We start from the raw sequence: 57,671 nt of genomic DNA on the forward strand, positions 1-57,671 counted from the left end.
CTGTATCGCGGAATCAGGAAACGCAGGATGCAAGGTTGTGCGTTTTTCCGTATGTCGTGCCGTAGAGTGGGAACTGCTGGATTCTCTAATCGTCAAAGAGAGGTAGGAACCAATGAAGGTCGACATTCTCACCCGCGAATACCCGCCGCACGTCTACGGTGGAGCCGGCGTGCATGCCGAGGAGCTGTCCAAGGTACTGGCCGAGCGCGTCGACGTGACCGTGCGCGCGTTCGACGGTCCCCGCACCGAGGCTGATGTTCCGGCCATCCCCAACGCCGCCGAGGCGAAGGGATCGCTCAAGGTCGTCGGATACGGCACCCCCAGCGAGCTGGACGGCGCGAACCCGGCCCTGAAGACCTTCGGCGTGGACCTGCAGATCGCCAACGACGTGGACGCGGACATCTCCCACGCCCACACGTGGTACGCCTGCCTGGCCGGCTACCTCGCCAAGATGCTGCACGGCACGCCGCTGGTCATCACCGCGCACAGCCTCGAACCGTTCCGCCCGTGGAAGCGCGAGCAGCTCGGCGGCGGCTACAACCTGAGCTCCTGGGCCGAGAAGGACGCCTACGAGCACGCCGACCGCGTCATCGCCGTCTCCGGCGGCATGCGCGAGGACATCCTCACCGCCTACCCGGACCTCGACCCGGACAAGGTCGTCGTCGTGCACAACGGCATCACGATGTCCGATTTCGAGACCCCCGCCGAGGATGATCCGGCGTGGGGCGTGTTCGATCGCTACCACATCGACCGCTCGAAGCCGACCCTGCTGTTCGTCGGCCGCATCACCCGCCAGAAGGGCCTGCCGTACCTGCTTCAGGCCCTGCACCTGATCGACAAGGGCATCCAGGTGGTGCTGTGCGCCGGCGCGCCCGACACCCCGGAGATCGCCGAGGAGGTCAAGACCGCGTTCGCCAAGCTCGACGAGGAGCGCGGCAACATCATCTGGATCGAGGAGATGCTGCCCCGTCCGGAGCTCAACGCCCTCGAGCACGGCTGCGACGCGTTCATTTGCCCGTCCATCTACGAGCCGCTCGGCATCGTCAACCTCGAGGCCATGGCCTGCGGTCTGCCGGTCGTCGCCTCCGCCACCGGCGGCATCCCCGAGGTCGTCGTCGACGGCGAGACCGGCTACCTCGTGCCGATCGAGCAGCTGCGCGACGGCACCGGCACGCCCACGAACCCGGACAAGTTCGTCCACGATATGGCCGCCGCCATCGACAAGGTCATGGCCGACCCGGAACTCGCGAAGAAGATGGGACAGGCCGGCTACGAGCGTGCCCGAGACCACTTCAGCTGGGAGTCCATCGCCGACAAGACCGTCAAGGTCTACGAGGACGTGCTCGCCGAACAGAAGTGACGCTCGTCCGATAACTGATTGACAAATGGGCCTTCCCTTGCACGAGGGGAGGCCCATCGTCGATAATCGGCGGAAAGCGCACAAGAGAACGTGCACACATACCAATGGCAACGGAGAGGACCCATCGCATGACCGAGAACGTCAGCAACACCGCAAACACCGCAGCAGACGCCTGCGACGACAACGTCGTGCTCAGGCTCGAGGACGTCGAATTCCGCCGCAAGCGCCGCGTGATCATCACCGACGTGAACCTGACCATCCGCGCGGGGGAGCGCTGGGTGCTGTTCGGCCCCAACGGCATCGGCAAGTCCACCGCCGTGGGCATGCTCGCCACGCGCACCTTCCCCTCGGAGGGACGCGTGTTCATCCTCGGCCACCAGCTCGGCAAATACGACGTGTTCAAACTGCGTACGCGCATCGGACTGGCCTCCGCCGATCTGGGCCGTCAGTTCCCCGAATTCGAGGATCCGCTCGACGCGGTCGTCACCGGTCTGTCCGCCGTGACCGGACGCTGGCGCGACACGTACACCGAGGAGGAGTACGCGCGCGCCCGCAACCTGTTGAGCGACTTCCGCGTGAGCTATCTCGAAGGCAAGGAGATGTGGCGTCTGTCCGAAGGCGAGCGCACCCGCGTGCTCATCGCCCGCGCGCTGATGGGCAACCCGGAGCTGCTCATCATGGACGAGCCGACCACCGGCCTCGATCTGGGTGGCCGCGAGCAGGTGATGCGCACGCTGAGCCGTATCGGACAGGAGGATTCCAACCGTGCGGTCGTGCTCGTCACCCACCGTTTGGAGGAAATCCCCGCCGGGTTCGACCATATCGCCATCATGGGCCGCAAGCCGATCCCAGCCGAGGATGCCACCGAGGAGGGGCTCGACTCCGCCGGCAACCCCGGCGCCGGCACCATCATCTACACCGGACCGCTCGAGGAGGGCCTGACGAACGAGCGCCTGTCCGCCCTGTTCGGCATGCCCATCGAGGTCGAGCATTCCCACAACCGCTGGTCCGCCTTCGCCGTGTGAGAAGATTCCGTGTGATGCGGTTCCGTGTGAGAAACCGCCTCACACGGAAGCTGCGGAGCGCACGGAATGCGTGGGGACAAGACGGGTCGGCTTCGGCGCATCGTGCCTTATCCGTTGCGCAGCATCGAGAGCATGTACATGGGAAGGTACGTGACGCCGTCCTTCTCACTCACGTTGGTTTCGGCGAGGACATAAGCTTTGTCGATGTCGTATCCGGGCGTTGACAAAGCGTTGTCGAGAGCGGCGTGAGATCGGAATCTGGCTCCCGATTTGATTTCCAGCGCCAGTATGTCGCCGTCGGCCGTTTCGACGAGGAAGTCGAGTTCCCCGATGCCCTTTTTGGTGAAGTAGTACAGGTGATCGAATCCGTGTGCGACGAGTTCCTGCGCGGCGACGTTCTCATAGACGCCGCCCATGTTCATTGAGGCGTTGCCGTCGAGGATCCCCAGCGCGGACTTCTTGCCGTAGGACCCGACCAATAGGCCGACGTCCGAGTAGAACAGCTTCATCAGCCGACGTTCCGAATTGGCCCGCAACGGGGCGATCGGAGCGGCGGCGTTGAAGACCGGCAGTGCCACGTTGGCCCCGGTGAGCCACAGGAATTCGTCTTCGATCTGGCTGAATCGCTTGACGTCGGTGATGGAGCTGATCTGGAACCGGCGGTTCTGGCTTTGCAGCTCGTTGGGGATGAGTCGGTAGATTTCCTGGATGGTGAGTCGGTTCTCCTTGGGCGCGTATTGCTTGATGTCGTGCTCATAGTATGTGCGGATGTTCGATTGGATGGCCCGCACGGGGTCGATGGTATTGTTCTCGATGAAGGAGGTCACGGCTGCCGGCATGCCGCCCACCAGCAGATAGCGGTGGAACAAGTCGGTGAGTCGACGATGGATGAAATCGGGGACCTCATTCGTGTTCGTAAAACACTCACGTACGACATCGAATGCGGTCTCCACAAGTCCGTTCGCCCAGCAGAATTCTTCGAAGTCGAGCGGATACATGGCGAATTCGTCCAGATAGCCGACGGGCAGTGATCGGACGTCCTCCAGTTCCACGCCCAGCAGCGAGCCGGAGAGAATGTAGTCGTAGTCGCCCTTGTCCACGAGTCCTTTGATGAAGGTCACGATCTGGGGACATTGCTGGATCTCGTCGAGGAACACCAAAGTCTCTCCTGGAACAAGTAATCCGCTGGCCGCGACGGAGATGCGAAACAGCAGGTCGTCGGGACTTGTCGCCTGAGCGAAGGACTGTCGGGCGTAGTCGTCAAGCGCGAGGTTGAATTCGACCATGTGTTTGTATTCGGCGCGGCCGAACTCCTCGATGATGAAGGTCTTGCCCACCTGCCTCGCACCGGTCACCAGCAACGCTTGCTTGGTCTTATGGGTTTTCCAGAATTTGATGCGCTCGTGAGCCTTGCGTTTCAACGTCTCCACCTCCGTATATGACATTCGTCTGATTTCAGTATAGACCGTTTCTTGCACTTATCTGATTCTGGAATAGCTTATTTTGAACACTTATCGCCATTTCAGTGACGCCTATATCGGCACTCGTCGTGATTCGTGTGGCCGCTATATCGACATTCGTCGCGTTTGATGATCCCGTGCGACGAGATACTCGCGGCCTACCGCAAGCTGCACCTGTACGACGCGTTCAACGCCCGCGAATCAGACGTGGTGTGGTGCAACGCCACGCCCGCTGATGGCGATGACGAGGCCGCCGGACATGAGGCCGACATCACCGATGCCGGCAATGATGTTGGTGCTATTGGAACAGGCCTACACGAGTCTCATGAACGTGGCCGAACCCGGCTACAAGGACTGGTGAGGATACGACTTGCCGTTTCACGCGAACAGTGTATATCCTTATGTATATACGTAAGGAGGTGATGGCGCATGCTCGCTACGGCTACTGTCACGAAATGGGGAAACAGCGAGGGGATTCGAATCCCCCGGGAGGTCAGGGAACTTGCCGGCATCCATGAGGGGAGCTCGGTGACCATGGAGGTGAAGGACGGTGCGATCGTCATACGCCCGGTCTCCACACCCACACGGAGGATGGGGCGATATGTCCTGCCGGATCTTGACGCCCTGTTCTCTGACTATCAGGGCCCGCAGCCTACGGAGGATGGGTTCGCCAATCCCGCAGGGCAGGAGGAGCTGTGACCGGCAACGGATACCGCAGAGGAGACATCGTCGTCGCGGATCTCGATCCGTCGGCCGGTCACGAACAGCGCAAACGGCGGTATCTGTTGGTTGTGGGAAACGAACAGTTCAACCGTACCTGCAACCTGACTTTGGCTTGCGCCATCACGTCGGCCGACAACGGATACCCGCTGCATATCCCGGTCCATCCGATTTCCATGGGCGAATCGATCGAGGGATTCGTTGAGGTGGAGCAGCTCAAGGCGCTGGATCTGGCAGCGAGGGGTGCCGAAGTCGTCGGATGGGTGCCGAGTGATGAAATGGATCGCATCACTGGGATGATTTTGGCCTGCTTCGCATGAGCTGAACGACCTCGTACGGTGATCACACCCGGGACCCGGCGGGCGGGTTGTCCGGTTACCTTGGTTGTCCGGTTGGATAAGGTGATGCGGGCAAGGGCGTAATTGGCATAATTATCGTCGGATACTGCGAATATTCGAGCCCTGTTCTCGGGCACGATAACGCTGGACGATTTCGAGCCGACGCCCAAGAACCCGACCATCGCCGACTTTTTCCACCAGATCGGGCGTGCCGATGAACTCGGCAGCGGCACCCGCAACCTGACGAAATACTCCACCATGTACTCCGGCAAAGCGCCCACGCTGACCGAGGGTGACGTGTTCGTCGCTCAGGTGCCGGTTCCGTGGAATACCCAGATCGACGGCGATCAAGTGCGGATACTCCGTCTGAAGTGCACGATACTGGTGAGAAAGTGCCGGATACTGCCGGAAAAGTGCCGGATAGTGTGTCTGATATGCCGTGTCCTCGATCCATGACCGCTCAATCGTCTCCGACACCGGATGGAAGGTCGTACTCGGCCGCGGTCTGGACATCTATCAGCCGTACAACGACAAGGACTGGCTCAACCCGTTGACCAGACTTCAACAACTGCGTCGAGTGCGCGCATGCGATATCACCTAATATCAGGAACGAATCGCATGCCTCCGAAAACGGATCGAGCATGAAGGCCGCATAATTCGGTCTAACGTCGCAAGGCACGCCATCCGTCGCACATATCGCGCCCGCATCAATCACCCCGCCCGCCATGCGTGACGGGCGGCGGATCTTGGTGCGGGCGCGTGTATTATCGTGCGGTATGAGTGAGACTGAACCGAAGTTCCGTTACAACGCCGCATTGGCGCAGGACATCGAAAACAAATGGCAGAAGAAGTGGGATGACGAGGGCACGTTCTGGGCCGCCAACGTCTCCGGCGACCTGAAGGACGGCAAGGGCCGCAACGCCGAGGGACGCCCCTCCTACTTCGCGATGGACATGTTCCCCTACCCGTCCGGCAAGGGCCTTCACGTCGGCCACCCGCTCGGCTACCTCGCCTCCGACGTGGTCTCCCGCTACCACCGCATGAAGGGCGAGAACGTCCTGCACGCCATGGGCTACGACGCCTTCGGCCTGCCGGCCGAGCAGTACGCCGTGCAGACCGGCCAGCACCCGCGCATCACCACCGAGCAGAACATCGCCAACATGTCCCGCCAGCTGCACCGCATGGGCCTGAGCTTCGACAACCGCCGCACCTTCGCCACCATCGACCCCGGCTACGTGCGCTGGACACAGTGGATCTTCTCGCGCATCTACGACGCCTGGTACGACGAGGACGCCACCAACCCGTCCGGCACGAAGGGCTCCGCCCGCCCGATCGCCGAGCTCGTCGCCAAGTTCGAGAACGGCGAGAAGGCCATTCCCGGCCACGAGTCCGACGGCAAGGCTTGGGGCCAGCTCACCGACGCCGAACAGCAGGACATCTTGAACGACTTCCGTCTGGCCTACATCTCCAAGTCCCCGGTCAACTGGTGCCCGGGCCTGGGCACGGTGCTCGCCAACGAGGAGGTCACCGCCGAAGGCAAGTCCGAGCGCGGCAACTTCCCGGTCTTCCAGCGTGAGCTGCGCCAGTGGTCGATGCGCATCACCAAGTACGGCCACCGCCTCATCGAGGACCTCGACGGCATCGACTGGCCCGAGAAGGTCAAGCTCATGCAGCGCAACTGGATCGGCGAAAGCCACGGCGCCTCCGTGCACTTCGAGGTCGACACCCCGAGCGGCGTCAAGGACATGGAGATCTACACCACCCGCCCCGACACCCTGTTCGGCACCACCTTCGCCGTCGTCTCCCCGGAGCACCACCTGCTCGAGGACGTGCCCGCCGAATGGCCGTCCGAAACCCCCGATGATTGGAAGGGCGGCTACGCCACTCCGGTCGAGGCCGTGAAGGCCTACCGTCTCGCGGCCGAATCGAAGACCGCGAAGGACCGCGTCGACGAGGCTGGCGAGAAGACCGGCCTGTTCACCGGCCTGTACGCCATCAACCCGATCACCGGCGCGAAGCTGCCGCTGTTCACCGCCGACTACGTGCTCATGGACTACGGCACCGGCGCGATCATGGCCGTGCCGGGCGGTGACCAGCGTGACTACGACTTCGCCACCAAGTTCGGTCTGCCGGTCATCTACACCGTCCAGCCGCTGCCCGAGTCGGGTGACGACCTCGCCAACTACGAGGGCAAGGCGCCGTTCGTCTCCCATGACGGCATCGTCATCAACTCCTGCGTCGAGGCCACCAAGGCCAAGGGAGACGAGCTCTCCCTCAACGGCCTGCGGGTCGACGACGCCATCGCCAAGGTCAACGAGTGGCTCGAGTCCGCCGGCGTCGGCAAGGGCACCGTCTCCTACCGTCTGCGCGACTGGCTGTTCTCCCGCCAGCGTTACTGGGGCGAGCCGTTCCCGATCGTCTACGGCGAGGACGGCACCCCGCACCTGCTGCCCGACTCGATGCTGCCGATCGGTCTGCCGGACGTGCCCGACTATCAGCCGCGCACCTTCGACCCGATGGACGCCGAATCCAACCCGGAGGCGCCGCTGAGCCGCAACGAGGACTGGGTCAAGGTCACGCTGGACCTCGGCGACGGTCCGAAGACCTACTACCGCGACACCAACACGATGCCGAACTGGGCCGGCTCCTGCTGGTACTACATGCGCTACATCGACCCGTCCGACACCGCGCACATGGTCGAGAAGGACGAGTTCGACTACTGGATGGGCCCGAATCACAACAAGTACTCCGGTGACGAAGGCGGCGTCGACCTGTACATCGGCGGCGTCGAGCACGCCGTGCTCCACCTGCTGTACTCGCGCTTCTGGCACAAGATCCTCTTCGATCTGGGCTACGTGGATTCGGCCGAGCCGTTCCACAAGCTGTTCAACCAGGGCATGATCCAGGCGTACGCCTACACCGACGACCGCGGTCAGTACGTGCCGGCCGACGAGGTCGTGGAGGGTCCGGCCGACGCCAACGGCGAGCCGACGTTCACCTGGCACGGCGAGCACGCCAACCGCGAGTTCGGCAAGATGGGCAAGAGCCTCAAGAACATCATCACCCCGGACTACATGTACGAGAACTACGGCGCGGATACGTTCCGCCTGTACGAGATGAGCATGGGCCCGCTCGACGAGTCCCGCCCGTGGAACACGCGCAACGTGGTCGGCGGCATGCGTTTCCTGCAGCGTCTGTGGCGCAACGTCATCGACGAGGAGACCGGCGAGGCCCATGTCAGCGAGGAGACTCCGGACGCCAAGACCTTGAAGCTGCTCAACAACACGATCGCCGACGTGACGGTCGAGATGGAGGGCATGCGTCCGAACACCGCCATCGCCAAGCTCATCGTGCTCAACAACCACCTGACCTCCCTTCCGGCCGTGCCGCGCGCCGCCGTCGAGCCGCTGATCCTCATGCTCGCCCCGATCGCACCGCACATCTGCGAGGAGATGTGGGCGCGCCTCGGTCATGACGAGTCCCTGTCGGCCGCCCCGTGGCCGGTGGCCGACGAGCGTTACGTCGGTCAGGACACCGTCACCGCGGTCGTGCAGATCAAGGGCAAGGTGCGCGCCAAGCTCGAGGTCTCCCCGGACATCGATCCGGCCGAGCTCCAGAAGCTCGCGCTCGAAGCCGTCGCCGACCGTCTCGGTGGCAAGGAGCCGCGCAAGGTCATCGTCAAGGCCCCGAAGATCGTGTCGATCGTCCCGGCCGAGTGACCACGAGTGATCCCGAGTGATCGGTTGATTCCGATCATCGCCCGTCTTCGACGGCGAATGTGAAGAAATCGAAGGGTTTCGTCCACATTCGCCGTTCGGCTGGACTCAACGCCCATACAACCCCACCGTGGGAGGTATGGGCGTTCGTTTTTCCTCCGGGCCGGATGCCGATCCCCGGCCGCATTCCCGTGATCTGCGTGATCCGTCGTCTCGGCGTGCCTCCTCGCGTCCGACCATGGATTCCGTACCTCTGCCGCCGCGTCCGACGATGTCTCAGTTGCATCCGCCGGCGGCGCGTCCTCCGGTGACGACGGATGCAACGCCGGCGTACCAGTCGCATCCCTCTCCCGACGACGATTCGACGATCGAGCGGTCGGAATCGCTCTCCCGTCTGACCGGCGTCAACGGCGCAGACACGAGCGTCGACGAATTCGAACGTCGCGCACGCCACGGCAAGCCACGATTGCGGTTCACCGCAACCCACGCGCTGGCGGCGATCCTCATCATGACGTTCGTCACCTGCATGAGCCTGACGCTGCTCATCCAACAATCGATCAACTACGCCGCCATCGATGGCGCTCGGCACACACAGGAGCAAACCGCCGATCCGGGTTCCTCGGACGCTGATGAGGACGGGAGCGATTCGAACGGACAGACCGGTTCGGACGATGCGGACAAGACGGCAGACGATGTCGAAACCAGTACCGAAGCAGGTGACGGAACCTCCGAACCGCAGTCCGCTCCGACCGTTCCCGATCCCGCCGATCCCCGACTTGACCTCAACACCGCCACGCTGGAGCAACTGGACGCCATCCCCGGCATAGGGCCCGTCACGGCGCAGAAGATCCTCGACCATCGTCAACGGATCGGACGGTTCACCAGCGTCGACCAGCTCCTCGACGTCTCCGGCATCGGAGCGAAGACCCTGGAGAAGATACGCCCGAAGGTCAGGGTCTGATGGGCAGGAAGACGGGCGCACGCAGGGCGCGCGAGTCCCGCGTCGAATGCGGCAGCCGCGATCGGCGTCTCCTTCCCGTCGCGATCACGCTGTGGGCGGCATGCCTGTTCGCCCGGTTCCTGTTCGACGCTCTGGTGGCATCGACCATGGGTGGCGTCACCCTTGACGGCGCGACGATCGTGATCAGCGTCGCCGCAGCGGCCGCCATCGGCATCGCGATCTGGCTCCTGTCCACCCGACTTGCGCGTATCGGCATCGGGCGGGAGATCGTCATGGTGTGCGTGATGACCGCGCTGCTCGGCATGATCGCGACCTGGTCCGTCAAGGCGATCGCATGGCATGATCCTGCTGCGGCGAAGGCGCGGGAGACATCCGGATACATGCACATCGAGGGAACGGTCATCGAACCGGTGCAGGTCTCCTCCAATCGCGAGGCCGATTGTCAGGCGGAAATGCGATTGCAGGCCATCGACGACGGCATCATACGCGTCGGATCCCATGCACGGGTGCGCGTGTTCGCATTGGACGACGACTGCACCCGTATCCATCGCGGCGCCGTGTATCGCGTGTCCGGCGCGTTCGGCGAGGCACGATTCGGCTCGACCCCGCTGTGGATGAGCGTGCAGGGCGAGGATGGATTGCGTCTGCTGCAGGAGCAGCCATGGCCCGAACGGTGCCGCGAACATGTGCAGGAGTCGTTCTTCCGAGCGACCTCGGGCCTGTCCGAACAGGGGCGCGTGCTCGTGCCGGGGCTCACGATGGGATTCCTCGGACAGGATCATCTGCCTTCCGCGTACGATGCGCGTCCGATCAACGACACCTACGCCACCCAGCTTGAGGAACGCTTCCGCGCCGCCGGCATCATGCATCTCATGGCCGTCTCCGGTGGACACTTCGTCATCATCGCGGGACTGGTGCGTCGCGCATGCGCCCGTCTGCTTGTGCCACGGCGGATCGTGGCCATTCTGTGGGTGGTCTCCACGGCGGTGCTCGCAGCGCTGATGGCACCGGGAGACAGCGTCTCCCGTGCACTCGTCATGGGGTGGATCGGCGCCGCAGCCCTGTACTTGGGGCGCAGAACGCAGGCGTTGAGCGCCCTGTGCGTGACCGTCATCGTCATGCTGCTGGGCGATCCGAGCCTGGCGTGGAGCTACGGGTTCGCGCTTTCGAGTGCGGCCGTGCTGGGCATCGTCATGATGTCCGAACCGATCGCCGAGGTGATGGCGCTGCTGCTGCCGGATAGGCTCGCCGATGCGCTTGCGATGACGCTCGCCGCGCAGACCGCCACGCTGCCGATACAGGTGATGATGGAGCCGCAGCTGCCGGTATGGTCGATTCCGGCGAACCTGCTCGTCGCACCGGTCGTCGACTTCGCCACGATCATGGGACTCGCAGGCCTCGCCGTCGCATGGATGAACGTCGAAATGGCGTCGATGCTCGCGTGGGTGGCTTCGTGGGGAACCCGCGTCATGGAACGGGTGGCGATGTGGCTTGGCGGCGGCGATCACGCGGTCGTGCCATGGGCAGGGGGAGTGGGCGGGGCGCTGCTACTCGCCGGGGTCGAAGCGGCGAGTAGCAGCGCCGTCATCGCAATAGCCCGCATGCTCGGCCCTTCACAGGCCGTCCACGCGCTTCCCGGCATACCGTTCACCGCGAACCCACGCAATCGGATCCGCATCTGGTGGGACGACACGATCCGCATGATCCGGCATCTCGACCAATACCTCGACTAGTCAGGATCGGACGGTCGGACGCGTCTGCCGCCTGATCGCATGTCACTCCGCCTGCTGACGGAACTGCTTCCAGATGTCGGCGAGGTTGCGGTTGTCCGAGGTCCTGCGCCACACGGAGAGTCCGCCGGCGCTCTTCCCACCGGCGGCGGCCTTCGCGGCCGCGGTTGGCGAGGCGTGGGTGGATCCGTCGTCGAGACGGAACCTGCCGTCCTCGGTGACGGTCGCGAACCAGCGTTCGCCCTTGCGTGGACGATCCCATACGAGCTTCTCGCCGGGGATGAGCAGCCCGGCCTCCACGACCTGCTTGATCGTCACGCGACGTGAGCTGTGCACGGGACGTGCGATCCTGCCATGGCCCGCGAGCTCGTCGATGTCCTGACTCGTCAGATCGGTATGGTTCTCGTCGTATCGGATCTCCCAGCGGTCCGCGATCAGACGGATCGTCTCCTCCTGACGGTGGCGCAGCATCTCCGGCGTGCACTCGTTGAAGTGCTTGAGCTGTTCGGTCAGGGGGAATCGGCGTGAATCGGCGCGCATGAGCATGCGGTCGCGGCGTCCTGCGTAGTCGGTCAGCTTATCGAGTTGGTCTTCGGATCCCTGGGCGAGCGCCATGTTGCCCAGACGGTACATCCAATAGTCGTGCGTCTCCTGCGTCCAGCCGGATGCGGCGAACGCCGACTTCGGATCGAACGCCACCGGCATGATCGGCAGGGCGCTGAGCTTGCGCGGACGTGACAGGTGGGTCTCGGCGGCCTGATCGTTGGCTCTGATCAGCAGCAGACGGATCAGATCGTCATCGCCCTGCATCTCGCCGTGCAGTCGCACCAATGCCCCGGCGCGGTCGTCGGACGAGATCGACAGGGCGCGGATCATGCGCACCGGATACCCTTTGTCGAGGTCCCGGATGGCCGCGGCCGCATGTCCGCGCCTGCGGAACGGCGCGGTTCTGTTCAGCGTGTCGACGCCGGTGATGCGCTCCAATGCCGCGAGTATCTCGTTGAGTCGCTGCGAATCATGCGCGCCGAGCGTTCTCACCGTCGTCGACGCGCGCGAGGCCCTCGTTCCGCGTGAGGCGAACGGGGAGATGTCCGGCGCGCCAAGATTGCGGAACGAGTGGACCAACGCCCACATGGCCACCGGCTTCCATTCATGGCTGGGGTAGTCGTTGAGTGATTCGAGCCGCGCCTTGACCTCGTCGGGCAATACGGTGTCGGAGGGGCGTGTGATGACCAGCCAGGCCATCGCGTACGGCGCGAGCACCTGATCGATGAACGTCGTCATCGTGCCGTTGTCCAGATACGGCTGCATCACGTCGGTGAGGAAGTCCTCGATGAGCTTGTCGCTGTCGGGAGTGTGGGTGGCGATCAGATGCAGGTAGGAGAAGAACCGTTCGCTGGCCGGCGAATCGTCGCCGAGCGGATCCATGATGTCGTCCCAACGCTGCGCGTACGCGTCGAGTTCGACCGGCTTGAGACCGGATGTGGCGCGCGCCTTGAACACGTCCGACGGGGTGAGCGGCAGACCGCGCATGTTCATCACGTCGAAGATGCGATGCGCGCTGTCCAGATCGTCGGTGGTGACGATCACCAGCGTCACCTCGTTGACCAGATACGAGGCGAACGTCCGCCGCTCGTCCTCGCTCATGTTCGACAGCTCGTCGTAGACGCGTTTCGTGTTGCGGGTGATGTTGCGCTGCGCGGTGGTCGTCCAGTCCTCCTCGCCCAGATCGAACAGCGCCTCCAGATTGCCCTCCTGCACGTATTCGCGGAAGAACGCCGCATCCCGCTCGCGAAGCGTCAGTCGCGGCTCGTTCCTGATGCCGCGCAGTTTGTCTCCCGGCTCCACGATGAGCGCGTCCAACAGCCGCATCCACTCGTGGTCCCGTTCCAGATCGCGTAGCGCGGCGATGATGATCGCCAATGACACCAGACGCTGCTGGCCGTCGATCACGTCGAAGCGGTTGTCCCTGCCGGAGCGGACCAGGATCAGCGATCCGAGGAAGTACGGCGTGCCGGGCGTCTTGGCGGCTCCGGCCAGATCGTCGACCAGCTGCTGGATGTTCTCCGGCTGCCAGATGTAGGGACGTTGGAACGAGGGGATGAAGAACCGATAGTCGGGCGTGAAGACCTTCTCCAGCGGCAGTTCCTTCGCATTGATGGACATATGATCCCTGATCCCTTTCCGGAGAATGATTGTGTTTTCAAGCCTAGCAGCGTCGGAACCGGACGTCACCTCGCGCACCCGAATCGTTCGTGCGCGTCGTCCCTGTCCGTCGACGGCATGTCCTGATGCGCCCCGATGCGCGTCTACGGCCGCGGCGGCAGATCCGCACGCTCCACCAGACGCGCCATCTGCACGCGGCCCATCGCGAGCTTGTCAGCCGCGGACGACAGATGCGCCTTCGCCGTACGTTCCGAAATGAACATGCGCTCGGCGATCTGCGCGTTCGTCAGCCCCTCCGCGGCGAGCAGTACGGTCTCCCGTTCACGCTCGGGCAGTGAATCGAGCAGGGCGCGCGCCTCGTCCCTGCGGGAGACCGGACGCTGTGCATGCAGATCGCCGATGAGCTGGCGTTGGCTCGCCGCATTGAACTGCGGCGTCTCCTCGCACACGCCGAGCACCCGTCGGATGATCTCTCCCGGCGCATCGGTCTTCGAGACGAATCCCTCGACACCTGCCTCCACGGCGCGCTCCACGGTGTTCGACGGACTGAGCGACGTGAGGATCATGACATGCGGCGGATGGGGGAGCGCGCGCAGCCGCCGCGTCGCCTCGATGCCGTCCATGTCGGGCATCGCGATGTCCATCAGCACCACGTCCGGGTGCTCCCGTTGCGCGCGAAGCACCGCGTCCGCGCCCGACGTCGACGTGGATATGACTTTGATCCTTCCTTCGGAGTAGTCGGTGAGGATCAGGCTCATTGCCTGACAGATCATCGGATCGTCATCGACGACGCTCACCAGCACGGGCATCGTCCCGTTATCACGACCGCCGCCACCATCCCGGCCATCCTGGCCATTCCGACTGTCCCGACTGTTCTGGCCGTCTGGTCCATGCCGGTCCTGCCGTTCGGCCCATTCATCCCGCCGCATTCGTTCCTCATGCCTCACCATGCCATCCTAGGCATGTGCGCGTCCGCGCCACGGCAAGCGCACATCCAGATGGAATACGTGACGGTCGTCGACACCGTAGCGGCAGGCTCCTCCAACCGACATCGCCCGTGCAGTCAGCCCGGCCAGTCCGTTGCCGTGCGCCGGCGATCTGGTCGGTTCCGGTGATGCGTCCGATGCGACGGAAGGCATCGGATTGCTTAGATGCACATGCACCCCGGCTTCCGGATTCACCGTCACCTCCAACGACACCGGCGCCTGAAGCGCGTGCCTGCGTGCGTTCGTCAATCCCTCCTGAACCGCCCGATAGGCGACCTTTGCGACCGCGTCGTCGAGTTCGCCCAACTGACGGATGTCGATCCACGTGTCGAGTCGTTGCCCCGCGTCGCGCGTCTGCGCGATCAATGCCCCCAACGACTCGCGGGTCAGCTCGGTCTCCTCCGCGTTCGTCAGCTGCTCCCATGCGTTCTGTGGATGACGCAGCATGTCGATGATCTGATGCGCCTCATCGAGCGCCCCGGCCGCCTGACGACGAATGTCCTCGGCCTTGCGCGCGATCGATTCGGCCTGTTCGGAGGGCTCCAGACGTGCCGTTTCGGCCTGCAGCGCGCTCGCGTTCAATGCCAGCAGCGACAGGGAATGGGCGAGCGTATCGTGCGCTTCGGCGGCGATCGCATCGGCAAGCTGCTGGTTCGTCAGATCATGCTGCAGCGTCGCCGCATGCGTGGCGGCGGCGTCCGCCTTCGCCTGGACGGTGTCGAGACTCGCCCGAGAGCGGATATGCAGTCCGATCAGGGCGGCGATCGCCGTGCCGATGAGCGCCGCTACCACGGATGTCGCGATGATCGGCCCCTCACCGGTGAGCATTTCGATCGGCACGCCGTTCGTTCCGGTGTCCGGTTTGGAGAAGAACAGATGCCAGATGGACGAGTCCGCCGGGCGCAGCGCGTCACGCAGCTGCGCCCACACGCTTACGGACGCGCCCACCGTGATGGCGCGTATCGTGCGCATGCGTGAGGATCGCCGTGCCAGCAACGAGGTCATCGCCATGAGCGCGAGCATCGAATCGTACGGAAAGACCATCACGATCACGCATGCGGCCCAGAACACCGGTTCGGGATGCCGGTCCCGCATGACGAGGACGAACGGGAGCACCAGCGTCAGCAGCGTGGACAGCATCATCCACGGATACATGGCTCCCTGGGGGTGATCCATGTACTCCGTGGTCGCATACGAGCATTGCGCGAGGCTGAACATCGCGGCCACGGGGATCATGACGAACGAGCACCATCGCCGCGTGCGCACCGGCACCTCGTCATCCGGCTCCGGACGGGGGCTGTCCTGCTTCTTCTCGATTCCCATGGATTCCACTGTATTGCCATCACGCCCCGCGGTGCCATTGGACATGCGGGCGCATCCCGCATGCCGCCGTCGCCCGAACGGGCAGGCGGAAATGTCCGTTCGTACACTGACATGACTCCGGTTCGGCGAATAACGTCGAAATCACGCCGCGCAAAGTCCCATGCGCAAGAAACGAATGGAGAAAGAGGAAACCATGACCGACAACATTCCGCTTCCGTCACAGGGCCAACCGAACCTCGGAAGGACGCCTGCTCCCCACGCCCACAGGAACCTGAGCGCATCCTCCGTTGTCGGTCTGGTGTTCGGCGTCATCGCCGTATTGCTCAGCTGGGTTCCCATCGTAAACAACTTCGCCGCCGTTCTCGGTGCGATCGGCATAGTCTTCGCCATCGTCGGCGTGGTCGCGACGCGGTCCAGAGGACGCAAGCGGGGCAGGGGACTGGCGATCGCGGCCGCGATCCTGTCCATCATCGCCATCGCCATCGTGCTGGTCACCCAGAGCAGCTACGGCAAGGCGATCGACAGCGTCTCCAACGAAGTGCAGCAGAGCCAGACGGAGCAGAAAAAGGCAGACGAGGAACGCTCGATCACGATGAAGGCCACCAGCAACGGTCCCGCAAGCGTGATGTACGGAGGAATCGGGGAAAGCCACACGGAGGACTTCAACGGCACATGGGAGAAGACCATGACCGGAAAGGAGGCAGGTGAGTATCCGACGCTCAGCGTCACGTCCACCGATTACGAGACCCCGGATCCAAGCGGCATCCGACTGTCCTGCGAGATCATCGTGAACGGCAAGAGCGTCTCCAGGCATGATGGCAGCGGATCCGGTGCGAACGCGTACTGCGACATCCCCGTGGACTGGAACGCCGGTCAGTGACGGCGCCATCGGCCCCGTTGCTCGGGAATGTGCGTCATCGGGAATATGCGACATCGGGCATTCATGAGCTCGACTGAATATCTGTTCGACTGAGCGTCACATATTCCCGAGATTCGTCCATTCCGCGGGAAAACGTGACGCTGAGTGCGACTGAGCGTCACATATTCCCGAGGAGTGGCTTGTTTTCGGGAAAATGTGACGCTGTCGAATCATTCACGTGGCTCAGTTGCGGCCCTGCGCATCCAGCAAGCGTTCAGGGAACGTTGAGGACTCTTCCCCGACACTGCCGGGAACGCTTTACGCTCGGCTAAGACGCCACTAGGAAAGCGGCTGTTTCATAAGAGTCATGAGCACAGCAATCACAACGCCAGCTGCCGCGACACCGCAGCCGAAACTTACGGACGATGCCGGCCGCATCGCATCCAACACCGAGTCGACATATGGATCGACCGGAATGATCGGAACAACCGGGACGGCGTACGGGGCGCCGCGAACCGGCATCGTCGAACGTGTGGGGGAGCCGCGCCCCGTGGACGCCGACATCGTCATCCCCGTCTACAACGAGCAGGAGCAGCTCGCCGAATCCGTGCTCACCCTGATGAACCATCTGGCTTCCAGCCAGATCGAAGGGTGGGCCTACACTTGGCAGATCGTCATCGCCGACAACGCCAGCACCGACGACACATGGGCCATCGCCTCCCGCCTCGCATCCCAGTATCCGGGCCGTGTGCGAGCCGTCCGCATCGCACGCAAGGGGCGGGGGCGCGCACTCAAACTCGCCTGGGGCGAGTCCCGTGCCAAGGTCGTCTCCTACATGGACGTCGACCTGTCCACCGACATCCACCAGACCGGCACGCTCGTGGGCACCCTCGTCTACGGATTCGCCGACGTCGCCTTCGGATGCAGACTCTTCGACGACTCCGAAGTCACCAGATCCGCCAAACGCGAATTCATCTCCCGCACCTACAACGGCATGCTGCGCATGCTGCTAGGCGCCTCCTTCCACGACGCGCAATGCGGCTTCAAGGCCATGACCGCATCCGCCGCCAGACATCTGCTGCCCTACATCCAGGACGACGAATGGTTCTTCGACACGGAGATGCTGCTGCTGGCTCAGGCCACCGGCATGCGCATGTACGAGTTCCCCGTCCGCTGGGTCGAGGATCCGGGCAGCACCGTCAACATTCCCGACACCGTGAGAAAGGATCTCAAGGGCATGTGGCGCATGAACGGCACGCTGAACCGCATGCGAGTCGCCGCAACGGCCTGAACGCTCCGACGGCAAACATTCCATAGACCATCGATCACCAATACCCAAGGACAGCTCCCTATATGACCACCACAACCGCATCGGCCATCCCCTCATCGGACGGCTCCGCATCCGCACAGACGAGGAACCGCAGCCGATACCATCGTCCGGACTCCGGCGCGCCGATGCCTGCCGGACGATACGTCGACACCCGCACCAACCCCACCGTGCGATCCAACATCGCCACGCGACGCACCACCGCCGACTGGATCGGCTTCGGCGGCATGATGGCGTTCACCGCCATCATCATGTTCGTCAACCTCACCGCCTCCGGGTACGCCAACGAGTTCTACTCCGCAGCGGCCCAGGCCGGATCCAAGGACTGGTGGGCGTTCCTGTGGGGGTCGCTCGACTCCGGCAATGCCATCACCGTCGACAAGCCGCCGGCAGCCATCTGGCTCATGGCCCTGTCCGTGCGCGTCCTCGGCCTGAACTCCTTCGCGATACTCCTGCCCGAGGCGCTGTGCGGCATGGCCAGCGTGTGGATCCTCTACGCCACCATCCGACGCACATGGGGCAACTGGGCCGGCGTCATCGCAGGACTCACGCTCGCCACCACGCCCGTCGCGGCACTCATGTTCCGCTTCAACAACCCGGACGCGCTCCTCGTGCTGCTCATGACCGGCGCCACCGCCTCGGTCATGCGCGCCCTCGAATACCCCGACACGCGTGCCGGCAACCGCAGCCGCACCCTGTGGATGATCCTCGCAGGCGCATGCATCGGATTCGGCTTCCTCACCAAGCAGATGCAGGTGTTCCTCGTCGTGCCCGGATTCGCACTCGCCTTCCTCGTCGCCTCGCCCACCGGACTCGTCCGACGCATCGTCGACGGCCTCGCCGCCATCGCCTCCGTGGTCGTCTCCGCCGGATGGTGGGTGGCCCTGACCGTCCTCGTGCCATCCGGATCCCGCCCCTATATCGGCGGATCGCAGACCGACTCCTTCCTCGAACTCACCTTCGGCTACAACGGTCTCGGCCGCATCACCGGCGACGAAACCGGAGCCGTCGTTGGTGGGGGCGGCGGCATGGGCGGCGGCAACGGCGGCGGCATGTGGGGACAGACCGGCCTGACCCGACTGTTCGACGGCGAGTACGGCGGACAGATCGCATGGCTCGCGCCGATCGCCTTCGCCGGCATCGCCATCGGGCTGATCGTCGCCCGCCGCAGCCGCCGCACCGACCTGCGCCGCGCCGGCACCCTCGTGTGGGGATCCTGGCTCATCGTCACATGGCTCACCTTCAGCTTCATGGCCGGCATCTTCCACCAGTACTACACCGTCGCCCTCGCACCCGCGGTGGCCGCACTCGTCGCCATCGCCGTAAGCGGACTGTGGGCCAAACGACAGTGGTTCTGGGCGCGTGTCGTCGCTGCGCTCCTCGTGCTCGTCAACACGTTCTGGGCCGTCGAGCTGCTCGGCCGCTCCACCTGGCTGCCGTGGCTCAGATACCTCGTCATGGCGGCCGGACTCATCGCGACGCTCCTGCTGATCATCGTCTCGGCCGCGGCCGCGCCGACACGCGAGATGCGCTTCCTGCGCACGCCGCATGCAAGGCGGGCCATCACGATCGCCGGTGCCGGCGCCTGCGCGCTCGCGGCGGTGGCGCTCGCCGCCGGTCCTCTGGCATGGACCGCGTACACCGTCTCCACCGGGCACACAGGCTCGATCGTCACCGCCGGTCCGAACGTCACCAACTCGACCGGTATGGGCGGTCCGGGCGGTGGCATGGGCGGTCCCGGCGGTCCGGGCGGTCAGACAGGCCCGGGCGGTGGATCCGGCGGCCAGAGCGCTCCCGGCGGCATGGGCATGCCGGGACAGTCGACCGACGGCCAGTCAGCCGGATCGGACGGCCAGCAACCGGACGGTCAGCAACCGGACGGCCAGTCGTCGACCTATGGCAATGACGGTCAGCGCGGCTCCGGCGGCGGTATGGGCGGAGGCCTGCTCGGCGGCGGCACCGCCAGCGAGGAGGTCGTCGCCCTGCTCAAGGAGAACTCCGACCAGTACCGTTGGGCAGCGGCCACCACCGGCTCCCAGAACGCCGCCAGCTACCAGCTGGCCAGCGAACAGGCCGTCATGGCCATCGGCGGCTTCAACGGCTCCGACCCGGCCCCCTCCCTCGAGCAGTTCAAGAGCTACGTCGAACAGGGCCTCATCCACTACTACATCTCCGGTGGTGGCATGGGAGGCCGCCAGCTCGGCGGATCCGACGCGGCGAGCGAGATCGCCTCCTGGGTCTCCGAACACTACGAGGCGCAGACCGTGGATGGAGTCACCATCTACGACCTGACGTCATCGGCGAGCTGACGGTCATCCGCCTTGCGACTCGTCATACATCTCATACGTCGGGCCCCGAATCCATACGGATCGGGCCCGACGCCCATGTCCACATACGTCCACAGCGAACGTATTCATGGAATCGTAAGCTTCGTACCCCTAAGATGGGGACTGAACGAATACCAAAGGAGCCAACATGACATTCGGTCAGCAGCCCCAGCCAAACCCGAACTACGAGCCGCAGGGTGGCAACAACCTCAACACCGGATACGGTGCCGGCCAGCAGTATCAGCAGCAGTACCAGTACGCGAACGCGAACCAGCAGCCCCAGTACCAGCAGCCCTACGCCCAGCCCCAGTACGCTTACGCCGGACAGGGCGGCGCGGGTGCCGCCATCGACGCGCAGGTCGCCTACTCCTACGAGGAGGCGCGTCGCGTCTCCGTCACCAAGGCCTACGGCGAGATGACCATCGGTCTGATCGTGACCGCCGTCGTCGCCGTCCTCGGACAGGCAAGCGGACTGTACTACGCGTTCCTCATGTCCACCGGCATGCTCGGCCTCATCGGCCTGTGCGTCGTACAGGTGGCGCTCGCCGTCATACTCGGCGCGCGCATCATGAAGATGAGCGTCGGTGCCGCGCGTGCGATGTTCTATGTGTATGCGGCGCTCATGGGCTTCACCCTGAGCTCGATATTCATGGTCTACGATCTGGGATCGATCGGCATTGCGCTGGGCATCACCGCCGCGTTCTTCTTCGCGCTGACGATGTTCAGCCTCACCACCAAGTTCGACATGCTCAAGTTCGGTCCGATCCTCATGGTCGGCCTGATCGTGCTCATCATCTCCCAGTTCGTGCTCATGCTCATCCCCGGCGTCTCCGGCATGACGCAGATCATGTGCGCCTTCGGCCTGATCCTGTTCGCCGGCATGACCATGTACGATGCGCAGTCCACGCGCGCCCTGTTCGCCCAGTACGAGGCGCAGGGTCCGGAGATGATCAGGAAGATCTCCATTCTGTGCGCGCTGAACCTGTACCTCGACTTCGTGAACATGTTCCTGTACATCCTTCAGCTCTTCGGCAACAGGGACTAATGATCTTGGGAATCACACTGATGCGACCCTGATGGCAGCAACGGTCGAACAGACTCCGGCCCACTGAGCACAGGGGAACATCCGATACGCCCGACCACCATGTGGTCGGGCTTTTTCATGCCCGCAATACGCCGGCGCTACGTTGGTCCCCATGAGAAGACAGGATATCGTGGGCATGGCGTGCCTCGTAGTATGCGCGCTGATCTGGGGATTCGCATTCGTCGCGCAGGTGCAGGGCATGGATGCGGTCACCCCGTTGTTCTTCAACGCCACCAGATTCACGCTCGGCGCGCTCTCCCTGCTGCCGGTGCTGCTGGTGCTGCATCGGCGCAGGAGGACGGACGGCAGGACGGCGGCACATGACGGCGTCGAAGGCGTCGACACCGTCGGCAGGACGATTCTCGCCAGCCCCGTCGTCGTCGGCATGATCTGCGGTGTTGTGCTCTTCACCGCAAGCACCCTCCAGCAATACGGCATCCTCTACGGCAAATCGGCCGGACGCGCCGGGTTCATCACCGCCCTGTACATCGTGATCGTGCCGTTGCTCGCCTTCGTGTTCCTACGTCGACGCATCGGCATCCTTGTCGTCGTCGCCGTGATGCTTGCGGTCATCGGCTTCTACCTGCTATGCGTGACCGACGGCTTCGGATCCCTCGGTCTGGCCGATCTGCTGCTACTGTTCACCGCGGTGCTGTTCGCCACACACATCCTCGTCATCGATGAGCTCGGATCACATGTCGACGCGATCATGCTCTCCTTCGTGCAGTTCTCCACCACCGCGGTGCTGAGCTGGATCGGTTCGGCGATCGAAGGCTCCATCGACTGGGATGGAGCCGTGGCGGCATGGCCTCCGATCGTCTATGCCGGAATCGGATCGGTGGGCATCGCCTACACGCTGCAGGCGATAGGCCAGCAGTGGGTGCCTCCCACCCGCGCCAGTCTGCTGATGAGCCTTGAGTCGTTCTTCTCGGTGGTGGGCGGCGCGATCTTCCTCGGCGAGGTGATGACGCCGCGCGGCTACCTCGGATGTGCGCTCATCTTCGCGGGAACCCTGCTCGCGCAGGCTCCCGCCAGAGTGCCGAAACGGCTCAGTTCGTCGTCTTCGGCGTCTCCTCGACCTGAGGCGCACCGTTGATGTCGCGGTGGATGTTCTGCATCTGCACCTCGATGTTCTGCAGGCTGCGTGCGCAGTCGAGCAACGTCTGCGAATGCTCGCTGAGCTTGGCGTCCGGCAGGTCGGTCTTGTAGCGCAGCGCGTGTTCGAGGCTCGCCCAGTAGTCCATCGCGATGGTGCGGAACTGCACCTCCACCGGCGTGTAGTGCGCGCCCGAGGACAGGAACACCGGCACCGCGTAGATCACATGCAGCGAACGGTAGCCGTTCTGCTTCGGGTTCTTGATGTAGTCCTTGACGCGCAGCACCTGAATGTCCGACTGGGCGGACAGGTAGTTCGACACTGAATACACGTCATCCCGGTAGTTGCAGATCACGCGGATGCCGGCCACGTCGAACAGGTTGTCCTTGATGGAGTTCACCGCCAGCGGCAGTCCCTTGCGTTCCAGCTTGCCCATGATGGAGTTCACCGACTTCAGTCGGCGTTCCATGTGGTGGATCGGATTGTGGCTGAACCGCACCTGGAACTCGCCGTCGAGGATCTCCAGTTTCGTCGAGATCTCGTACATCGCACCTTCGTACACCTGCATGAGGTCGATGAATTCGGTGATCTGGTCGGCGTCGAACGTGCCGTCCGCCAGACTCAGGCCCTTGAGACGTGCCTTCAGATCAGTGGTGCTCATTTTGGACTGTCGGTCAAGTATCACGGGTCATATTCTATCGTCCTCGCCGCGGCGAACCTGAATGTTGCCGGGGAATCTTCGCACGACCCGACCGTCTCGTCGATGGGGTTACCATCTGATGCTTTGTTGGTTTGATTTGCTTTGTTCTGGCGTGTTATGGTTTATTTCATGCGTGCGAAGGAATGGGCGGCTCGTGAGGGGTTGAACGAGCAGACGGTGTGGAAGTGGTGTCGTGAGAACCGTATGCCGGTCCCGTTCGAACGGTCGGGGAGCGTGTGGCTCATCCACGATCCGAAGTATGAGAGGCCATTCGCTCCCGATGCGGGTTCGCGTACGGTCTGCTATGTGCGTGTCTCCTCATCCGATCAGAAGGCGGATCTGACGCGGCAGGCGGACCGGTTGAAGGCGTTCGCCATCGGCATGGGGGTCGAATCCCCCGAAGTGGTGTGCGAGACCGGCAGCGGCATGGACGACAAGCGCCGCAGATTGAACCGCATCCTCGCCGATCCCACGGTCGGCACCATCATTGTGGAGCATCGTGACCGACTGGCGCGTATGAATGCGGGACTGGTCGAGTCCGCGTTGAAGGCGCAGGGGCGCAGGCTGATCGTCGTGGACGATTCGGAGCTGGATGATGATCTGGTGCGTGATATGACCGAGGTGCTGACCTCGTTCTGCGCGCGCCTGTATGGCCGTCGTGCCGCCAGGAGCAAGGTGGAGGCCGTGTTGAGGGCGGCGCGTGATGCTTGAGGCGGTCAAGGTCGTGTTGGACCCCACGCCGGCGCAGGAGCGTTTGCTGTCCTCGCATGCGGGGGCGGCGCGTTTCTCGTTCAACGCCGGGCTTGCCCACGTCAAGGCGATGATCGACGCACAGGAAAGACCGGAGTGGTCGTTGTACGCGCTGCGACGCTGGTGGAATGCCAACAAGGACACGCTGGCCGTGGACAAGGACGGTGTGCCGTGGTGGCGGGAGAACAGCAAGGAAGCCTACAACAGTGGTTTGGAAGCCCTGTCGAACGCCCTGAGGAACTGGTCGGAAAGCCGCAAGGGGCAGCGCAAAGGACGTCGCGTCGGCTTCCCCGGGTTCCGGTCGAAGGATCGTGCGACGCCCCGGTTCGCGTACACGACCGGCTCGTACGGTCCCATCCCCGGTGATCCCAGGGCGTTGAGACTGCCCCGGATCGGCCGCGTGCACTGCATGGAGAACGTGGCGAAGCGGGTCGGCGATGGTCGGGTGCTGCGCATGACCGTCAGCCGGCACGCGTGCCGCTGGCACGCCTCGTTGACCGTGGAACGCGCCGATCCCGCGCCCGCGACCCCGTCGAGGGGCGGTGCGGTCGGCATCGATCTGGGGGTCAGGACGCTGGCGACGCTTTCCGACGGGACCGTCATCGCCAACCCGCACGCGTTGGAGGGCAGTGAACATCGGTTGAGACGCGTGCAGAAGGCATTGTCACGCAGGACGAGGGGGTCTAACCGTCGGCGCAGGACGCGCGAACGCGTGGCCCGTCTGCACGCGCGAGTCGCCAACCAGCGCCGCGACCTGCTGCACAAGCTGACCACACGGCTCGCCTCCATCTACTCGGACATCTCGATCGAGGACCTGAACGTGGCCGGCATGGTCAGGAACCATCGGCTCGCCAAGGCGGTCGAGGACGCGTCCTTCCATGAGCTGCGACGTCAATTGGAGTACAAGACCGCGCGCACCGGCGCACGGCTGCACGTCGTCGACCGCTGGTATCCGTCAAGCAAGACATGCTCGGACTGCGGGAGGGTGAAAGCCAAGCTCTCCCTCGACGAGCGCGTCTACCGGTGCGACGGGTGCGGTCTCATCATGGACCGCGACCTGAACGCCGCGATCAACATCATGGTCGCCGGGAGTGCCCCGGAGACCCTAAACGCGCATGGAGCGGACGTAAGACCCGGCGTCCCGTGGGATGCCGGGCAAACCGCGGTGAAGTGCGAACCAAGCAGTCACCACGGTGGCATGAGCCTTGGAGCGGACGGCCGCAAGACCGTCCTGCAAGCCAAAACAAACTAGCTTGCAACGGTCCGTCGATGGTTCCATGCCGATCGAGGCATGACGCGACCGTCTCATAGAATGAGCCGCTATGAATGAAGACATGATGACCGAGGCGGAGCGCGCCTCGATTGAGGCCGGCACGGCCGAGGCCCAGGCCCTCGCCGGATCGCGCGGCAAGGGCGTGTTCCACATCGACACGCTGGGCTGCCAGATGAACGTGCATGATTCCGAACGCATCGCGGGTGTACTCGAGGCGGACGGCTACGTGCCCGCCAGCGAGGAGCAGGTGCTCGACAACGATCTCGACCTGATCGTGCTCAACACCTGCGCAGTGCGTGAGAACGCCACTGAGAAGATGTACGGCACCGTGGGCCGCTACAACCGTGTCAAGCTGCATCGTCCGAACCTGCAGATCGCCGTCGGCGGATGCATGGCCCAGATCGACCGCAGGAAGATCGCCGACAAGGCGCCATGGGTCTCCGCCGTCTTCGGCACGAAGAACATCGACGTGCTGCCGAGGCTGCTCGACCAGAACCGCATCACCGGCAAGCCCCAGGTCGAGGTCGCCGACAAGCTCGACCTGATGCCCAGCCAGCTGCCTGCCGCCCGTGCCTCGCGCGTGAGCTCCTGGGTCGCGATCTCCGTGGGCTGCAACAACACCTGCACGTTCTGCATCGTGCCCACCACCCGAGGCAAGGAGAAGGACCGTCGTCCCGGCGACATCCTCGACGAGATTCGCACCTGCGTGGCCAATGGCGCGAAGGAGGTCACGCTGCTCGGCCAGAACGTGAACTCCTTCGGCTACGGCATGGGCGATCGCTACGCGTTCAGCAAGCTGCTGCGCGCCTGCGGCACGATCGAAGGCCTCGAGCGTGTGCGCTTCACCTCACCGCATCCGGCGGCGTTCACCGATGACGTCATCGCCGCGATGGCCGAGACTCCGAACGTCATGCACCAGCTGCACTTCCCGCTGCAGTCCGGCTCCGACCGCATCCTGCGCGCGATGCGCCGATCCTACCGCTCCGCCAAGTTCATGGACATCCTCGGGCGCATCCGCGCCGCCATGCCGGACGCGCAGATCTCCACCGACGTGATCGTCGGATTCCCCGGGGAGACGGAGGAGGAATTCCAGGCCACGCTGGACGTGGTCCGCGAGGCCCGCTTCTCCTCGGCGTTCATGTTCATCTACTCGCCCCGTCCCGGGACCCCCGCCGCCTCCATGCCGCAGATCCCGCATGATGTGGTCCAGGAGCGCTTCGATCGTCTCGTCGCCCTGCAGGAGCGGATCACCGAGGAGAACCTCGCCACGTTCGAAGGCCGTGACGTCGAGGTGATGATCACCGGCATGCAGGGCAAGAAGGACTCTGACACGCATCGCGTCACCGGACGCGAGCGGACGGGTGTGCTCGTGCACATCCGCGTGCCGGAGGGCGAGCCGACTCCGCAGATTGGTGATTTCGTCACCGCCACCGTCACCCACGCCGGACGACACAACCTCATCGCCGATCCCGATCCGAGGAAGGGACAGACCTACCATGTCCGCCACTGAGTCCGCCACTGATCGCAAACCGCGCATCGTCTCCATCGTCGGACCCACCGCCTCCGGCAAGACCGGGCTCGGCATCGCCATCGCCAAGCGGCTCGCCGAACAGGGGGAGCGCGCCGAGATCGTCAACGCGGACGCCTATCAGATGTATCGCGGCATGGATATCGGCACGGCCAAGCCGACCGCCGAGGAGCAGGCCGAGGTGCCGCATCATCTCATCGACATCATCGACCCTGACGAGACGATGACCGTAGCGAAGTTCCAGCAGCTCGCCCGTACCGCCATCGCCGAACTGAAGGCACGTGGCGTCCGGCCGATCCTGGTCGGCGGATCGGGCCTGTACGCCCGGGCGGCCATCGACGACATCAGCTTCCCCGGCACCGATCCGCAGGTGCGTGCGCGCCTCGAGGAACGCGAACGGCTCGAGGGCGCCGGAGCGCTGTTCGACGAGCTTCGGGACAAGGACCCCGAGGCGGCGGCGCGCATGGATCCGCGCAACCCGCGTCGTACGATCCGCGCGCTTGAGGTCATCGAGATCACCGGACGTCCGTATTCGGCGAGCCTGCCCCGATACCGCTACGTCATCCCATCTGTCCAGATCGGTCTCGATCTGGACAGGAGGGAGCTCGACCGCCGTATCGGCATCCGTACCGAGCGGATGCGCGAGCAGGGCTTCCTGGAGGAGGTTCGTCGACTTCGTCCGCATCTGGGATTCACCGCCGGAAGGGCGCTTGGATACCAGCAGATGATCGATCTGCTGGACGGCATGTGGGATGAGGATGACGACGCGTGGAACGACATCGCGCAGAAGACCCGCCGTCTGGCACGCAAGCAGATGGGCTGGTTCGGCCGCGACCCGCGCATCCACTGGCTTCAGGCGCTGAACCCGCGTTTGGTGGACAACGCCATGGCGGTCATCGCGCATGCTGATGCCGGCGACTATGACGCCATCGACGCGAAGGCCGACGAGTACACGCAGCACCATCTGGGCGACATCGTCTGACCGGGCTGATCGCGTCCGATTGCGATCGCGTCCGATTGCGACCGGACGGACGCGATCGGACGCTCAGTGCGCGGGCCCTTGCTCGAATCCGGCGATGAGGAACACCCTCGTCGGATTCGCGGGGCGGATCATCTCGGCGAACAGGCGCTCGAACACCGAAGTGTCCGCCAGATACGCCGCATGCTTGGCCTGCCTGTAGCGTTCACGCGTTACCGGGCCCCAGTCGAGGTCCCATCCGGCGTCGTGCGCAAGACGGGATCCGAACACGCGCAGCGTCATCGCGTTGCCGCCCCTGAACGGGTGCAGGTAGCCGAGCTCGTCATAGATGTGGGCGAACTTCGGTATGAACACGTCCCGGTCCAACGCCTGCAGATTATGCTGCTCGGCCAACTCGGTGGCGATGTTCAGCGCACCGGTCTCGATGAGCGAGGCGGGGAAGAACGCCTCCGGATTGCTTGCCCGCGCCTCGTCATGCGTGGCCTTGCGTGTCGTGTCCGAGGTGCGCAGCAGTCCCGCGTCGTCGAACACGCCTTCGAACAGCGCCCTGTGGATGGCGACGAGTTCGGACAGATCGCCACTCGGCCTCCAGCCGCGTTCGGCGATCAGCACGTTACGGGCGAACACGCCCGATGCGGGGAGCTGATCACCGTCCGCCACATCGATCAGCCTGGCCACGTCGATATGGCCGGCCTCGTAGTCCGCCGCGGCGCGCCTCGTCGCCTCGCCCGGCGTCATCGCTTCCAGCGCGCAGTTCTTGAGTGCAAATGCGACTGCGCTCGCACGTTCCGCAGGAGTCATACCAATATGGTAGACCATCGCGCACGGGAAGAGTTCGCGACGATTGGGTGAAAACCGGGATTCGGATACATCCGGTTCGGTAGATTGGTAGCGTTATGGCAAAGACACGATCCAATGCAGGCAGAGGGAAGACCGGCGCGAACAGCGGTTCCGCCGAGGGGTTCGACGAACCGATGTGGAAGAGGATGCTGCTCGCCGTGCCGCGTGCGCTGGGGGCCGCGGTCCGTTCGGCGTCCGGGGTGGGGGAGTACGACCCCGCATACCGCCGTGACGGCCTGTGCTTCATCCTCATCGTTCTGGCGGTGCTGTTCTGCGCCTCGGAATGGTTCCGTGTATCGGGGCCGTTCGGTGTGTTCCTTCATTCGATCGCGGCAGGCGTGCTCGGCATGACGAGCGTCGTGCTGCCCGTGCTGCTGGTGTATGCCGCGATTCGTCTGATGCGCAATTCCGGCAAGGGGTCGAACAATCCGAGGGTGATGACCGGATGGGGCCTGCTGCTGTGGTCCGTATGCTCGATCATCGATATCGCGTTCTCCGCTGGCGCGAACGGATTCGACTGGCATGAACTGCAGAACGCCGGCGGTCTGATCGGCTACATGCTCGGCACCCCGCTGGAGATCGGACTGTCGAAGGCGTTCGCGATCGCGGTGTTCGTCGTGATCGCCCTGTTCTCCATCATGCTGGTCGCCGGCGTGCACGTCACCGATCTGCCTGATCTGGTCAGGGGAGTGGTCGGCGAGGCGAAGAGCGGCGATGCCGGAGATGATGCCGATGACGATTCGATCCGCTTCGCCGACGGCGTGCCGACGCATGACGGCGACGACGAGGAGAACCACGCGAATCCCGGATCGCGAAAGCCGTCGTTGCTCGAGCGCCTGTTCGGTTTCCGTCGCAAGGATGACGAGGACCGCTCCCTCGACCGCTATGAGGCCGATGACCCGTTCGTGAACGCGGCCCGCCATCATGGACAGACCGCGGAGACGCCGGTGGTCGATGCCTCGTCCACGGTGCCGCTGACGCCGATCTCGGCTCCGTTCAACGCCGTCGACCAGGATGACGCCACCTTTGCGGTTCCCGTCTCCTCCACGCCCAACGGCATCGGTGTCGATCCGTGGGCTCCCGTCACCTCACGTGCCGGCGGAGCGGATGCGGCCGCGTCGGTGCCGTCGAGCTCCGCGTTCCCCGCCGTCGAACCGGCGACGGTCGCCATGGGCGCCGGATCGGGGGCATACGGCGCCGACACGGACGAGAGCCGTCTGCCGTCGGCGGCACTTGGCACGTCGTCCGATGCGTCGTACGGCGATTCCCCTGCGGTCTCGGACGACACCTCGGATGGTCTCCCCGTCGTCGAACAGCCCTACCAGCTGCCCGACGTCAACCTGCTGGTCAAGGGCAAGCCCCATGCGGCGCGCACCCCGGCCAACGACCGCGTGATCCGCGCTCTGACCTCCACGTTCCAGCAGTTCAAGGTCGACGCGAAGGTCGTCGGCTTCCTGCGCGGCCCGTCCGTCACCCAGTACGAGGTCGAGCTCGCGCCCGGCGTCAAGGTGGAGAAGGTCACCAATCTGCAGCGCAACATCGCCTATGCGGTGGCCAGCTCCGACGTGCGCATCCTCTCCCCGATTCCCGGCAAGTCGGCCATCGGCATCGAGATCCCGAACGAGGATCGAGAGATCGTGCATCTGGGCGACGTGCTGCGCTCCCCGGGCGCGATGAACGACCCGAACCCCATGCTCACGGGCGTGGGCAAGGACGTCGAGGGCAAGTTCGTCACCGCCGATCTGACCAAGATGCCGCACCTGCTGGTCGCAGGCGCCACCGGTTCCGGCAAGTCCAGCTTCATCAACTCGATGCTCACCTCGATCATCATGCGCGCCACTCCTGATCAGGTGCGTCTGATCATGGTCGACCCCAAGCGCGTCGAACTGTCCGCATACGCGGGCATCCCGCATCTGCTGACGCCGATCATCACGGATCCGAAGAAGGCCGCGCAGGCCCTCGAATGGGTCGTCAAGGAGATGGACTCGCGCTACTCCGATCTGGAGTACTTCGGCTTCCGACACGTCAAGGACTTCAACGAGGCGGTGCGCGCCGGCAAGGTGCACGCGCCGGCCGGTTCGGGCCGTAAGGTCGCGCCCTACCCGTACATCCTCGTCGTGGTCGACGAGATGGCCGATCTCATGATGGTCGCCAAGAACGACGTCGAGAGCTCGATCCAGCGCATCACGCAGCTGGCGCGCGCCGCCGGCGTGCATCTGGTGCTCGCCACGCAGAGGCCGTCGGTCGACGTCGTCACCGGTCTGATCAAGGCGAACATCCCCTCGCGTCTCGCATTCGCGACGTCGTCCGCCACGGATTCCAGGGTCATTCTCGATACCACCGGCGCGGAGACGCTGATCGGCCAGGGCGATGCGCTGTTCCTGCCCATGGGCGAGGCCAAGCCGCGCCGTGTGCAGGGATCGTGGGTCTCCGAATCCGAGATCCGCAAGGCGGTCGAGTTCGTGCGCACCCAGCGCAAGCCCAAGTACCGCGAGGACATCGAGCAGATGGCCCAGGAGAGCGAGAAGAAGGGACTCGAGCCGGACGAGGAGATCGGCGACGATATGGACGTGCTGCTGCAGGCGGCCGAGCTCGTCGTCACCACGCAGTTCGGCTCCACATCGATGCTCCAGCGCAAGCTCAGGGTCGGCTTCGCCAAGGCGGGTCGTCTCATGGACCTGTTGGAATCGCGTGGTGTGGTCGGTCCCTCCGAGGGGTCGAAGGCGCGTCAGGTGCTTGTCCAGCCGCAGGATCTGCCGGCCGTGCTCGCGTTCATCAGGGGCGAGACCGGTTCGCTGCAGTCCTCCGGTCAGGCAGCAGGTCCGACCTTAGGCCCGCAGCCTCAGGAGTAGTGGCGACGACGTCCAGCCGTTTGTCGGGCCATATCCACTTCACGGTCAGACGAAAGCCAGCAACGGTGTAGACAAGTGAGGGTACTGTGAGGATCATGACTGACGAACAGACTATCGAAAACAAGAAGTCGTCGCTTTTTGATGGCTGGAACGCCCCGCCGAACCTCGTCACTTACTCGCGCATCGTGCTCGTGGTGATCTTCCTCGGGCTGTACATCGCCGCCGGCGCGTGGGGAGAGGACAACCCCACGATGCGCTGGGTTGCCGGCGTGATCTTCATCATCGCCGCGTCCACCGATAAGCTCGATGGATGGATGGCTCGCAAATACAATCAGGTCACCGAGCTGGGCAAGCTCATGGATCCGATCGCCGACAAGCTGCTCACCTGCGGTGCGCTGATCGTCGCCTCCGTGTTCGACGAGTTCCCGTGGTGGGCCACGGCGCTGTTCCTCATCCGCGAGATCGGCATCACCGTGATGCGTTTCTTCGTGATGGAACGCCCCGGCGGCAAGGTCATCGCCGCCGCATGGCCGGGCAAGCTCAAGACGCTCTTCCAGTGCATCGGCCTGTCCCTGCTGCTGCTGCCGTTCTGGATCTTCGATGATGGCCAGGCCACTCCGGCATGGCTGGAGGGCTACTACTTCCTCACCTACGCGATGCTGTACGTGGCTCTGGTGTTGTGCCTCTACTCCGGTGGCGTGTACCTGTACAACACGTTCATCGGCTCGAAGAGGAAGTGACCATGCGTCCCGAGACGCTCGCCGCCGCGCTGCTGCGGTGGTGCGAACGGGAGAACCTGAGGATCGCATGCGCCGAGTCGCTCACCGGAGGTCTTCTGGCCGACGCCTTCGTGCGTGTGCCGGGGGCCTCCAAGGTCTTTCTGGGCTCCGCCGTCACCTACGACATCAGAGCCAAGGATCGGATCCTCCATGTGGATCGAGAGCTGCTTGAGCGGGAGGGGGCCGTGCATCCCGAAGTTGCCCGCCAGATGGCCGCGGCGACCGCGCGTCTGTATGCGCAGCCCGAATACGACGATCGCATCATGGGACTGTCGACGACCGGCGTGGCCGGTCCCGGCCCCGACGGCGACAAGCCGGCCGGGCTCGTATACGTCGGCGTCTCCTTCCCGGCGGCATTGGATCTGCCCGATCTGCTGCATCCGATGGAGTCGCTGCGCGGCGGATGCGGGGTGAGCGAGAGCCGCGACGGTCGTCTCACCGTCGCCGTCGAACTTCGACTTGACGGCAGCCGCGAACAGGTGCGGACACGTACCGTCGACAGCGTTCTGCGAATCGTGAGCGTACTCACAGGCATTTCACAGGAATAAAACCGACCCCCTTCGCTGTTGGTCGTAGTAGAAGGCAATCGTACCTGCATGACATACACGAAAGGGATGGGGATTATGGAGACGATGACCCGCACCGAGGAACAGACGCAGATCAAGGCCGCGACGATGGTGCGTCCCGGCACCGCCCGCATGCGCGAGCTGACCCCGGCTCAGCGTCGTGCCGTCATGTTCGCCCAGCAGCAGGTGCTCATGGCGCGCGCCGCCAAGAAGGCAAAAGACGATGCCGCGGAGGCCCGCCGCCGCATGTGGGACGAGGCGGAGAGCGCCGAGCGTGCGCCTCGCGCGGCCACGACGGCCGCTGCCGCCAGGGAGCAGATCCGAGAGACCGGCGAGCTCACCCTGCGTGAGGCCATCGGCCGGGTGCTGCGAGATCTTCGTTCGCGCGATCACAAGACCCTTCGCGAGGTCAGCGAGAAGGCCGGTGTCTCGCTCGGCTATCTGTCGGAGGTGGAGCGTGGTCAGAAGGAGGCCAGCTCCGAGCTGCTCAGCTCCATCGCCGAGGCGTTGGGCGTGTCCACCGCGCAGCTGCTGCGCATGGTCGCCGACAGGCTCGACATGGTCGAGGCGTAACGAGGTTCATGCCGGGGCCATGCGGATCCGGTCGTGATCCGTGCCATAGGGTGTCATAGGGGCGGTTGGAATCCGAACAATGGATTCCGACCGCCCTCTTTCGTTCGTCGGCTGCTGGGATGAACCGCATCGGCTAGACTGTGATGTTCGTGAGGGAACGTGAATTCTGGCAGCTGCTCGAAGAGGTGTTCGGTCGAAGCTACGGCAGGGCATTGTCGCAGGACCAGCAGCTGACCGAGCTGGACAACATGACGGTCGTCGAGGCCCTGGCTGCGGGGGAGGAGCCGCGCGTCGTATGGAACGTGCTGTGCGATCAGATGGGGGTCCCCGACGCCGAGCGGTGGGGGCGGGGCCACAATGCGCCGCCGATGCCCGCACGCTGACCTTCCCATTGGTTTCCCGTCCGGTATCCGATTGGCGTGTCGGTTCCTATATTCGAACAAATGTTCGTCTTATGCGCTATAGTTATCCACGCCGACCATCGTGCGAGGGGTTTCAACCACAGGAGGCGGTGCGCCTTGCACCGCAGTGAACGCGTTCCGTAGCGTGAGGGGCGACCATCCGCATAACCATCAAGGAGAAATAGCATGGCACAGAAAGCAACCACCTCCGTGGACAAGCCCAAGGAGCAGCCGGCATCGGATGCGAAGCACGAGATCGATCCGCGTCGCAAGGCCGCCCTCGACAACGCTCTGGCGCAGGTCGAGAAGAACTTCGGCAAGGGGTCGGCGATGAGGCTGGGCGACAGGCCGGAGCAGAACGTGGAGGTCATCCCCACCGGTTCGCTCGCGCTCGACATGGCGCTCGGCATCGGCGGTCTGCCCAAGGGGCGCATCGTCGAGATCTACGGACCCGAATCGTCCGGCAAGACCACGCTGGCGCTGCACGTGGTCGCCAACGCGCAGAAGGCCGGCGGCGTCGCCGCGTTCATCGATGCCGAACACGCCCTCGACCCCGTCTACGCGCGCAAGCTTGGCGTCGACACCGATTCCCTGATCGTCTCCCAGCCCGACAACGGCGAGCAGGCGCTGGAGATCGCCGACATGCTCATCCGTTCCGGGGCGCTCGACGTCATCGTCGTCGACTCCGTCGCGGCTCTCGTGCCGAAGGCCGAGATCGAAGGTGACATGGGAGACAGCCACGTCGGTCTGCAGGCCCGACTCATGAGCCAGGCGCTGCGCAAGATGACCGGCGCGCTCGCCCAGGCGGGCACCACCGCCATCTTCATCAACCAGCTGCGAGAGAAGATCGGCGTGTTCTTCGGCAGCCCGGAGACCACCACCGGCGGCAAGGCGCTCAAGTTCTACTCCTCGGTGCGCCTCGACATCCGCCGCATCCAGACCATCAAGAACGGCGAGGAGGCCGTCGGCAACCGCACGCGCGTCAAGGTCGTCAAGAACAAGATGGCCCCGCCCTTCAAGTCCGCGGAGTTCGACATGCTCTACGGCGAGGGCATCTCCCGTGAGGGCTCCGTGATCGACATGGCCATCCAGGTCGGCGTCGTCAAGAAGTCCGGCTCCTGGTTCACCTACGGAGAGGACCAGCTGGGTCAGGGCAGGGAGAAGGTGCGTCAGTTCCTCAAGGACAACCCGGCCGTCACCGAGGAGATCGAGAACAAGGTCAAGGAGAAGTTCGGCCTCATCAAACCGACCGACCAGTTCGCCGAGGACGACGCCACCAAGCAGGCATCCGAGGCGGACGCCAATACCGAGGACGTGTCCGTGACATCGGCCAACGCCGGTGCCGGAGCCAAATCCGCGACTGCGTCCAAGTCGGGCAAATCCGCAGCCGCGGCTTCCGCCTCCTCATCCGCCTCCGCGACGGCGAAGTCCGGGACCAAGGCCTGACGATGATCAGTGCCGAGGAGTTCCTCCGGCGTCATCCGGTCGCGCCGGAGGGGAGCGCGGGGCACCCCGTTCGTTCCGCCCGTGAGAATGGCATCCGTGTGGATGACGCGCTCACGGGCGGCGCTCACGGGCCGTCGTTCTGCGCCGACACCGGGAATGCCATCGACGGGAATGCCATCGACGAGAACGCGCCGGATGACGACGGCGATTCCCGTGCCGCTCGCCCCTCGAGGTTCTCCCGCTGGGGAAAGGGCAACGGTGAAGTGGAGGACCCGTCCGATGCGGACGCCTGTCGTGAGGCGGCCCTGCGCCTGCTGGACGCCGCGGCGCGCTCGTCCGGCATGCTGCGTGGCCGTCTGCTTGATAAGGGGTACGCCGCCGGTGTCGTCGACGAGGTCATCGGCCGACTGACCGAACTTCATCTGCTTGACGACCGCGACTACGCCGAATCGGTGGTCCGCTACTGCGCCGGCCGCATGATGGGCAGACGGGGAACCGTCATGGAACTCACACGCAAGGGGGTCGACTGTGCACTGGCCACCAGCGTGGCCGATGAGGCCGAAAGCGAGGGCGTGTTCGAGGAGGCCGCATGGGAGCTGGGGCGTCAGGTGGCGCGCAGAACCCGGGGCCTTGAAAGGCAGGTGCGCCAGCGTCGTCTATGGTCGGCCGGCGGACGCAAGGGGCATGACCCGGAGACGCTGCGTCGCGTGGCGCACGAGCTGCTGGACTAGTCCACGCGGTCAATATCCGCAGGCTATGTATAATGGTCCGCTTGTGAGACCTCTTGATGGCCGCGGTCGCGGACTTCATTGCGAGTGACTGAGGAACTTCCGGGCTCCACAGAGCACGATGGCGGATAACGTCCGCCCAGGGTGACCTGAGAGATAGCGCAGCAGAGAACAGACCGCCCGTCCACGACGGGTAAGGGTGAAACGGCGGTGTAAGAGACCACCGGGCCGCTGGTAACAGCGAGCCGCATGGCAAGCCTCATCGGGAGCAAGGCCAAGCAGATGGCGGTAAGGGCTGCTCGCCCGTGCCATCGGGTAGGCTGCTAGAGCCTGGCGGTGACGTCAGGTCGAGATGGATGGCCATCCGTTCCCGCGTTCGCGCGGGGACGACAGAACCCGGGGTATAAGGGGTCTCACCTTTATTCTTCCCTTTCCTGATTCCCCGCCTTTCTCAGGAATGGCGGCTTCTGCTTGTCCATGCGGATGTCCGAGCCGAAACGAACATGGCATCAAGGCAAACGCACAGCATATGTACCGGATTATTTCGTCGTGAAGTCGGAAAAGAAACATATCGCTCCCCGCGAGTTCTCCCGTCGTTTACGCGAGGTTCGTCTACAATGAGTCATACCCGGTCGGTGAAGACGCCGAACGGAACGCAAATAGCGGGAGACCGCTTGAGTTAAGGGAGGTCCACATGGAAATCGTCGTTACCGGACGTCACACGCAGATCAAGCAGAGGTTCCGTGATGTCGTAGAGAACAAGATGAATCGTGTGACCGCTATCGCCCCCGATGCGCAGCGTGCGCAGGTCGTGGTCACCCACGAGGGCAACCCGCGTCAGGCGGATACCGCCAAGCGCGTGGAAATCACCATCATCGCCGGCAGCACCGTGGTGCGTGCCGAGGCCTCGAGCGCCGATGAGTACAGCGCGCTCGACATGGCGCTCGACAAGCTGACCCTGCGTCTGCGCCGCACCCGCGATCGTCGTAAGGATCATCGTCGCGGCTACACCAACCCCGCCCCGGTGGATCTGGGCGTGGTCGAGCCGGAGAGTGTGGAGGAGAACGAGCCGGAGGAGCCGAACAACAGCCCCGCCGCCGCAGTCGCCTCCGATCTCGGCCCGGGTGAGTCGGTGGAGGTCCAGGTCGGTGACACGCCGATCGTCATCCGCCGCAAGCTGCACATCGCCGAGCCGATGAGCATCGACGAGGCCCTGTACGAGATGGAGCTGATCGGACACGACTTCTTCCTGTTCGTCAACAAGGAGACCGGTCGTCCGTCCGTTGTCTATCACCGTCACGGTTGGAGCTACGGCGTGTTCGAGATCGACACCCCGGAGAACGTCGCCAAGCAGTGAAGGGACGGCCGGTCCACGAGGTGATGTGGACCGATGATTCGGATCGATGAGGTCCCCGCAACCGGTTCAATCGGTTGCGGGGACCTCATCGTATTTTCACGTGCGCGACCGAATATGGGAATATGCCCACGTTATCGGCAATGTCGCGTATGATGGTCGGCAGTGTGTCCGCCGCACGCCTTTTCGAAATCCACGTGGACAACGGGGATGGCGGGGCGGGCTGCGGAACGAAGGAACGACACAGGAGCGAATAGTGGTAGATATCGTTGATAAGGCCCTGCGCATGGGCGAAGGCCGCCAGATCAAGAAGCTCGAGGGCGTGGCCAAGGCCGTGAACGCGCTCGAGGATGAGATCTCGGCGCTCTCCGACGAGGAGCTCAAGGCCCAGACGCCCAAGTTCAAGCAGCAGCTCGACAACGGCAAGAAGCTCGACGACATCATGCCTGAGGCGTTCGCCACCGTGCGCGAGGTCTCCAAGCGCACCCTCGGCCAGCGTCATTTCGACGTGCAGCTCATGGGCGGTGCCGCCCTGCATTGGGGCAACATCGCCGAGATGAAGACCGGTGAGGGCAAGACCCTGGTCGCCACCCTGCCGGCGTACCTGAACGCGCTTGAGGGCAAGGGCGTCCACGTCGTCACCGTTAACGACTACCTCGCCAGCTACCAGAGCGAGCTGATGGGCCGCATCTACCGCTTCCTCGGCATGAACGTCGGCTGCATCCTCACCGAGCAGAAGCCGCCGGAGCGCCGCAAGCAGTACAACGCCGACATCACCTACGGCACCAACAACGAGTTCGGCTTCGACTACCTGCGCGACAACATGGCGTGGGAGAAGAACGAGCTGGTGCAGCGCGGCCACCACTTCGCCATCGTCGACGAGGTCGACTCCATCCTCATCGACGAGGCCCGTACCCCGTTGATCATCTCCGGCCCTGCCGAGGGCGACGTGACCCGCTGGTACCGCACCTTCGCCAAGCTGGTCCTGAAGCTCACCCGCGACGAGGACTACGAGGTCGACGAGAAGAAGAAGGTCGTCGGCATCAAGGACCCGGGCATCACCAAGGTCGAGGACTTCCTCGGCATCGACAACCTGTACGAGCCGGCCAACACCGCCCTGATCGGCTACCTCAACAACGCCATCAAGGCCAAGGAGCTGTTCCTGCGCGACCGCGACTACGTCGTCACCCACGGCGAGGTCCTCATCGTCGACGAGCACACCGGCCGTGTGCTGCCGGGCCGCCGCTACAACGAGGGCCTGCACCAGGCCATCGAGGCCAAGGAGGGCGTGGAGGTCAAGGCCGAGAACCAGACCTTCGCCACCATCACCCTGCAGAACTACTTCCGCATGTACGACAAGCTCTCCGGCATGACCGGTACCGCCGAGACCGAGGCGGCCGAGTTCATGAGCACCTACAAGCTGGGCGTGCTGCCGATCCCGACCAACCGTCCGATGATCCGCAAGGACCAGGACGACTTCATCTTCCGCACCAAGAAGGAGAAGCTCGCCGCCGTCATCAAGGACGTCGCCGCCCGCCATGCCAAGGGCCAGCCGGTCCTGCTCGGCACCGCGTCCGTCGAGAGCTCCGAGGTCGTCTCCACGCTGCTCGACGTCGCCAACATCCCCCATCAGGTCCTCAACGCCAAGCAGCACGACAAGGAGGCCGCGATCGTCGCGGTCGCCGGCCGCAAGGGTGCCGTCACCGTGGCCACCAACATGGCCGGCCGTGGTACCGACATCATGCTCGGCGGCAACGTCGAGTTCCTCGCCGACGCCAAGCTCAAGTCCGAGGGCTACTCGCCGGAGGACACCCCGGAGGAGTACGAGAAGCGCTGGCCGGGCACCCTGAACGAAGTCAAGGCCCAGGTCAAGGACGAGCACGAGGAGGTCAAGGAGCTCGGCGGTCTGTACGTGCTGGGCACCGAACGCCACGAGTCCCGTCGAATCGACAACCAGCTGCGCGGTCGTTCCGGCCGTCAGGGCGATCCGGGCGAGTCCCGCTTCTACCTGTCCCTCGAGGATGACCTGATGCGTCTGTTCAACACGCAGCTCGTCGCCCGTGTGATGGCCAAGGGCCTGCCCGAGGGCGAGCCGATCCACTCCAAGAGCGTCTCCAAGGGCGTGCGCACCGCGCAGAAGGCGCGCGAGTCGCAGAACTTCGAGATCCGTAAGAACGTCCTCAAGTACGACGATGTGATGAACAAGCAGCGCACCGTCATCTACGCCGAGCGTCAGGCGGTGCTCAAGGGCGAAGACATCCACGAGGACATCGAGCGCTTCATCTCCGACACCGTGGAGAGCTACGTCAAGGGCGCCAACAACGGTTCCGACAAGCCGAAGGACTGGGATTGGGAGGGCCTGTTCAAGGCGCTCAACACCGTCCTGCCGACCGACGTGACCGTCGAGGAGGCCGAGAAGGCCGCCGAAGGCAAGAAGGGTGAGAAGGCCGTCGAGGCCGTGCGCGACGTGATCGTCGCCGACGCCAAGGCCAAGTACGCCGAATTCGAGGACAAGCTCGGCGCCGACGGGCTGCGCCAGCTCGAGCGCCGCGTCGTGCTCGCCGTGCTCGACCGCAAGTGGCGCGAGCACCTCTACGAGATGGACTACCTCAAGGACGGCATCGGCCTGCGCGGCATGGGCCAGCGCGACCCGCTGGTCGAATACCAGCGCGAGGGCTACCAGATGTACAACTCCATGATCGACGCGATCAAGGAGGAGACCGTCCAGCTGCTGTTCCACGTCGACATCCAGCAGATCGCCAGGACCGAGGACGCCGAAGAGCAGGCCGAGCAGGCCGCATCCGCCGATGCGGCCCAGGCCACCGGTCCGGACGAGAACGGCGAGACCGCCGCCGAGGCAGCCGAAGGCGAGGGTGAGACCGAAGCCGAGGAGGAGAGCGCCGAGGAGAAGCAGGCGATCGCCGAGGCCGCGAAGGCCTCCGAGGCCGGCGAGGCCACGTCCGCCATCTCCGGCCCGGCCCCGATCAGCCACGCCGAAGGCAAGGTCCCGGCCAACAAGCGTCCGAAGAACGAGGAGCTCAAGACCCCGTGGGCCGACGGCCGCACGTTCCCCGGCACCGGCAAGAACGCGCTGTGCCCGTGCGGTTCCGGCCGTAAGTACAAGATGTGCCACGGCCAGAACGAGCAGTGAGCTGACCGCCCTGCACGGATGAAGAAAGCCCCGCGGGTTCACGTGATGATGAATCGGCGGGGCTTTCCCGTATCCGTTCAGTGTGTTCCTGCTGTTCCCGGCATCCTCTCGAGCAGTTTCAGGTTCTCCCGGTAGACCTCGCGCCCCGAATGCGAGATCAGGTTCGAGGTCATGCCGACCATGAGTTCGATGGACTCCCGTCTACCCCGACGGAACCAGTCCTTGAGCATGTTCACGACCCCTCCGGCGATGTAGCCGAACTGGTAGTCGCTGATCGTCTTCGCCATTGTCGGGTCAACCATCGTCGGGTCAACCGTCATCTGATCAGTCGTCGTCTCATCAGTACTGGACGCGTCGTCCGCGGCGGCCGCGCCGTCGATCCCAATGGCGCGGCCGGAGGCCCCTCCTATTCCCAGAGTGATCTGCGGGGCGACCGTCTCGGTGCAGACCTTGGAGATCGCATCGATGATGTCCGCGTACAGATTGCCACCGGACGGCGTCGACAGCAGCGAGAGGAGCTGCTCCCGCCCGTCCAGCGACATGTAGACCTCGCGAATGAACGGACGGTAGTCGCCGTTGCACATCTCCTGAGTGTGCCGGTACGTCATGTCCGTGTACATCTCGATCAGGTCGAGCCTGAGCTGGTCGAACATGTCGTATACATCGTGGTAGTGCGCGTAGAACGTGACGCGGTTGACGTCGGCCAGTTCCGTCAGTTCGGTGACCGTGATCCGGTTCAGGGGCTTGTCGGCCAGCAGACGTAGCAGCGCCTCCTGCAGAAGAAGACGTGTACGTCGTGTTCGACGATCCATTTTAACGTCATTTTTAGTGGTCATTGTAGTTTTTCCTACAGGTGTCGGTCATGTTCGTAGCTTATCCATCGGAAGATGCCCAAGGTGATGGTTGCAGGGCAATCCGACTTCTCCAGTAATGATACCCCGTAAAGCAACAGTTGTAGTAAAACACACGACTGTAAGGAAACTGTCAGGGGGTATCCGGTGCGACGGATCATCAACGGCTTTCTGAAACATCGCGTCATCGTGATCGTCGTCTTCGCGATGCTGACGATACTCGGGGCGATCGCCTATCCACAGGTCAAAGTCAACTATTCGTTCGCCGACTACCTGCCGAAGGATGCCCCGTCGGTCGTGGCGCTCGACGACATGAAGGCGTCCTTCGACGCGGGTGTGCCGAACGCGCGCCTGTACGCCGAGGGCATCACCGCAACGCAGGCGGACCGGCTCGCCGACGATCTGGCCGACATCGACGGCGTCGATGAGGTCATGTGGCTCGGCTCGGTCGTCGACACCAAGGCGCCGGCGGAGATCCAGGACGCCGACACCGTCTCTTCGTGGAAAACGGACAAGGGGTATCTCTACCAGCTGACCATCGACTCGTCCAAGCTGGTTGACGCGGTGCCCGAGGCCCGGGCCGTGGCCGAACAAGCGCATGCGGCGCGCGTGACGATGACCGGTGACGGCGTCACCACGGCCGAGGCGCAGGGATCCACCGCCACCGAGATCGTGCTGATCATGGCCATCGCCGTGGCGATCGTCGTCGGCATCCTGCTCATCACCTCGCATTCATGGTTCGAGCCGGTGATCTTCCTCATCGTCATCGGCGTCGCGATCGTAATGAACATGGGGTCGAACATCATACTCGGCGAGATCAGCTTCGTAAGCCAGATCTGCGGAGCGATCCTTCAGCTCGCCGTGTCCATGGACTACGCGATCGTGCTGCTGCACACGTTCCGCAGAGTGGAGAAGGAAATGCCCGGCGCCACGCCGGTCAAGGCGATGACCGAGACAGTGATCCGCAGTTTCACGGTGATCCTGAGCTCGGCGGCCGTCACCTTCTTCGGATTCCTCTCGCTGACGGTCATGCGCTTCGGCATCGGCGTGAACATGGGCATCGTGCTCTCCAAGGGCATTGTGTTCAGCTTCCTGTCGATCATGATGCTCATGCCCTGCCTGATCCTCGTGTGTCTCAAACCGTTGAACGCACTGGAGCACAGGTATCTTATGCCCTCGTTCTCCTGGTTCGCGCGAGTCTCGATGCGCATCGCCCTGCCGGCGGCGCTGGCGATCCTCATCGCCGCCGTTCCCGCCTATGTGGCGCAGGATCGCAATGACTTCATCTACGGCTCGGCCGACTTCGTGCAGCCGGGCAGCCGGCTCAAATCCGACGCCGACCACATCAACGACGCCTTCGGTCGCTCGGAGACATGGGTCATCATGGTCCCCGAAGGACGATGGTCGGATGAGCAGGCCGTCATCGACGACGTCGAACAGCTGCCGCACGTCACTGACGTCACCTCGTACATCACCATGGCCGGCAGGGCGATGCCGACCGCCATCGTCCCCGGCAATCAGCTGGACCAGCTCATCTCGCACGGATGGTCGCGTCTCGTCGTATCGATGGACGTGCAGACCGAATCGAAGGACGCCTACGCGCTCGTGCCCGAGGTGCGTGACACCGTCGCTCGTCATTACGGCGAGGACTACCGACTGGTCGGCACGACGGTGAGCACCTACGATCTGAGGGACGTGGTGCGCGCCGACACCGGCAAGGTGCGTTTGTTCTCCATCGGCAGCATCGCGCTCGTGCTGCTCATCGTATTCCGGTCGATCACGATCCCGGTCGTGGTGCTGCTCGCCATCGAGATCTCGATCTGGCTCAACCTCGCCGTGCCATACGTGACCGGCGACACCATCAACTACATCGGATACCTCGTCATCGAGGCCGTGCAGCTGGGAGCGGCCGTCGACTACGGCATCATCTACACACGTGAATATTTGGACCAGCGACGACGGCACGGGCCACGTGAGGCGACACGCCTGTCCATCCAGCACTCCGCGATCACGATCCTCACCTCGGCCACGATCCTCATCAGCGCCGGATTCGCCGTGTGGCGCATCGCCTCCAACGGCGTGATCAGCGAGATCGGCCTGCTCATCTCCCGCGGTGCCCTCGTCTCGATGCTGCTCATGTTCCTGCTGCTGCCATGGCTGTTCCGCATATCCGACTGGATGATACGACGCACCTCGATCGGACTGGGCCTCCGCGACGACGAACAATCCGCCACCCAATTGACGACCGATACCACCACCCACCACACGAAGGAGATCACACGATGACCACGACCGACAACACCCCGAACCCCATCGCAGGCCGTCGACGTACGACGGTCAGAAGAATCCTCGCGCCCACCATCGCCGCATTCCTCGCAGCCGTGCTCCTCACGGTTCCAGCGTTGTCCTCGGCGAATGCCGCGGACGAGCCCCAAGCATCCGTACACACCACGGCAGTGGCGACTCCGGCGAACGACAATGGGGGCAATAGTGCAGAGGGAAACGGCAAGGACGAGACCGTCTACATCAAAACCAAGGCCAACGGCTCCGTCTCCGGCATCTACGTGGTCAACACCTTCGACGCCGGTCAGTCACGCACCGTCCAGGACCCGGGCTCATACACCAAGATCACGAACCTCACCACAGATGCCAAACTCAAGGAGACAAACGGCAAGGTGGACGTCACCACCCTCGAGAACAAACCGTTCTACTATCAGGGTGATCTCAAGGCCGACACCGCACTGCCCTGGAACGTCAGCGTCGACTACACGCTGGACGGCAAGGCCGTCGACGCCAAGGAGCTGGACGGGGCTGACGGCGAACTCGCCATGACCCTGCGCATCGCGCCCAACGAATCCGCCGACAAGGCGACCCGGGAATTCGCCGACGCCTATGTGATCCAGGCACAGGGCACGTTCCCGCAGGATGCGTTCGACATCACCGACGCCGGTGACGCCGCCCTCGCTCAATCCGGCGGCAACACCGTCGTCTCCGGCATGGTCCTGCCCGGGGAAACCGGAACGTTCACCATCCGCGGCCGGGCCAAGGACTTCACCAGCTCCGGATGGCAGATCACCGCGATGAGCCTCGACATGGCATTGGATGTGCGCGATCAGGACACCTCGCAGCTCACCGAGCAGACCGGCAAACTCGGCGACGCCACCGCGCAGCTGGCGGACGGCACGACATCCCTCGCCCAAGGCAACCGGGAACTGAGCCGGGGAATCGGTTCGCTCGCCACCGGAACCACCGAACTCAACCGCGGCGCGCAATCCCTCGCCGGCGGAACGGAAACGCTCGCCCAAGGCGCCGGAGCGCTTGCGCAGGGCAACCGGCAGCTGGCCGACGGACTGACGCAACTGTACGATGCCAGCGGACGCATGAGCGCAGGCGTCAAGGGACTGCCCGAACAGATCACGGCCCTCTCGCAGGGCGTCACCACGCTCAAACAGGGGACGGACGCCCTGAAGCAGGGGGATGGACAGTACCGTCAGGCGCTCGCCGACGGCCAACAGACGATCCTCGCACAGGTCGGCGGCGACATTGATGCAGCCGAGACGGCGTCGCGACAGGCGTATGCCCAGGCGTTGGCCGCCGTGAAGCAGAACCCCGGCGACGCTCAGGCCATCGCGGCGCTCGACAAGGCCGTGACCGCCATGACGCAGGTGGAGAACGCCAAAGGGCAGTATCAGGCGCTTGGACAGGCGCTTGACGGTTACGCGGGCATCTCCTCCGGCATCGGCCAACTGAGCGGGGGAGTGGATCAGCTCGACGCGAAGGTGAACGGTTCGTCCAACGGTTCGTCCAACGGTTCGTCAGACGACTCCGCGGCCACGCAGGCGTCCCTTGCGCAACTGGCCAACGGGTTGGCATCGATGCACACCGCCATCGGACAGCTCAACACGGGGGCGCAATCCGCCGCCTCCGGTGCCGAGGAGCTGGCGAAGGGCCTGTCGGCCGCGCGTGACGGCGCCAACAGCCTCGCCACTGGGGCCGCTGCGGCGGACTCGGGCGCGCGCACTCTCGCCTCGGGGGCCGCCTCCGCCGCCGACGGCGCAGACCGGCTTGACGACGGCGCCCGTGAGCTCGCCGACTCCGTCAAGGGCATGGACGACAAGGTGCTCGACGAACTGCAGAAGACCATCGACGAGAAACTTGGCAAGGGCTTCAAGGTGCATTCGTTCGTCGCCTCCGCCAACACCGCCGTGGACCGTGTTCAGTTCACCTACGTCCTGCCCGGCATCGGCAAGTAGCGGTTCGCGGCATCTCACTTCACCCGGAAGCCGTGGGATTGGGCGTAGCCGATGATGCCGCGTTGCCATTCGGTGAGCTGCGACCAGTACGCGAATGCAACCGACCGTCGTCCGTCCGATTCCGTCGCAGGAGGAATCGGACGGACGACGGTCGGCATTGTGCTCAGGATGCGGACTCCGTCAACCAGTGCATCGCTTCGTCATAGGTCATGAGCAGTCGTTTGCGATAGTCGTCGATGAGAGTTGCACCTACCGTGCTCGCATAACTGCCGTCTATTGTCTGCTGTTCGGCGACAGCTCGTTCGAATGCGTCGGGCATGCGTCGGGTGAGTGTCGCGAATCTATGGAGAACATCTTCGGCCGGCAGGCCCATGCGTGAGGCGAACCGTTCCAGATGTTTGCGGCGGAGCTGAAGGAGATTCCGCCTGCCGCCGATGGTCATCGCCAGCGTCGTACTCGCGCCTATGGATCCATGGCCGAGGTATGGGTAGATCGAGGCGAGGTCATATAAGGGCGCCATTCTCACGGAAATTCGCCGCTACGGTTCCTGTGTGGGTTTCCTGCGCGAGCGGCATTGAAAGCAAGATGGGTGTGGGGTTATCCGACCATCGATAACCGTCGAAGTAGTGGAAGGCGATCGTCCCGTTCGTGCTTCGTGTGAATTCCCCGACGGGGGTTTCTCCGAGGAACGCATAGAGTTTCTGCTCTGTCATATGGTCACCATTCATAGGGGGGGCATCGGAGATTGTGGTGTCTTCTGCACGTTAAGTGAAAGACCGAGGAGCGCGAGCGCATTGAGTATGGTAGCGAATCCGGGGTTCGGCACGCGGCCCTGCTCGAATTCGATCAGCCAGCGGCGCGATACGCCCAGCTGTTCGGCCATCTGCGACTGGCTGATGCCTTTGCTGCGGCGCTCGCTGCGGATGAGGCGGGCGAATCCCTCCGTGTTCCCGATAAGCATGTGAAAAATACATCACCTCATCACTCAATGTGCAAAATAATTCACCTGCTGCGGTCATGTGCGAAATAGTGCACATTTCGTTCATTTCACGGTGAAGCCCTGCGAGGTGGCGTAGAGCTTGAGGCGACGCTCCCACTCGTCCAGACGGTCGTCGCTGCGGCCGCCGGGGCGAAGGGCGGGCGCGACCAGACGGGTGAACTCCGCATCCAGCTGGCTGAAGAACGGCAGGTTGTCCCAGTCACGGTTCACACGCGCCGCGGACTTGGCATACACGTCATAGATCGACTGGTTGAAATACGGGTCCATGGTGCCGCGGCGGGTCAGATCCTCCACATAGCCGGCCGCCGCGGACACGCCGCCCGGCGCGCGAAGCTCGATCGACGTGGGGTCGAGCTGGAACCAGCGGATGAACGTCAACGCCGCACGCTGGCGCGCTGGCGGCAGTCCAGCGCTGATCGCCACCGTCGAACCACCGATCTCCGCCGTCATCGTCTGACTCAGGTCGACGAAGCCGGGCGGCAACGCCACCTTCCACAGTCCCTTGTCCGCGGGATACGAGGCGGCGAGGATCTTGCCAAGCCAGTTCGCGTACGTCACCGTCAGATACTTGCCCGAGGCGGGCAGCATATACCGGTTGTCCCACAATGGCTCGGCGCACAGCACCCCGTCGTCGAGGCATTGTTGGAGGAACCCGGCCACGAAACGCACCCGATCGTCGGTCATCTGGAACCGGATCGTCGAATCATCCTCGACGACCCACGGTTTCGTGCCCGCCATGCGGAAGAACGACAGATAGTGCTGCACGTCGGTCGTGTCGAGGACGCCCAGGTAGCGTCCCGGATTGCGGGTGTGGAGCCGTACGCCCTCCTCGTAGAACTCGTCCCATGTGGCGGGTACCTGCAGACCGTACCGTTCCATCAGGTCATGCCGGTAGAACATCACGGTCTGCGACTGGTCGCCGGGAATGCCGTACAGCTTGCCCGCGTAGTGCGCCGACTGCCATGCCGCCCTGTCCACCAGAGGGCCGATCTCGCGTTCGATGCGCTCGCCGGAGATGTCCTGCAGGGCGCCGGACGCGGCCAACTGCGGCAACGCTGTGCGCTCGACGTTGACGATGTCCGGCACCGGACGATGGTTGATGACGCGCTCCCAGTACAGGGCGAGCGTGTTCTCCTGCGTACGCCCCTCGATGGGATCGATGACGATGCGTGGATGCGTGCGCATGAACTCGTTCAGGCGCGGCATGGTCTCGTTGAACGCGTTGGACAGCATCGTTAGCACGATCGTGTCGCTCGAGCGTGTGAGTTCCGCGTATGGTCCGAGTTTCATCGTCGACCGCTTGCGCGGATTGATCGAATCGCGTGCGATGAACCGCGCGTCCAGCGAGACCGGTTCCGGTCTGAACACGCTGGCCTCGCGCGTCGCTTTCGTCAGCGCATCGGCCGCGGCCTTGGCCATATCCTCTCCCCGCATGTCGATGGTGGAGAGCGTCGGCGTGATGAGCGATCCCATTTCGATGTTGTCGAAGCCGACGACCGATACGTCCTCCGGGATGCGCAATCCTGCGCGCCGGACTGCCGCGACGAAGCCGGCCGCCAGCGAGTCGTTGAACGCAAACACCGCATCCGTGGGGCGGACCAGGTACTGATCGACCGCCTTGGCACCGCCGGAAAGGTTCGGGTCGCATTCGCGTACCACGCGGTAGGTCATGTCGTAGCGGAACGCGGCCGCGCGGATTGAGCGTCGGCGGTACTCGTTCGACCATGAACCCGCCGGGCCGGCGAGATAGGTGATGGAGGAGTGTCCCGACTCCTTGAGTCTGCGCGCCGCGTCGTCGATGGCTCCAGCCACGTCCACGGTGACGCTCGCCAGCCCGGGGATCGTCCGGTTGAGCAGAATGACCGGTTTAACGAGCATGATGCGGCGGATGTCCGGTTCGCTCAGACGCGAGGAGACCAGCGCCACGCCGTCCACGTTGCGCATCACATACGACATGGCCTTGCGCTCGACCGCCGGCTTCTCGTCCGTATCCAGCGTGATCAGTCCATACCCCTTCGTCTGCAGACGTCGTTGCAGGGTGTTGGCGATGGTGGCGTACAGCGAGTTGCGCAGCGTGGGTACGATGACGGCCATCATGCCGGTGGAGGGCAGCCTGCCGCCATCCGCGTCTCCGTCCGGTGCAAGATATCCGAGTTGTTCGGCGATACGGCGGATGCGAAACTCGGTCTTCGCGGAGATGCGTCCCGGCTGGGACAAGGCTCGCGAGACCGTCGACGGGCTCACGCCGGCCTCCTTGGCGATGTCGTAGATCGTGATCTTCTGACGCATGGGCAACATTATGGCAACCTTTGGCAACAAGCGCAATCGGGGTGTGAACCTGCGCGAATATGGTTCCTGTCAACGGAAACGGCGCGTGGAAGCGCGAGGATCCGTGAAACAAGCAGGAGACAAGTTCACTTGGAGGAACCATGTCCATTTCCATCACGTCCACGACGACGGTGACCGGCGCGACGCCGTCGAAGGCCGTCTCGTTCGCCGTCGAGGACATCGAACGCGACTTGGGCAAGACGATCGCCCCGTCCGAGACGGTCGGCGCGAACATCGTGCTCGTCGAGGAGCCGCACAACCTGGAGACGTACGAGGTGCGCGTCTCGGACGGCAACCTCGAGATCCACGCCGGAGACGACTTCGGCTTCATCTACGGCCTGTACGCCGTCAGCCGCGAGGTCCTCGGCGTCAAGGACTTCTGGTTCTGGAACGACCAGGAGTTCACGCCAGTGCCGTCCATCGAGGTCGCGGACGACTTCACGCTCATCTCGAAGCCCACGGCCGTCAAGTACAAGGGCTTCTTCGTCAACGACGAGGTGCTGCTCGAGGACTGGCAGGTCGACAACGACAAGGAGAAGCCGTGGAGGCTCGCCTTCGAGACCGTGTACCGCCTCGGCGGCAACATGGTGATCCCCGGCTCCGGTCAGCGCGGCGAACCGCACCTGAAGCTCGCGCAGGACATGGGCTTCTACATCAACCAGCACCACGCCTGCCCGCTCGGCGCCCGCATGTTCGCCGCCGCCTACCCGGGCGTGCAACCGAAGTGGCCGGAGGAGGCCCCCCATTTCGAGGCGCTGTGGCGTGAGGCCATCGAGGCGCAGAAGGACAAGCGCACCGTCTGGACGCTCGGCTTCCGCGGCCAGGGCGACCAGCCGTTCTGGAACTCCGACCCGCGCTACGCCACCGACGAGGCGCGTGGCAAGCTGCTCTCCGAGATCATCCAGAAGCAGTACGACATGGTTCAGGAGGCCGATCCGGGCGCACAGTGCTGCATCTACCTGTACGGCGAGGCCATGGAGCTCTACCGTGCCGGCGTGCTGACCTACCCCAAGCAGGTCGCCAAGATCTGGGCCGACAACGGCTTCGGCCGCATGGTCTCCCGCCGCCAGGAGAACAACAACCCGCGTGTGCCCGCCATGCCGACGAACGACGGCGACAACGGCATCTACTACCACGCGAGCTTCTACGACCTGCAGGCCGCCAACCATATCACCGACATCTGCAACGACCCACGCCTCGTGGCCGGCGAGCTCGAGCAGGTAATCGAGCACGGCGGCGCCGACGTGTGGATCGTCAACGCCTCCAACATCAAGCCCCACGTCTACTTCCTGAACTTCATCGCCGCGATCTGGCGCGACGGCAAGATCGACTTCGAGAAGGTCGCCAAGGACTACATCGCCGACTACTACGGCAAGGACAACGTCGACGCCGTGTTCGACCTGTACGAGGAGTACTGGAAGGCCGCCGTGCAGTACGGTCCGAACTGGGACGACCACGCCGGCGAGCAGTACTTCAACCACGTGCCGCGCATGCTCATCACCCAGTGGCTCAGGGACCGCAACGCCCCGGCGCAGGATCTGCGCTGGATGCATGAGGCCGACACGCTCATGGAGCAGATCGAGTTCTACCGCGGACTCATCGCCCCGGCAGCCGAGCGTTACGCCGATCTGGCCGATCATGTCGAACTCGCCGCCATCTCCGCCGAACTGCGCGGCGAGGACAACGCCGCCGAGCTGATCCGCGACTCCATCGGCGTCGAGGTCGGCATCTACGAGCACTCCGTGGCCGCGTCCGTGCACGTATGCGACGCCCTGCTCGCCGGCTACGACGAGGACTGGCAGCACGCCTTCTACGACGCAGGTCTCGCCGCGGAGGAGTTCACCGCCGGCGACCGCGCGATGCGCGACCGCGAGCACGGCGTGTGGGCCAACTTCTGGCGCAACGACTGCCTGACCGACGTCAAGCAGTCCGCGTGGGTCGCCCGCCAGCTCATGGGCTACCTCAGGTGCGTCGGCGACGGTCCGCACTACTTCCAGTGGCTGCGTGACTTCTGCTACCCGGAGTGGGAGAAGGACGTGTTCGTCATCATGAACATGGAGAACCACCCCACCGATCAGGAGATCTTCGAGGCCATGAAGGCCAAGTGGGCCAACTGATCCGTTTTAGGGCCCGGTCCGACGGGTAAGGCCGGTCGAGGGCGCTCAGCCGGCCGTCTGAGTCGTTCCTCGACATCTTCGGTCAGGTGTGGCTGTTCTTCGTGATCTACGACTGGAACAAGAACGCCGCCTTCGGTTCCCTGCTGCTGAGCTTCGCGCTCGTTGGCGAGCCGCTCAAGCCGGCCTTCGGATGGCTGTTCACCAAGCTCGGCCCGCGCAAGATGTACTCCCTGAACTTCGCCGGCGGCATCATCGGTCTGCTCGGTCTGCTCGGTCTGTGGCAGGCGCAGGGCAGTCTCGCCGAAGGTGCCTGGACCGCGCTCGCCTTTGTGGTGACCGTCTGGTGGCTCATCTTCCGTGCCATGGTCTGGTTCATCCCGTGGAACGTGTTCCCGTTCATCCCGGACGTCGACGAGATCGTCACCGGCAAGAACCGCACTGGTGTCTTCTCCGGTTTCAAGGCGTTCACCCGCAAGCTGACCTCCGGTCTTGCGACCACCTTCATTGGCATCTACCTGGCCTCCACCGGCTTCATCAAGCCGGCCAAGGACGCCGCCGGCGTGATGCAGTACCCGGACCAGCCGGTCGCCGCGCAGAATGGCATCGCCTTCGTATGCATCGGCTGGGTCATCATTGGTCTGCTTATCGCGTGGGGTATCGCCCTTACCTTCAAGCTTGACAAGAAGACCGACGGCATCCTGCTCGCCGAGATCGAGCGTCTCAAGAACGGCGGTAAGAAGGCCGACGTCGACCCGAACACGAAGAAGGTCGTCGAGCAGCTTACCGGTGTCAAGTACGAGAAGTGCTGGCCGCAGGCCGCCGAGTGAACTCGGTAGCAGGTTTCGGGATGAGCGCATCGTGAGGTCCCGATCACGATGAAGATGTTATCCCGATGAGCTTGGGTGGGAGATGGTGCAGGGTACGGTTGCAGACGTGCTCCACACCATCTCTTGCCTTATCGTGTTTTTTACCGCGTTCCTGCCATGTCTTCGGTTCTGCAATATGGAAGCCGGGGGAGCGGGAAACCTGAGACGGCTAGAATAAGGCCCGTCACTTGGGTTATGAAGGCGCGTGAAGCGCCAAGGAGGAACAATGGCAGAGATCACATGGAAGTCGATTCTCACCAAGCTGGTCGGGGGAGACCATCTGAGCGCCGAGGAGTCCGAGTGGTTCGTCGATGATCTGATGAAGGGCAACGCGAACCCGGCGGCCGTGGGCGCGGCCCTCGCCATGCAGCAGCAGCTGGGCCTGACGCCCGAGGAGGTGTCCGGCGCGGCCAAGGCCATGGTCTCGCACGCGGTGCCGCTCAACGTCTCCGGCGAGACCACCGACATCGTCGGCACCGGCGGCGACGGCTTCTCCACCGTGAACCTGTCCACGATGGGTGCGGTCGCCGCCGCGGCCGCCGGCGTCAAGATCGTCAAGCACGGCAACCGCGCCGCCTCCTCGAAGTGCGGCGCCGCCGATGTGCTTGAGGCGCTCGGCCTGCCGCTGGACTTGAAGCCCGAGGCGGTTGGCGAGGTCGGCGACGAGGTCGGTATCACCTTCGCGTTCGCCCGCACCTTCCACCCGGCCATGCGCTTCGTCGGCCCGATCCGCGCCGCGCTCGGCATCCCGTGCGTGTTCAACGTCCTCGGACCGCTGACCAACCCGGCCAAGCCCGCTCATGTGGCCATCGGCTGCGCCAAGCGCGAGGTCAGCCCGATCATGGCCGCCGTGTACGCGGCCAACGGTCAGTCCGGCATGGTCTACACCTCGCACGAGGGGCTCGACGAGCTCGCGCCCACCGGCCCGGTTTCCGTGTGGGAGATCCGCGACGGCAAGGTCACCGAGTCCGAATTCGACCCGACCGTCGAGCTCGGACTCGAGAAGATCGACGTCACGCAGCTCAAAGGCGGCGAGCCCGAGGTCAACGCCGCCGCGTTCCGCGACTTCCTCGCCGGCAAGGACATCCCGGCCCGCACCACCGCGCTGCTCAACACGGCGTCCGCCATCGTGGCCGAAGGCCATCTGATCTCCGATGCCGCCGACGGCACGCTGGCCGATCGGTTCCGCGAGGCGTACAGGCTCGCCGAGGAGACCGTCGACTCCGGCAAGGCCCAGGCCCTGCTCGACAAGTGGATCGAGACCGCCAAGTCCAAGGCCTGATCCGAAGCGGGAGGCGCCGTCCCGTCCGGGCGCACTTACCGTAGTCCCGGTCGTAGTGCCGATATGTGATTCCATGAAGGCCACCCCATCAAAAAAGGGGTGGCCTTCATTCGTTACTGCACAATGCGGCAACAATGGCAACAAGTGGCAACGAAGCATCTTGCGCCAATAATCTAAAAACTGGCAATCGGCCGATGACGGCATGGGTTGGCAGAGATTACGGCATATCGGGAGGAACAACGTGAGTTCGTTTACTGAGTTCGGGACGCTGGTGAAGAACCGGCATCGGCCCAAGGACAAGCCGAAGGACACCAAGGTGGCGTTGGGATTCCTTGCCCCGTGGCTGATCGGCGCGATCTTCCTGAGCCTGATCCCGATGCTGTACTCGCTGGTGATCTCGTTCACGAAGTACAACATGATCAAGCCGCCGCAGTTCGTCGGCCTCATGAACTATCGGCACATGCTCATCGACCCGAGGTTTTTGAGCTCGCTCAAGGTGACGCTGACCTACGTGGTCATCTCGGTGCCGTTGCAGCTCGTCGCGGCGCTCGCGCTCGCGGTGCTGCTCGACCGCGGCATGAGAGGACTCGCCTTCTACCGTTCCGCGTTCTACCTGCCGTCCATGCTCGGCGGCTCGGTGGCCGTGGCGGTCCTGTGGAAGATGGTGTTCGGTTCCGATGGCCTGTTCAACGCGCTCATCAACCTGTTCGGCGCGAGCTCGTCGATGTCGTGGATCGCCAACCCGGACACCGCCAACTGGACGCTCATCGCCCTGCATGTCTGGCAGTTCGGTTCCCCGATGGTCATCTTCCTGGCCGGTCTGCGCCAGATCCCGCGCGAGCTGTACGAGGCGGCCAGCGTGGACGGCGCCGGCAAGTGGAAGCAGTTCACCGCGATCACCTTGCCGCAGCTGAGCCCGATTATCTTCTTCAACCTCGTGATGAGCGTGATCAACTCGTTCCAGACGTTCACTCAGGCGTACGTCGTCTCCGGAGGCACCGGCGGCCCGTCCGACTCGACGCTGTTCTACACCCTGTACCTCTACCAGCAGGGATTCGCCTCCCTGCGTATGGGATACGCCTCCGCGCTGGCATGGATTATGGTGCTGATCGTGGCCGTGCTCACGGGAATCAATTTCGCTCTCTCCAAGTTCTGGGTACATTACGATGACTGATATTTCTATGAAGAACGTCGACCTTGGTTCCGGCGCCGGCATGATGCCGAATCGCGGCCGCAGCATTGGCCGCGTGGTAGTTGCCGTAGTCAAGCAGGTCATAGTGCTGCTGGTCGCGATCGTCATGCTCTACCCGATCCTGTGGATGATCGTCAGCTCCCTGCGCCCGCAGAGCGAGATCTTCACGAACATGGGGCTGCTGGTCACCAATCCGGTGTGGGAGAACTACGCGGCCGGATGGAACGCGCTGAGCTACCCGTTCGGCCGGTACATCCTCAACTCGCTGATCATCGTGGCGTTCGCGATCATCGGCAACATCCTCACCTGCTCGATGGCCGCCTACGCATTCGCCCGGCTCAACTTCCGGTTCCGCGGCGTGCTGTTCGGGTTCATGCTGCTCATGCTCATGATCCCGATCCACGTGGTCGTCATCCCGCAGTACATCATGTGGAACTCGCTGCACATGATCAACACGTTCGTGCCGCTGATCGTGCCGAAGTTCCTTGCGATGGACGGGTTCTTCACGTTCCTGTTCTACCAGTTTCTGCGGGGCCTGCCGCGTGACCTCGACGAGGCCGCCAAGCTCGACGGCGCGGGCCACCTGCGCATCTTCTTCCAGGTGCTCCTGCCCCTGATGAAGCCCGCCATCGGCACCTGCGCCGTGTTCACGTTCATCTGGACGTGGAACGACTTCTTCAGCCAGCTGCTCTACCTGACCAAGCCCGACATGTACACCGTGCCGATCGCCCTGCGTACGTTCATCGATGCGCAGTCCCAGTCCAGCTATGGCCCGATGTTCGCGATGAGCGTGGTGAGCCTGATCCCGCTGTTCCTTGTGTTCACGTTCGGCCAGAAGTACTTGGTCCAGGGCATCGCCACCACCGGAGGGAAATGACATGGATGGAGCGTCATCCGCGTTGCCCCTCAGTCGACGTACCTTCGTACGTCTTCCCTCGGTGCGCCTTGATGCCGCACGCATCCATGCCATTTCCAATCATGAAGGACAACAATGATGTTCAAGCGTTTGTGGAAGAAATATCTGGCCGCGGTGATGGCGACCGTCGCGCTGACCGTATCCGCCGCATGCGGCAGTTCGGTGGGTGCCTCGGATGCGCCGGTCGTGCCCGCCGACGGCGACGTGACCATCCGCCTCAACTGGTGGGGCGGCGACGCCCGCATCAAGGCCACCGAGGAGGCGGTCAAGGGCTTCGAGAAGGAGCATCCGAACATCCACGTCGATATGGAATACTCCGACTGGACCGGCTACTGGGACAAGCTCGCCGTCCAATCCGCCGGCGGCAACGCCCCGGACGTCATGCAGATGGACGAGCTCTATCTCGCTTTCTATGGGTCGATGGGCTCCCTGCTCGACCTCGGCAAGACGTCGAAGTACTTGGATCTCGGCACAATGGATGCATCCTTGAAGCAGATGGGACAGGTCGAGGGCAAGCAGGTCGCCGTCCCGATGACCACCGCCCAGTACGGCGTCATCGTCAACAACGACGTGCTCGACGAACTCGGACTCGCTCTGCCGGACACCGAGCGCTGGACATGGGACGAGTTCTCCGACTTCGCGCAACAGGTCGCCGAAAAGTCGAACGGCAAGGCCATCGGCTCGATCGCCCCGAACAACGGCTACGGACTGCAGCTGTGGGCCCGCCAGCATGGGGAGAAGCTGTTCGAAGGCAACCGCATCACGATCTCGCCCGAGACGCTGGCGTCGTTCCTCCAACTTCCCGCGGACTGGGCGAAGAACGGCATCGAAGGCAGCGCCGAACGATGGAGCGAGAACACCGCCGCGGCCATGAACGACAGTGATTTCGGCAAGGGCAGGCAGGCGATGATGATCACGCAGGCCACGATGATCACCCCGTACGCCCAGGCCGCCGGAACCGACAACATGACGCTCGTGCCGATGCCGCAGGTGGAACCCGGCGCGAAGACCATGTACCTCAAGCCCGGCATGTACTGGACGATCTCCTCGCAGTCTCAGCACCCGGCCGAGGCGGCCATGCTCGTCGACTATCTGCTCAACGACCGGTCGGCCGGTGAGATCCTCGGGACCGAACGAGGCATCCCCGCCAACAACGACATCCGCAGGTCGTTGGCCGATGAGGCGACCGGAACCGACCGCAAGGCGCTCGACTTCGTCGACAAGATCCAACCTACGTTGGGTGATTCCCCGGCGATCACACCGAACGGCGCCTCCGAACTCGACAAGACGATCGTGCGCTACCAGCAGGATGTCGTCTTCGGCAAGCGCAAGGCGCTGGACGCGGCCAAGGCGATGATCGCCGAACTGCAGGAGTCCATCGACTTCGCGTCGTGAGCGCCTGCGCGGGGCTCGCGACGCAGGGCTCAGACGCGGGCGCCGTCGTCGAACTCGTCCTCGCGGGTCTCCTTGTGACCCTTGTGCTGGACGATAAGCCCGGCGCCGCCGATCAGCACGCACAGGCCGAACACCGTGCCGAGGATGCCGGTGAGCGCGGGGACGAACACCGACCCGATGACGCCGGCAACGCCCGCGACGAGCAGGATCCAGAAGACGAGCTTCGTGCCCTTGACCGGTCCGATGCTGGGGTTCGGCGGCACGAAGTCATCGCCCTCCGCGTCCATCACGTCATCGGCGTCCAGCCAGCTGGAACCGGTGAAATCACGCGGCCCGTGGGTCGAACCGGTACGGGAGAAGGAGTCCGGGGCAAGGTCGCGCACATGCAGCAGCTGCTCCTTCTCCTGACGTTCGGCGTGCTTCTGGAAGCGTTTCGCATTGCGTGAGGAGGCCACGGCGGCGAGATCGTCCTTATGCTCGGCCTCGAACGCCGCCCACGCCTCGTCGAGATTGCCGAGGTCGGCCGGCTTCGTTGCCGGATCCTTCGCCTTTCCGCAGGCGGCATCGCCATCCGGCGCGGGGTTTGTGCGCTCGTCATCCGCGTTGGTATTGTTGAGATCAGTCATACCCATCACTCTAATCTGCCGCGGGTGTTTGCGCGGGGAGGGAAACGCAGTGCTCTACTGGTTCTTCGTCAAGGTCTTCGGTCCCATCGCACGTCATCATCTCGGCCCCACCGCCAAGGGTCTGGAGAACATCCCGCGCAAGGGCGGTGCGATCATCGCCGCCAACCATCTCGCCGTCATCGACGATGCGCTGATCCCGATCACCTGCCCGCGCATGGTGCATTTCATGGGCAAGGCCGAGTACTTCGAGGGCAAAGGCATCAAGGGCAAGTTCAAGAAGTGGTGGTTCACGTCCGTGGGCGTGTTCCCGGTGGACCGCTCCGGTGGCAACAAGTCGCTCGGCGCGCTCGAGCATGCACGTGAGATCATCGAGGACGGCCACCTGTTCGGCATCCACATCGAAGGCACCCGCAGCCCCGACGGTCGCCTGTACAAGGGACACACCGG

General features: G+C 64.0%; 48 protein-coding genes, 1 other RNA gene and 1 pseudogene (1 of these 50 running past the window's edge). 36 read left to right on the forward strand and 14 right to left on the reverse strand.

Annotation, left to right across the window (positions count from 1 at the left end; genetic code table 11):
• The first annotated feature begins 112 nt into the window (after window positions 1-112).
• Window positions 113-1,360, forward strand: a complete 1,248-nt coding sequence (gene glgA / locus BCAL_RS08245; protein WP_043163795.1) for a glycogen synthase — start codon at window positions 113-115, stop codon at window positions 1,358-1,360.
• A gap of 128 nt (window positions 1,361-1,488) precedes the next feature.
• Window positions 1,489-2,065: pseudogene (locus BCAL_RS14095) on the forward strand (ABC transporter ATP-binding protein); the annotation flags it as partial.
• A gap of 427 nt (window positions 2,066-2,492) precedes the next feature.
• Here BCAL_RS14095 and BCAL_RS08255 read toward each other — a convergent pair.
• Window positions 2,493-3,830, reverse strand: coding sequence for an ATP-binding protein (locus BCAL_RS08255; protein ID WP_043163797.1), 1,338 nt, complete (start codon window positions 3,828-3,830; stop codon window positions 2,493-2,495).
• 444 nt (window positions 3,831-4,274) lie between these two features.
• Here BCAL_RS08255 and BCAL_RS08260 point away from each other — a divergent pair, with 444 nt between their 5' ends.
• Together BCAL_RS08260 and BCAL_RS08265 are read left to right on the forward strand one after the other, a co-directional pair.
• Window positions 4,275-4,544, forward strand: a complete 270-nt coding sequence (locus BCAL_RS08260; RefSeq protein ID WP_043163799.1) for an AbrB/MazE/SpoVT family DNA-binding domain-containing protein — start codon at window positions 4,275-4,277, stop codon at window positions 4,542-4,544.
• Window positions 4,541-4,885, forward strand: coding sequence for a type II toxin-antitoxin system PemK/MazF family toxin (locus BCAL_RS08265; protein WP_043163801.1), 345 nt, complete (start codon window positions 4,541-4,543; stop codon window positions 4,883-4,885). The genes BCAL_RS08260 and BCAL_RS08265 overlap by 4 nt, the downstream gene beginning before the upstream one ends.
• 111 nt (window positions 4,886-4,996) lie before the next feature.
• Here the strand turns inward: BCAL_RS08265 and BCAL_RS13260 are convergent, their stop codons facing one another.
• The gene (locus BCAL_RS13260; RefSeq protein WP_156101974.1) at window positions 4,997-5,254 is read right to left on the reverse strand and encodes a hypothetical protein; all 258 of its coding nucleotides are present in this window, start codon (window positions 5,252-5,254) and stop codon (window positions 4,997-4,999) included.
• Window positions 5,255-5,342: 88 nt separating this feature from the next.
• Here BCAL_RS13260 and BCAL_RS12815 point away from each other — a divergent pair, with 88 nt between their 5' ends.
• The 4 genes from BCAL_RS12815 to BCAL_RS08280 all read left to right on the forward strand — a co-directional run bounded on the left by BCAL_RS12815 (window position 5,343) and on the right by BCAL_RS08280 (window position 11,313).
• Complete coding sequence (locus BCAL_RS12815) at window positions 5,343-5,504, forward strand: MIT C-terminal domain-containing protein (protein ID WP_081887386.1); 162 nt, start codon at window positions 5,343-5,345, stop codon at window positions 5,502-5,504.
• Between the two features lie 175 nt (window positions 5,505-5,679).
• Entirely contained in the window at window positions 5,680-8,622 is a 2,943-nt protein-coding gene (leuS, locus tag BCAL_RS08270; RefSeq protein WP_043163803.1) for a leucine--tRNA ligase, read from the forward strand.
• A 268-nt stretch (window positions 8,623-8,890) separates the two neighbouring features.
• Window positions 8,891-9,580: a ComEA family DNA-binding protein gene (locus tag BCAL_RS08275; RefSeq protein ID WP_052118937.1), complete on the forward strand. Its 690-nt coding sequence runs from the start codon at window positions 8,891-8,893 to the stop codon at window positions 9,578-9,580.
• Window positions 9,580-11,313 (forward strand): ComEC/Rec2 family competence protein, encoded by a 1,734-nt coding sequence (locus BCAL_RS08280; RefSeq protein WP_043163805.1) that lies wholly within the window; start codon window positions 9,580-9,582, stop codon window positions 11,311-11,313. The genes BCAL_RS08275 and BCAL_RS08280 overlap by 1 nt, the downstream gene beginning before the upstream one ends.
• Before the next feature lie 42 nt (window positions 11,314-11,355).
• On the opposite strand, the gene BCAL_RS08285 is transcribed toward BCAL_RS08280, so the two are convergent.
• The 3 genes from BCAL_RS08285 to BCAL_RS08295 all read right to left on the reverse strand — a co-directional run bounded on the left by BCAL_RS08285 (window position 11,356) and on the right by BCAL_RS08295 (window position 15,698).
• Window positions 11,356-13,476: a GmrSD restriction endonuclease domain-containing protein gene (locus tag BCAL_RS08285; RefSeq protein WP_043163807.1), complete on the reverse strand. Its 2,121-nt coding sequence runs from the start codon at window positions 13,474-13,476 to the stop codon at window positions 11,356-11,358.
• Between the two features lie 143 nt (window positions 13,477-13,619).
• Window positions 13,620-14,285: a response regulator transcription factor gene (locus tag BCAL_RS08290; protein WP_043163809.1), complete on the reverse strand. Its 666-nt coding sequence runs from the start codon at window positions 14,283-14,285 to the stop codon at window positions 13,620-13,622.
• Between the two features lie 147 nt (window positions 14,286-14,432).
• Window positions 14,433-15,698 (reverse strand): sensor histidine kinase, encoded by a 1,266-nt coding sequence (locus BCAL_RS08295; protein ID WP_081887392.1) that lies wholly within the window; start codon window positions 15,696-15,698, stop codon window positions 14,433-14,435.
• Between the two features lie 280 nt (window positions 15,699-15,978).
• On the opposite strand from BCAL_RS08295, the gene BCAL_RS12325 reads away from it, so the two are divergent.
• The 5 genes from BCAL_RS12325 to BCAL_RS08320 all read left to right on the forward strand — a co-directional run bounded on the left by BCAL_RS12325 (window position 15,979) and on the right by BCAL_RS08320 (window position 22,478).
• On the forward strand, window positions 15,979-16,665 hold the full coding sequence (locus BCAL_RS12325; protein ID WP_152600279.1) for a hypothetical protein: 687 nt from the start codon (window positions 15,979-15,981) through the stop codon (window positions 16,663-16,665).
• 454 nt (window positions 16,666-17,119) lie between these two features.
• A complete protein-coding gene (locus BCAL_RS08305) occupies window positions 17,120-17,935 on the forward strand; it encodes a dolichyl-phosphate beta-glucosyltransferase (protein ID WP_052118940.1) in 816 nt (271 codons plus the stop codon).
• A gap of 62 nt (window positions 17,936-17,997) precedes the next feature.
• Window positions 17,998-20,280 (forward strand): ArnT family glycosyltransferase, encoded by a 2,283-nt coding sequence (locus BCAL_RS08310; protein ID WP_238549673.1) that lies wholly within the window; start codon window positions 17,998-18,000, stop codon window positions 20,278-20,280.
• Between the two features lie 166 nt (window positions 20,281-20,446).
• The gene (locus tag BCAL_RS08315; RefSeq protein ID WP_043163812.1) at window positions 20,447-21,343 is read left to right on the forward strand and encodes a Bax inhibitor-1/YccA family protein; all 897 of its coding nucleotides are present in this window, start codon (window positions 20,447-20,449) and stop codon (window positions 21,341-21,343) included.
• 175 nt (window positions 21,344-21,518) lie between these two features.
• A complete protein-coding gene (locus BCAL_RS08320) occupies window positions 21,519-22,478 on the forward strand; it encodes a DMT family transporter (protein WP_043163814.1) in 960 nt (319 codons plus the stop codon).
• Here the strand turns inward: BCAL_RS08320 and BCAL_RS08325 are convergent.
• On the reverse strand, window positions 22,432-23,139 hold the full coding sequence (locus tag BCAL_RS08325) for a GTP pyrophosphokinase (protein ID WP_052118941.1): 708 nt from the start codon (window positions 23,137-23,139) through the stop codon (window positions 22,432-22,434). The genes BCAL_RS08320 and BCAL_RS08325 overlap by 47 nt on opposite strands.
• Window positions 23,140-23,307: 168 nt before the next feature.
• Between BCAL_RS08325 and BCAL_RS08330 the strand changes: the two genes are divergently transcribed.
• The 4 genes from BCAL_RS08330 (at window position 23,308) to miaA (ending at window position 27,711) form a co-directional block, all read left to right on the forward strand.
• Entirely contained in the window at window positions 23,308-23,889 is a 582-nt protein-coding gene (locus tag BCAL_RS08330) for an IS607 family transposase (RefSeq protein WP_043163818.1), read from the forward strand.
• Entirely contained in the window at window positions 23,882-25,180 is a 1,299-nt protein-coding gene (gene tnpB, locus BCAL_RS08335) for an IS607 family element RNA-guided endonuclease TnpB (protein WP_043163820.1), read from the forward strand. The genes BCAL_RS08330 and tnpB overlap by 8 nt, the downstream gene beginning before the upstream one ends.
• Before the next feature lie 70 nt (window positions 25,181-25,250).
• Complete coding sequence (miaB, locus tag BCAL_RS08340) at window positions 25,251-26,711, forward strand: tRNA (N6-isopentenyl adenosine(37)-C2)-methylthiotransferase MiaB (protein WP_043163822.1); 1,461 nt, start codon at window positions 25,251-25,253, stop codon at window positions 26,709-26,711.
• Window positions 26,698-27,711 carry a tRNA (adenosine(37)-N6)-dimethylallyltransferase MiaA gene (miaA, locus tag BCAL_RS08345; protein WP_043163824.1) on the forward strand — a complete coding sequence of 338 codons (1,014 nt, stop codon included), beginning with the start codon at window positions 26,698-26,700 and terminating at the stop codon, window positions 27,709-27,711. Before miaB ends, miaA begins: the two co-directional genes overlap by 14 nt.
• A 63-nt stretch (window positions 27,712-27,774) precedes the next feature.
• Here miaA and BCAL_RS08350 read toward each other — a convergent pair whose 3' ends face one another.
• A complete protein-coding gene (locus BCAL_RS08350; RefSeq protein WP_181162499.1) occupies window positions 27,775-28,446 on the reverse strand; it encodes a Fic/DOC family protein in 672 nt (223 codons plus the stop codon).
• A gap of 236 nt (window positions 28,447-28,682) precedes the next feature.
• Here BCAL_RS08350 and BCAL_RS08355 point away from each other — a divergent pair, with 236 nt between their 5' ends.
• The 10 genes from BCAL_RS08355 (at window position 28,683) to secA (ending at window position 40,398) form a co-directional block, all read left to right on the forward strand.
• On the forward strand, window positions 28,683-31,400 hold the full coding sequence (locus tag BCAL_RS08355; protein WP_420796826.1) for an FtsK/SpoIIIE family DNA translocase: 2,718 nt from the start codon (window positions 28,683-28,685) through the stop codon (window positions 31,398-31,400).
• 95 nt (window positions 31,401-31,495) lie between these two features.
• Complete coding sequence (gene pgsA, locus BCAL_RS08360) at window positions 31,496-32,140, forward strand: CDP-diacylglycerol--glycerol-3-phosphate 3-phosphatidyltransferase (protein WP_043163828.1); 645 nt, start codon at window positions 31,496-31,498, stop codon at window positions 32,138-32,140.
• Between the two features lie 2 nt (window positions 32,141-32,142).
• A complete protein-coding gene (locus BCAL_RS08365; protein ID WP_043163831.1) occupies window positions 32,143-32,727 on the forward strand; it encodes a CinA family protein in 585 nt (194 codons plus the stop codon).
• A 75-nt stretch (window positions 32,728-32,802) separates the two neighbouring features.
• Complete coding sequence (locus BCAL_RS08370) at window positions 32,803-33,318, forward strand: helix-turn-helix domain-containing protein (protein ID WP_043163833.1); 516 nt, start codon at window positions 32,803-32,805, stop codon at window positions 33,316-33,318.
• Between the two features lie 149 nt (window positions 33,319-33,467).
• Complete coding sequence (locus BCAL_RS08375; protein WP_043163967.1) at window positions 33,468-33,701, forward strand: DUF3046 domain-containing protein; 234 nt, start codon at window positions 33,468-33,470, stop codon at window positions 33,699-33,701.
• A gap of 204 nt (window positions 33,702-33,905) precedes the next feature.
• On the forward strand, window positions 33,906-35,165 hold the full coding sequence (recA, locus tag BCAL_RS08380; protein WP_052118944.1) for a recombinase RecA: 1,260 nt from the start codon (window positions 33,906-33,908) through the stop codon (window positions 35,163-35,165).
• Window positions 35,166-35,167: 2 nt separating this feature from the next.
• Complete coding sequence (locus BCAL_RS08385) at window positions 35,168-35,896, forward strand: regulatory protein RecX (protein WP_081887387.1); 729 nt, start codon at window positions 35,168-35,170, stop codon at window positions 35,894-35,896.
• A 44-nt stretch (window positions 35,897-35,940) separates the two neighbouring features.
• An RNA gene (gene rnpB / locus BCAL_RS12345) (RNase P RNA component class A) lies at window positions 35,941-36,313 on the forward strand.
• Window positions 36,314-36,587: 274 nt separating this feature from the next.
• A complete protein-coding gene (hpf, locus tag BCAL_RS08390) occupies window positions 36,588-37,250 on the forward strand; it encodes a ribosome hibernation-promoting factor, HPF/YfiA family (protein WP_043163835.1) in 663 nt (220 codons plus the stop codon).
• 253 nt (window positions 37,251-37,503) lie between these two features.
• Window positions 37,504-40,398, forward strand: coding sequence for a preprotein translocase subunit SecA (gene secA / locus BCAL_RS08395; RefSeq protein WP_043163836.1), 2,895 nt, complete (start codon window positions 37,504-37,506; stop codon window positions 40,396-40,398).
• A 77-nt stretch (window positions 40,399-40,475) separates the two neighbouring features.
• On the opposite strand, the gene BCAL_RS12330 is transcribed toward secA, so the two are convergent.
• Entirely contained in the window at window positions 40,476-41,234 is a 759-nt protein-coding gene (locus BCAL_RS12330) for a TetR-like C-terminal domain-containing protein (RefSeq protein ID WP_152600280.1), read from the reverse strand.
• A 162-nt stretch (window positions 41,235-41,396) separates the two neighbouring features.
• Between BCAL_RS12330 and BCAL_RS08405 the strand changes: the two genes are divergently transcribed.
• Both BCAL_RS08405 and BCAL_RS08410 read left to right on the forward strand, forming a co-directional pair.
• Window positions 41,397-43,535, forward strand: coding sequence for an efflux RND transporter permease subunit (locus tag BCAL_RS08405; RefSeq protein WP_052118946.1), 2,139 nt, complete (start codon window positions 41,397-41,399; stop codon window positions 43,533-43,535).
• A complete protein-coding gene (locus BCAL_RS08410; RefSeq protein WP_043163837.1) occupies window positions 43,532-45,502 on the forward strand; it encodes a phage tail protein in 1,971 nt (656 codons plus the stop codon). The genes BCAL_RS08405 and BCAL_RS08410 overlap by 4 nt, the downstream gene beginning before the upstream one ends.
• Before the next feature lie 14 nt (window positions 45,503-45,516).
• Here the strand turns inward: BCAL_RS08410 and BCAL_RS13265 are convergent, their stop codons facing one another.
• The 5 genes from BCAL_RS13265 to BCAL_RS12335 all read right to left on the reverse strand — a co-directional run bounded on the left by BCAL_RS13265 (window position 45,517) and on the right by BCAL_RS12335 (window position 48,791).
• Window positions 45,517-45,660, reverse strand: coding sequence for a hypothetical protein (locus BCAL_RS13265; protein WP_156101975.1), 144 nt, complete (start codon window positions 45,658-45,660; stop codon window positions 45,517-45,519).
• Between the two features lie 5 nt (window positions 45,661-45,665).
• Entirely contained in the window at window positions 45,666-45,944 is a 279-nt protein-coding gene (locus tag BCAL_RS08415) for a hypothetical protein (protein ID WP_160268273.1), read from the reverse strand.
• Window positions 45,945-46,005: 61 nt separating this feature from the next.
• Window positions 46,006-46,215, reverse strand: a complete 210-nt coding sequence (locus BCAL_RS12820; RefSeq protein WP_160268274.1) for a HipA N-terminal domain-containing protein — start codon at window positions 46,213-46,215, stop codon at window positions 46,006-46,008.
• Window positions 46,216-46,226: 11 nt separating this feature from the next.
• Window positions 46,227-46,463, reverse strand: coding sequence for a helix-turn-helix domain-containing protein (locus BCAL_RS08420; RefSeq protein WP_043163838.1), 237 nt, complete (start codon window positions 46,461-46,463; stop codon window positions 46,227-46,229).
• A gap of 81 nt (window positions 46,464-46,544) precedes the next feature.
• Window positions 46,545-48,791 (reverse strand): extracellular solute-binding protein, encoded by a 2,247-nt coding sequence (locus tag BCAL_RS12335; RefSeq protein ID WP_160268275.1) that lies wholly within the window; start codon window positions 48,789-48,791, stop codon window positions 46,545-46,547.
• Window positions 48,792-48,931: 140 nt separating this feature from the next.
• On the opposite strand from BCAL_RS12335, the gene BCAL_RS08430 reads away from it, so the two are divergent.
• From BCAL_RS08430 to BCAL_RS08455, 6 genes are all read left to right on the forward strand, one after another.
• Complete coding sequence (locus BCAL_RS08430; RefSeq protein ID WP_052118949.1) at window positions 48,932-50,947, forward strand: glycosyl hydrolase 115 family protein; 2,016 nt, start codon at window positions 48,932-48,934, stop codon at window positions 50,945-50,947.
• 86 nt (window positions 50,948-51,033) lie between these two features.
• Window positions 51,034-51,774 carry an MFS transporter gene (locus tag BCAL_RS08435; protein ID WP_052118950.1) on the forward strand — a complete coding sequence of 247 codons (741 nt, stop codon included), beginning with the start codon at window positions 51,034-51,036 and terminating at the stop codon, window positions 51,772-51,774.
• A 265-nt stretch (window positions 51,775-52,039) separates the two neighbouring features.
• Window positions 52,040-53,095, forward strand: a complete 1,056-nt coding sequence (trpD, locus tag BCAL_RS08440; protein WP_043163839.1) for an anthranilate phosphoribosyltransferase — start codon at window positions 52,040-52,042, stop codon at window positions 53,093-53,095.
• Between the two features lie 241 nt (window positions 53,096-53,336).
• Entirely contained in the window at window positions 53,337-54,269 is a 933-nt protein-coding gene (locus BCAL_RS08445) for a carbohydrate ABC transporter permease (protein ID WP_043163840.1), read from the forward strand.
• On the forward strand, window positions 54,262-55,164 hold the full coding sequence (locus tag BCAL_RS08450; RefSeq protein WP_043163841.1) for a carbohydrate ABC transporter permease: 903 nt from the start codon (window positions 54,262-54,264) through the stop codon (window positions 55,162-55,164). Before BCAL_RS08445 ends, BCAL_RS08450 begins: the two co-directional genes overlap by 8 nt.
• Before the next feature lie 114 nt (window positions 55,165-55,278).
• A complete protein-coding gene (locus BCAL_RS08455; RefSeq protein ID WP_043163843.1) occupies window positions 55,279-56,598 on the forward strand; it encodes an ABC transporter substrate-binding protein in 1,320 nt (439 codons plus the stop codon).
• A gap of 29 nt (window positions 56,599-56,627) precedes the next feature.
• Here the strand turns inward: BCAL_RS08455 and BCAL_RS08460 are convergent, their stop codons facing one another.
• Entirely contained in the window at window positions 56,628-57,224 is a 597-nt protein-coding gene (locus BCAL_RS08460; protein WP_043163846.1) for a hypothetical protein, read from the reverse strand.
• Between the two features lie 49 nt (window positions 57,225-57,273).
• On the opposite strand from BCAL_RS08460, the gene BCAL_RS08465 reads away from it, so the two are divergent.
• A protein-coding gene (locus BCAL_RS08465; protein WP_043163848.1) for a lysophospholipid acyltransferase family protein crosses the window boundary here: on the forward strand, window positions 57,274-57,671 show its 5' portion. The gene runs 322 nt beyond the window's last position; 398 of the gene's 720 nt are visible here — the first part of the coding sequence; its start codon is at window positions 57,274-57,276; the stop codon falls past the right edge of the window.

Origin of the sequence: Bifidobacterium callitrichos DSM 23973, from assembly GCF_000741175.1 — a bacterium.
GTDB lineage: Bacteria > Actinomycetota > Actinomycetes > Actinomycetales > Bifidobacteriaceae > Bifidobacterium > Bifidobacterium callitrichos.

What these genes read in the sequence shown, in the direction of transcription:
- BCAL_RS08295 (WP_081887392.1), bottom strand. Translation starts at nt 15,698, where the DNA reads ATGATCCCCGTGGCCGCGATGTTCAGCCTCGCGCAATGCTCGTATGCG.
- BCAL_RS08290 (WP_043163809.1), bottom strand. Translation starts at nt 14,285, where the DNA reads ATGCCCGTGCTGGTGAGCGTCGTCGATGACGATCCGATGATCTGTCAG.
- BCAL_RS08315 (WP_043163812.1), top strand. Translation starts at nt 20,447, where the DNA reads ATGACATTCGGTCAGCAGCCCCAGCCAAACCCGAACTACGAGCCGCAG.
- BCAL_RS08260 (WP_043163799.1), top strand. Translation starts at nt 4,275, where the DNA reads ATGCTCGCTACGGCTACTGTCACGAAATGGGGAAACAGCGAGGGGATT.
- tnpB (WP_043163820.1), top strand. Translation starts at nt 23,882, where the DNA reads ATGCTTGAGGCGGTCAAGGTCGTGTTGGACCCCACGCCGGCGCAGGAG.
- BCAL_RS12820 (WP_160268274.1), bottom strand. Translation starts at nt 46,215, where the DNA reads ATGACAGAGCAGAAACTCTATGCGTTCCTCGGAGAAACCCCCGTCGGG.
- BCAL_RS08460 (WP_043163846.1), bottom strand. Translation starts at nt 57,224, where the DNA reads ATGACTGATCTCAACAATACCAACGCGGATGACGAGCGCACAAACCCC.
- miaA (WP_043163824.1), top strand. Translation starts at nt 26,698, where the DNA reads ATGTCCGCCACTGAGTCCGCCACTGATCGCAAACCGCGCATCGTCTCC.
- BCAL_RS08455 (WP_043163843.1), top strand. Translation starts at nt 55,279, where the DNA reads ATGATGTTCAAGCGTTTGTGGAAGAAATATCTGGCCGCGGTGATGGCG.
- BCAL_RS12335 (WP_160268275.1), bottom strand. Translation starts at nt 48,791, where the DNA reads ATGCGTCAGAAGATCACGATCTACGACATCGCCAAGGAGGCCGGCGTG.
- BCAL_RS08275 (WP_052118937.1), top strand. Translation starts at nt 8,891, where the DNA reads ATGTCTCAGTTGCATCCGCCGGCGGCGCGTCCTCCGGTGACGACGGAT.
- BCAL_RS13265 (WP_156101975.1), bottom strand. Translation starts at nt 45,660, where the DNA reads ATGCCGACCGTCGTCCGTCCGATTCCTCCTGCGACGGAATCGGACGGA.
- BCAL_RS08420 (WP_043163838.1), bottom strand. Translation starts at nt 46,463, where the DNA reads ATGCTTATCGGGAACACGGAGGGATTCGCCCGCCTCATCCGCAGCGAG.
- BCAL_RS08320 (WP_043163814.1), top strand. Translation starts at nt 21,519, where the DNA reads ATGGCGTGCCTCGTAGTATGCGCGCTGATCTGGGGATTCGCATTCGTC.
- BCAL_RS08415 (WP_160268273.1), bottom strand. Translation starts at nt 45,944, where the DNA reads ATGACCATCGGCGGCAGGCGGAATCTCCTTCAGCTCCGCCGCAAACAT.
- BCAL_RS08350 (WP_181162499.1), bottom strand. Translation starts at nt 28,446, where the DNA reads ATGACGCCGGGCGAGGCGACGAGGCGCGCCGCGGCGGACTACGAGGCC.
- BCAL_RS08330 (WP_043163818.1), top strand. Translation starts at nt 23,308, where the DNA reads ATGCGTGCGAAGGAATGGGCGGCTCGTGAGGGGTTGAACGAGCAGACG.
- BCAL_RS08325 (WP_052118941.1), bottom strand. Translation starts at nt 23,139, where the DNA reads ATGAGCACCACTGATCTGAAGGCACGTCTCAAGGGCCTGAGTCTGGCG.
- BCAL_RS08370 (WP_043163833.1), top strand. Translation starts at nt 32,803, where the DNA reads ATGGAGACGATGACCCGCACCGAGGAACAGACGCAGATCAAGGCCGCG.
- trpD (WP_043163839.1), top strand. Translation starts at nt 52,040, where the DNA reads ATGGCAGAGATCACATGGAAGTCGATTCTCACCAAGCTGGTCGGGGGA.
- BCAL_RS08305 (WP_052118940.1), top strand. Translation starts at nt 17,120, where the DNA reads ATGATCGGAACAACCGGGACGGCGTACGGGGCGCCGCGAACCGGCATC.
- BCAL_RS08410 (WP_043163837.1), top strand. Translation starts at nt 43,532, where the DNA reads ATGACCACGACCGACAACACCCCGAACCCCATCGCAGGCCGTCGACGT.
- recA (WP_052118944.1), top strand. Translation starts at nt 33,906, where the DNA reads ATGGCACAGAAAGCAACCACCTCCGTGGACAAGCCCAAGGAGCAGCCG.
- BCAL_RS08285 (WP_043163807.1), bottom strand. Translation starts at nt 13,476, where the DNA reads ATGTCCATCAATGCGAAGGAACTGCCGCTGGAGAAGGTCTTCACGCCC.
- BCAL_RS08255 (WP_043163797.1), bottom strand. Translation starts at nt 3,830, where the DNA reads ATGTCATATACGGAGGTGGAGACGTTGAAACGCAAGGCTCACGAGCGC.
- BCAL_RS08365 (WP_043163831.1), top strand. Translation starts at nt 32,143, where the DNA reads ATGCGTCCCGAGACGCTCGCCGCCGCGCTGCTGCGGTGGTGCGAACGG.
- BCAL_RS08355 (WP_420796826.1), top strand. Translation starts at nt 28,683, where the DNA reads ATGTGGAAGAGGATGCTGCTCGCCGTGCCGCGTGCGCTGGGGGCCGCG.
- BCAL_RS08280 (WP_043163805.1), top strand. Translation starts at nt 9,580, where the DNA reads ATGGGCAGGAAGACGGGCGCACGCAGGGCGCGCGAGTCCCGCGTCGAA.
- BCAL_RS08430 (WP_052118949.1), top strand. Translation starts at nt 48,932, where the DNA reads ATGTCCATTTCCATCACGTCCACGACGACGGTGACCGGCGCGACGCCG.
- hpf (WP_043163835.1), top strand. Translation starts at nt 36,588, where the DNA reads ATGGAAATCGTCGTTACCGGACGTCACACGCAGATCAAGCAGAGGTTC.
- BCAL_RS12330 (WP_152600280.1), bottom strand. Translation starts at nt 41,234, where the DNA reads ATGACCACTAAAAATGACGTTAAAATGGATCGTCGAACACGACGTACA.
- miaB (WP_043163822.1), top strand. Translation starts at nt 25,251, where the DNA reads ATGAATGAAGACATGATGACCGAGGCGGAGCGCGCCTCGATTGAGGCC.
- BCAL_RS08385 (WP_081887387.1), top strand. Translation starts at nt 35,168, where the DNA reads ATGATCAGTGCCGAGGAGTTCCTCCGGCGTCATCCGGTCGCGCCGGAG.
- BCAL_RS08450 (WP_043163841.1), top strand. Translation starts at nt 54,262, where the DNA reads ATGACTGATATTTCTATGAAGAACGTCGACCTTGGTTCCGGCGCCGGC.
- BCAL_RS12325 (WP_152600279.1), top strand. Translation starts at nt 15,979, where the DNA reads ATGACCGACAACATTCCGCTTCCGTCACAGGGCCAACCGAACCTCGGA.
- glgA (WP_043163795.1), top strand. Translation starts at nt 113, where the DNA reads ATGAAGGTCGACATTCTCACCCGCGAATACCCGCCGCACGTCTACGGT.
- leuS (WP_043163803.1), top strand. Translation starts at nt 5,680, where the DNA reads ATGAGTGAGACTGAACCGAAGTTCCGTTACAACGCCGCATTGGCGCAG.
- pgsA (WP_043163828.1), top strand. Translation starts at nt 31,496, where the DNA reads ATGACTGACGAACAGACTATCGAAAACAAGAAGTCGTCGCTTTTTGAT.
- BCAL_RS08310 (WP_238549673.1), top strand. Translation starts at nt 17,998, where the DNA reads ATGACCACCACAACCGCATCGGCCATCCCCTCATCGGACGGCTCCGCA.